This is a genomic window from Corynebacterium variabile (genome assembly GCF_006539825.1).
In the GTDB taxonomy this organism is placed as follows: Bacteria; Actinomycetota; Actinomycetes; order Mycobacteriales; family Mycobacteriaceae; genus Corynebacterium; species Corynebacterium variabile.
In genome coordinates, this window is the sequence record NZ_BJNT01000007.1 from 1 (window position 1) to 57,049 (window position 57,049).

Here is a 57,049-nt window from a genome sequence, read left to right on the forward strand (position 1 = left end):
GGCGCCGTCATCGCCCGCATCGGCGACGGCTCCGCCGCCGCTGCCCCGGCCGAGAAGAAGGCCGACCCGAAGCCGGAGCCCGAGGAAGAGACCAAGGCTGAGCCTGCTCCCGCCGCCGAGGAGAAGACCGAGCAGGCCGAGACCGCCGCACCAGCAGCCTCCGGCGACGCCACCGACGTGAAGATGCCGGAACTCGGTGAGTCCGTCACCGAGGGCACCGTCACCAACTGGCTCAAGAAGGTCGGCGACACCGTCGACGTCGACGAGCCCCTCCTCGAGGTCTCCACCGACAAGGTCGACACCGAGGTCCCCTCCCCCGTCGCCGGCACCCTCGTCGAGATCCTCGCTGACGAAGACGACACCGTCGACGTCGGCGCCGTCATCGCCCGCATCGGCGACGGCTCCGCCGCCGCTGCCCCGGCCGAGAAGAAGGCCGAGCCGAAGCCGGAGCCCGAGGAAGAGACCAAGCAAGAGCCCAAGGCAGAGGAGAAGCCCGCCCCCAAGGCGGAGCCGGAGCCGAAGAAGGAGGCCCCGAAGGCCGAGGCCAAGGCTGAGCCGAAGTCCGAGCCCGCCGCCGGCAACCTCCCCTACGTCACCCCGCTGGTGCGCAAGCTCGCCGAGAAGCACGGCGTGGACCTGTCCACCGTCACCGGTTCCGGTGTCGGCGGCCGTATCCGCAAGCAGGATGTCCTCGCCGCCGCCGAGGGTGGCTCCACGGGGACCGAGGCTGCTCCGGCCGCCGTCGTGCTCAAGGGTTCCGATCCGGCCAAGGCGTCCCTGCGAGGCACCACCGCTAAGGTCAACCGGATCCGTGCGATCACCGCGAAGACCACCCTGGAGTCCCTCCACGGTGCCGCGCAGCTCACCCAGGTCCACGAGGTCGACATGACCCGCGTCGCCGAACTGCGCAAGTCCTCCAAGGCCGTCTTCCAGGACAAGTACGGTGTCAACCTCACCTACCTGCCCTTCTTCGCCAAGGCCGTCGTCGAGGCCCTCCTGGCCCACCCGAACGTCAACGCGTCCTACAACGCCGAGACCCAGGAGATGACCTACCACGACTCGGTCAACCTGAGCTTCGCCGTGGACACCCCGGAGGGCCTCATCTCCCCGGTCGTCCACAACGCCCAGGACCTGTCCCTGCCGGAGCTGGCCCAGGCCATCGTCGACATCGCCGACCGCGCCCGGAACAAGAAGCTCAAGCCGAACGACATCATGGGCGGCACCTTCACCATCACCAACATCGGTTCCGAAGGCGCCCTGACCGACACCCCGATCCTCGTGCCGCCGCAGGCCGCGATGCTCGGCACCGGCGCCATCGTCAAGCGCCCGGTGGTCATCTCCGAGGACGGCCAGGACGCCATCAGCATCCGCCAGATGGTCTTCCTCCCGATGACCTACGACCACCAGGTCATCGACGGTGCCGATGCCGGTCGCTTCCTGACCAGCATCAAGGACCGTCTGGAGAACTACGACTTCACCGGTGACCTCGCCCTCTAGGCTTCCTCCCCGGTAAGTCATCGCCCCGGCTCCTCCCCGTCAACGGGGAGGGGCCGGGACGGTTCGTTTTGCCCGGAGTAGGATCGGTGTCCATGGGCTTCCAGCACGGATCTATCCGCAACACCACTGACCCGGTCGATGTCGTCGACCTGCACACCGTCGACTACCTCGAGACCTGGCGGCACCAGGCCGATCTGGCCCGCAGACGGGCGGCCGACAAGATCCCGGACACACTCCTGCTGCTACAGCACCCGCCGACATACACCGCCGGGAAGCGCACCCAGCCGGAGGACCTGCCGACCAACGGCCTGCCCGTCGTCGACGTCGACCGTGGCGGCCGCATCACCTGGCACGGCCCCGGCCAGCTCGTCGCCTACCCGATCATCAAGCTGGACGACCCGATCGACGTCGTCGACTACGTCCGGCGTATTGAAGAAGCGGTCATCGCGACCTGTCACGATCTCGGGCTCGACACGGTGGGTCGTGTGGAAGGACGCTCCGGCGTGTGGCTGCCCGCAGGCATCCTCAACGGTCAGCTGGTGCCCGCCCGAAAGGTCGCGGCGATCGGAATCCGCGTCACCAGGGGCGTCACCATGCACGGCGTCGCACTGAACTGCGACAACACCCTGGACTACTACAACCACATCGTGCCCTGTGGTCTGCCGGACACCGGGGTGACCACGCTCAGTGCCGAACTGGGCCGCGACATCACCGTGGCGGACGCCACCCCACTGCTCACCCGCCATCTCCTGGACGCCCTGGACGGAACCCTGCCGACCACGGACACTGACGTTCCCGAAGAGCTTGCACACGGTCCGGTGAAGGATGTCTCCGATGCGCTGTGATGACCGTAACCCGCTTCGACGTGTGGACATGTGCAGCGTAGGGTGGGGCCTGTGACTATCGCTGCAGACGGCCGACGACTTCTGCGCATCGAAGCAAAGAATGCGCAGACCCCCATCGAGCAGAAGCCCCGCTGGATCCGGACCACCGCGAAAATGGGCCCGGAGTACCGGGACATGAAGAACCGCGTCTCCGACGCGGGTCTCCACACCGTGTGTCAGGAGGCGGGCTGCCCCAACATCCACGAGTGCTGGGAGGACCGCGAGGCGTCGTTCCTCATCGGCGGCGACACCTGCTCCCGCCGGTGCGACTTCTGCCAGATCAAGTCCGGCAGGCCCTCCCCTCTCGACCGCGACGAGCCGCGCCGTGTCGCTGAGAACATCCGTGAGATGGATCTGCGTTACGCCACCATCACCGGTGTGACCCGTGACGATCTCGATGACGAGGGTGCCTGGCTCTACGCGGAGATCGTGCGCAAGGTCCACGAGCTCAACCCGAACACCGGTGTCGAGAACCTCACCCCCGATTTCTCTGCGAAGCCTGACCTTCTCGCCGAGGTCTTCGAGGCGCGTCCGGAGGTCTTCGCCCACAACCTGGAGACCGTGCCGCGCATCTTCAAGCGCATCCGCCCGGCGTTCCGCTACGACCGCTCGCTGGAGGTCATCCGTGCCGCCCGCGACTTCGGCCTGGTGACCAAGTCCAACCTCATCCTCGGCATGGGTGAGACCGCCGAGGAGGTACAGTCCTCCCTCACCGACCTGAAGGACGCCGGCTGCGACATCATCACCATCACCCAGTACCTGCGCCCGACGAACATGCACCACCCGATCGAGCGGTGGGTGAAGCCGGAGGAGTTCATGGAGCACTCCGAGTTCGCCAAGGAACTCGGTTTCGGCGCCGTCATGTCCGGCCCGCTGGTGCGTTCCTCCTACCGTTCCGGTCGTCTCTACGCCGAGGCCAAGGCCGCGCGCGGCGAGGCTCTGCCGGAGAACCTCTCGCATCTCGGTGACAACCTGGGGTCCTCCACAAGCCAGGAGGCGAGCACCCTGCTGGAGAAGTACGGGGCCTCCAAGGAGACTCCGGTCACCTCCGCACGGCAGTGATGCTCTAGACTGGAAACCATGGCGAAAGACCCCCGGGAGAAGGAAAACAAGCGGCTTGAGAAGGCCGCCAAGAAGGCACGGCGGAAGCAGACCCGCGGCCAGATGTGGCAGGCGTTCCAGCTGCAGCGCAAGCGGGACAAGAAGCTTGTCCCCCTGATGCTGCTGGGCCTGCTGGTTCCGGTCGCCCTGCTGCTGCTGCTCAGCATTGTTTTCGGTGCGTGGTGGTTCAACCTCGTCATCGGTCTGCTGATCGGTGCCGTCGTCGCGATGATCATCTTCTCGCGCCGTCTCCAGTCCGGCGTGTACGACCAGATCGAGGGCCAGCCGGGTGCGGCGGCCTGGGCCCTGGACAACCTGCGTTCCGGCGTGGGCATGAAGTGGATCACCGAGAGCGGCGTCGCGTCCAACACACACATGGACGCCGTCCACCGCGTCGTCGGCACCCCCGGCGTCGTCCTCGTCGGTGAAGGCAACCGCTCCCGCCTCAAGCCGCTGATGGCGCAGGAGCGTCGTCGTCTGGCCCGCATCCTCGGCAACACCCCGATCTACGACATGTACATCGGCGACGGTGAGGGCGAGGTCGAGGTCCGCAAGATCCAGTCCGCCCTGATGAAGCTGCCCCGCAACGTCAAGAAGAACGAGGTGGACGCGCTCAACAGCCGCATCGAGTCCATCTCCCGGCTCAACTCCCGTGAGGCGTCCCTGCCCAAGGGGCCGCTGCCCCGTCAGGCGAACATGTCCGGCATGAACCGTCGTGCCCGTCGTGCCTCGGATCGCAACAAGCGGGGCTGATCCCCTCAGCCTGCACCACAGCACAGAAATCCGCCGCTCCCCCGGTCGAGGGGAACGGCGGTTTTTCTGTGTCCGGGCGCCGCGCCTGCCTACCGAGTCCGGATCACCGCGGTCCCGGTGGCACGGTCATGCATGCCGCGGCTGTCGGTGTCCTGGATGATCGGCGGGAAGAGGAACACGGTGAGGATCGTCCGGATGATCGACCGGAGCAGACCGACCCGCTTCTCGGTGTCATCGACCCGGGCCACGCCGATACCCATGATCGCGTGGCCCGGGGACTGGGCGAAAAGCCAGACCGTGATGACACGCCAGAGGATCCACACCATCATCGTCACCGTCGACACGCCGCCGAGAGCGTCAGTCATGCTGCAGATCAGTGCGGCGATCCCCCAGCAGATGGCCCAGTCGATCAACAGGGCGAAAAGGCGGGGAGACAGCGGAGCGACGGACCCGGGGCCGTCCTTCGGCAGCCCCAGGAGCTTGCCGGGGTACGGACTGAGATCCGTCGGGTCCTCGAACTGGCCCGGAACCTGAGGACCCTCGAGCCACACCGGCTGGGAAGCGCGTTCGGCCCGTCGTTCCCGCCGTTGCTGCTGTTGGTACTCCTTCGACGTCCTCCCCTGTGTCGTCTTCTTCCCCCCGTTCTTCCTGCCCGGATTACTGCCCTTGCTCTGCCGCTTTGCCATGGGGCCAGCCTACCGGGGTGGCGTAGCGGCGGCCCAACCCGTCCCGTAGGCTGAACACAGACCCTCCCAAGGGGTCGCGGCGAGTGTTACATGTCGGTAACACTGGATTGACGACCGGGCAACATCCCGAAGATAAGCTTGTTCCCAGACTCAGCCACCGCAGCGGACCGCTGCGCGAAACCGAGGCTGTGCCGACCATGACTGCAAGGAGTCCCACAGTGGCATTCAAGACGGCCGAAGAGGTCACGAAGTTCATCAAGGACAACGACATCGAGTTCGTTGACGTTCGGTTCACCGACGTCCCGGGTGTGGAACAGCACTTCACCATCCCCGCCGCCGCGTTCGACGAGGACGCCGTCACAGACGGTCTGGCTTTCGACGGTTCCTCCGTCCGAGGCTTCACCACCATCGATGAGTCCGACATGAACCTTCTCCCGGACCTGGCGACCGCGAAGGTCGACCCGTTCCGGAAGACGAAGACACTGAACATCAAGTTCTTCGTCCATGACCCCTTCACCCGCGAGCCTTTCTCCCGCGACCCGCGCAATGTCGCCCGTAAGGCCGAGGAGTACCTCGCGTCCACCGGCATCGCCGACACCTGTAACTTCGGCCTGGAGGCGGAGTTCTACCTCTTCGACAAGGTCAAGTACTCCACGGACATCAACAACTCCTTCTACGAGGTTGATTCCGATGAGGGCTGGTGGAACCGCGGTAAGGACACCAACCTCGACGGCACCCCGAACCTCGGTCACAAGACCCCGATCAAGGGCGGCTACTTCCCGGTTCCGCCGATCGACCAGACCGGCGAGGTCCGCGACGCGATGGTGAAGAACCTCATCGCCGCAGAGTACGAGCTCGAGCGCTTCCACCACGAGGTCGGCACCGGTGGACAGCAGGAGATCAACTACAAGTTCAACACCCTGCTGCACGCTGCAGATGACCTGCAGTCCTTCAAGTACATCATCAAGGGCACCGCCGGTCAGTTCGGCAAGTCCGCCACCTTCATGCCGAAGCCGCTCGCCGGCGACAACGGTTCGGGCATGCACGCCCACCAGTCCCTGTGGAAGGACGGCAAGCCGCTGTTCTTCGACGAGAACGGCTACGCCGGTCTGTCCGACCTGGCCCGCTACTACATCGGCGGCATCCTGCACCACGCCGGTTCGGTCCTGGCCTTCACCAACCCGACGCTGAACTCCTACCACCGTCTGGTCCCGGGCTTCGAGGCCCCGATCAACCTGGTCTACTCGCAGCGTAACCGCTCCGCCGCCGTGCGTATCCCGATCACCGGCTCCAACCCGAAGGCCAAGCGCCTCGAGTTCCGCGCTCCGGACCCGTCGGGTAACCCGTACTTCGGTATGGCAGCCATGATGCTCGCCGGCCTCGACGGCATCAAGAACCGCATCGAGCCGCACGCCCCGGTCGACAAGGACCTCTACGAGCTCCCGCCGGAGGAGGCTGCGTCCATCCCGACCGCGCCGACCTCCCTCGAGGCCGCTCTGAAGGCCCTGGAGGAGGACAACGAGTTCCTCACCGATGGTGGCGTCTTCACCGACGACCTGCTCGACACCTACATCTCCTACAAGTACGACAACGAGATCGCTCCCGTCCGCCTGCGCCCGACCCCGCAGGAGTTCGAGATGTACTTCAACTGCTAGGAACCACTCCTGCAGTCACCGTCCACCCCCGCTCCCTGCTCCGGCCGGGATGCGGGGGTGTTCGCATTCCCCGAAAGGACTCTGCACGATGACCACCTCCTTCGACAGCACTGACAATTCCACCCGCACCGTGGACGCCTGGGGCGTCACCGCACTCGGCGAACCGCTGGAACGGATGCAGATCACCCGACGACCGCTGCGCGGAAACGATGTCCGGATCCGCGTCGACTACTCCGGCATCTGCCACTCCGACATCCACAATGTCCGGGGTGACTTCGGCCCCAGACCCCTGCCCCTTGTGCCCGGCCACGAAATTGTCGGCACCGTCGTCGGTACCGGCTCAGAGGTCTCCCGCTTCTCGGTGGGTGACCGGGTCGGGGTCGGGTGTTTCTCCGACTCCTGCGGCCACTGCGACGCCTGCCAGGCCGACGAGGAAGGCTACTGCGAGAACGGCACGGTGATGACGTATGCCAGCGAGAACGGGTACACCGACGGAGAGGTCACCCAGGGCGGCTATGCCACCGAGATCGTCACCAGGGACAGCTTCGTCCTCCGCGTGCCGGACTCCCTTGATCCGGCAGCGACCGCTCCCCTTCTCTGTGCCGGAATCACCACCTACTCCCCGCTCAAGCACTGGGGTGCCGGCCCCGGACGCCGCGTCGCCGTCGTCGGCATGGGCGGAGTCGGTCACGTTGCCGTGAAGATCGCGGTGGCGATGGGTGCAGAGGTCACCGTGCTCTCCCACTCGGAGTCCAAGCGGGAGGAGGCGCTGCGTTTCGGTGCCGTGGACCTGGTCTCCACCGCTGACGGCAGTTTCGCGAAGACCTGTTCCCGACGCTTCGATCTCATTCTCAACACGGTGAGTGTGGACCTGGACACGGCGTCCTACATGGCCACGCTGGCGTTCGACGGCGTGATGGTGCAGATCGGGCTGCCGGAACAGCCGCTGAGCGTTCCGGTGCGCATGCTCACGGGACAGCGGCGGTCCCTGGCGGGGTCTCTGGTCGGCGGAATCGCCGAGACCCAGGAGATGCTCGACTTCTGCGCCGGGCACGGGGTGACCGCCGAGATCGAACTCATCGACGCGGCAGATGTCAACGATGCCTACGACCGGGCGGTCCGCTCCGACGTGCGCTACCGCTTCGTCATCGACGCGGCGACGATCTGAGGACGATCTGAGACGGCTGACTAGCCGCGCAGCCGGTCCGCCTGGGTCTGTGCCAGTCCGGTGAGAACGTCCTGGCTCACACCCTCGGTACCCATGACGCTGAAGTCGTTGCCGTTGACGGTCCCGGTTATCGTGGTCTGGACGATCGTGACCTTCTGGCCGCCGACGTCCATGGTTGCGCTGGAGCGGATGCCCCGTACGTTCTCCACGCCGTTGAGGTTGACGGGCACATCCTCGGCCTTGGAGGTGATTCTGGCGGGCATGCCGCCCATATCCATCTCCGCGGTGAGATTCATGCACTGGTCGTTGGGTTGGTTCGTGCCTGTCGCTCCGACGCCCACGGCGATGGCCTGTTCTCCCCCGTCGCTGTAGGTGACTGAGGACACGCCGTCACTACCGGCGGTGCCGGCCGTCATCTGCTCCTGCAGGACTGCCTTGCATTCCGGCGGCGTGACAGTCATGGCGTCGAGCGCCTCCTGCATCCCGGCCGTGTCAGGGTCCTGCTGCGGGTCGGCGACAGTGAACCCGGCAGGCGCGTCATCCGGACCGAGGATCGCGGTGGCGGGATCCACAGGGGTGGAGGCCTGATCGGCGTCCCCGTCACCCTGGGGTGCCGGAGCGTCGCCCTCCGGGGCGTCTCCGGCTTCAGACGCCGGGGAGTCCGGAGTCCCGGAGCTCGACGGTGCCGCGCTCGAGGAGCCGGTGGTCGACGAGCTCGCGGTCGTCGTCTCCTGGTCATCCGGGGAGTCATCGGAGCAGGCGGTGAGGCCCGTTCCTGCGCCCAGCAGGAGCATCAGCGCCACCCCTGCAACGATCCTGTCTGGGTACCTGCCTCTTGTCATTCCTGCTCCGGAGGTCGACGACGTATGCCTGTCCATCATGACACATGCCCCGTCACCGGTCGTCAGGGATCCGGATCAGGGGCACGCGGTCACTCAGGGGATGAGGGCGTTGTCCAGCAGCGCGCTCGGTGCGGTGGACACGGCCTCGGCCGCTTCCCCGGCGCTGCGCGCCTCCAGCTCGCCACCGTAGATCTGCCGGAAGCCGGTGAGTGCCGCGGCGTAGTGGCTGATGCCTGCTTCGTAGGTCACGCCGATGCCGCCGTGGAGCTGGATGGCCTCCTGGGCGATGGTGCGTGCCTGGCCGGACAGGAAGTTGTGCGCGTCCAGGGCCGTGCCGGTGAGGGTGTCGAGGTCCTCCGCCGAGAGAGTGTCCACGGTGCCGGGGAAGGCCTCGGCCACGGCGGTCGCCCACAGGGAGGTCGAGCGGGCGAGCTCGACGTCGGAGTACATCTGGGCTGCGCGGTGGGTCAGCGCCTGGAACTTGTTGATCGTGACACCGAACTGCTTGCGCACCTTGAGGTATTCCACGGTGGTCTTCAGCGCGGTCTCCATGAGGCCGACGGCGCGGGCGCCGTGGGCGATCCGGCCGAGGGCGGTGGCGCGACGCAGTGACGCGGTGACGGTCGCCGCGTCCGCATTGCCGAGACGCTCGGCGGACGCCCCTTCGAAAGTGACGGTGCCGGTGCGCACCCACTCGGCGTTGCGGTGGACATCCACCGTCACCCCGGCGGCGTCGGCGGCGACGAGGAAGACCCCCGGCTCACCGTCGGCGACGGCCGTGACGAGGAAGGCGTCGGCGGCGTCCGGGACAACCACGGCGGTCTTGGTGCCGGTGAGGGCACCGTCGGTCACTGTGGCGGTGCGGTCGGACGTCCAGCCGGTACCTGCCTCGGCGTGGGCGAGCGGGACGATGGCCTCGCCGACGGAGATGCGGGCGAGCAGGTCGGCCTTCTGCTCGGCGGTACCCAGGTCGGCGATGATCCAGCTCGGGACGTGGGCGGCGTCGGTGAGCGGTTCCGGGGCACAGAGGGTGCCCAGGGCGTGGGTGGCGGCCCAGATGTCCGTGATGCCGGCACCGGCACCGTCGTAGTCCTCGGCGACCGGTAGGGCGGTGAGGCCGAGCTCGGCACCCTGCGTCCACATGTCGCGCCGGAACTCGAGCGCGACTTCCGGGGAGTCGCCGCCGGCGGTCGGGTCACCCTCGGAGTCCGAGAAGAGGTCCCGGACGGCGTCAGCGAGCATGAGCTGTTCGTCGTTGAGTGAGAGATCCATGTGTGGTTCCTGCCTTCCTAGAGTCCGAGGATGCCCTTGGCGATGACGCCGGCCTGCACTTCGTTGCTGCCGCCGTAGATCGAGAACTTGCGGTGGTTGAGGTACTCGGCGACTGCGTCACCGTCGAAGGCGCGGGTCCCCGGGGCCGCTCCGGTGACCTCGACCCCGTCAGTGCCGAGGGAGGAGACCGCGAGGTCATCGAGTTCCTGGAGGATCCGGGAGCCCTCGATCTTCAGCAGCGAGGACAGCGGCGACGGTTTGCCGTTCTCGCTGGCGGAGGTGACGCGCATCGTCGTGGCCTCGAGGGCGGTGAGCCGCAGCTTGACGGTGTAGAGACGACGGCGGAACTCCGGATCGTCGATGAGCCGGTGGCCGTTGACCTCACGGTCGGTGGCGAGGGACACCAGGGCGGTGTACATCCGCTGGCTGGAACCGATCTGCGCCATGCCGTTGCGCTCGTTACCGAGGAGGAACTTGGCGTAGGTCCAGCCCTTGTTCTCCTCGCCGACGAGGTTCTCCACGGGGACGCGGACGTCCGTGAAGAAAAACTCGTTGACCTCGACGGATCCGTCGATGAGGCGGATCGGTCGGCGGTCGATGCCGGGGGTCTCCATGTCGACGAGCAGGAAAGAGATGCCCTTCTGCGGCTTGTCGGCGTTCGGGTCGGTCCGCGCGAGGAGGAACATCCACTGGCCGAACTGGCCGAGGGTGGTCCAGGTCTTCTGACCGTTGACGACGTAGTGGTCGCCGTCGCGCACGGCAGTGGTCTTCAGGCCGGCGAGGTCGGAACCGGCACCCGGCTCGGAGAAGCCCTGCGACCACCAGATGTCGAGGTTCGCGGTCTTGGCCAGGAACTTCTCCTTGATCTCGTCCGTGGCGAAGTTCGCGATGACGGGACCGACCATGCCGACGTTGAACGGCAGGGGCTCGGGGATGCCCGAGCGCTGGAGCTCATTGGTGAAGATGTGCGACTGGGTGGGGGTCCAGTCCTGTCCGCCGTACTCCACGGGCCAGTGCGGCACGGCGACGCCGTGCCGGTTGAGGACCTGCTGGGAGTCGATGATGTCCTGTCGGGTCGTCTGCCCGGCCCGGTACCGGTCACGGATCTCCTGCGGGACTTCCCGGAAGATGGCCCGGAGGTTGTCGCGGAACGCGACCTCCTCCGGAGTGAGCTCCAGATTCATCCGTATTTCTCCTCACGTTGCTGTGCGACGATGTTCTCCGTCACAATGTCGGGACGTACCGGCGATCCTATCCTCCGTCGGCATTCCAGGAGTGATAACAACTGAATTTCTTTTCAGCTACCCCCGGGCGGGGTCAGATCCGGTCGGCGAACAGGTCAAATACGTCTCCGGAGTGCGCACAGCGCACCTGATACCCTGGGACAACACAGCCGGGTGACCCGATCTGTCGCCTTCCAGGAAAGGACCTGACATGCTCTACGACGTGCCGAAGCCCACCGAAGCAATCCTGATCAGCGGAGGCTTCGGCCACCGTAGTCCGGAGAGCCCGTACCGCATCGTCGTCGGCGGCGGCGCCTGGTCGGTTCCTATCCTCCACCGCGTCCAGCGGTTCTACATCGGCGCGAACACCGTCCAGGTCCGCGTCGCCGCGCCGTCCGCCCAGAATGTTGAAGTCGCCGTCGAGGCCACCGTCGTCTTCCGCGTCCGCCCGGACAAGAACCACATCACCCGCGCCGCGAGCCGCTTCGAGGGCAGCGACCGCAAGGAGGTGCTCCGCGCCGCCTACGACATCTTCGGTGGCGAGACCCGCGCGATGATCGGCCAGATGACGGTGGAGGAGATGATCTCCGACCGCATGCGCCTGGCGTCCGACGTCCTGACCAACGCCGAGCCGAAGATGGCGGAGCTGGGGTGGGGCATCGACTCCTTCCAGATCAGCTCCATCACCGACGACAACAACTACATCCGCTCCCTCTCCGCCCCGGAGCTCGCCCGCGTCGAGCGTGAAGCCGCCGTCGCCGAGGCCCGGCGGGACGCCGAGATCGAGAACGAGCGGCAGAAGGCCAACCGACTGAAGTCCGAGTACCAGCGCGACACCGATCTGCTGACCAGCGAGAACATCAAGCAGACCGCCCAGGCGAAGGCGGAGGCCGAGGCGTCCGGTCCGCTGGCCAAGGCCGAAGCCGACCGTAAAGTCGTCGCCAAGCAGTCCGAGCTCGCCGCTGAGCAGGCCATCCTGCGTGAACAGGAGCTGATCGCCGAAGTCGTCAAGCCCGCCGAGGCCGAGGCACAGCGTCGGCGCATCGAAGCCGAGGCCGAAGCACAGGCCCTGCGCACGACCTCCGATGCAGTGGCTTCCAACCGTGGCGTCATCATCGACAAGCAGATGGTCGACCAGATGCCGGAGATGATCGACTCGCTCTCCGAGGCCCTCGGGTCGGCGAACCTCACCCTCGTCGGCGACGGCCAGGACCTCAACCTGCTGCTCAGCCAGATCGCCTCGGTCGCCCCGGGCCTGCGGGAACTGGCGAAGCGCGACAACGGCGCGTAGACATGGGATATGTCTGACGCACTCATCATCGGCGGCCACGGTAAGGTGGCCCTGCTCGCAGCCCCCAAGCTCATCGACCACGGTTTCGCGGTCACCTCGCTGATCCGGAAGCCGGAACAGGCGGAGGATATCGAGGCCCTCGGCGCCACTCCCCTGGTCCTCGATCTCACCCAGTTAACTCCGGACGAGTGGGACGCCCTGCTCGTCCGGTTCGACGTGGTCATCTGGTCTGCCGGTGCCGGCGGTGGCGCCCCCGAGCGCACCTACGCCGTCGACCGGGACGCCGCACTCGCGGTCATCGACTCCCTCGAACGGCTGCGCGACGCCGGCAAGGCCCCGCGGTACCTCAATGTCTCCTACGTCGGGGCCACGAAACACTCCGTGCCGGAGGATGACCCCTTCTTCGCCTATGCGGACTCGAAGAAGACCGTCGATGACCGGCTTAACGGCACCGAGGGCCTCGACTACGCGATCCTCGGCCCGGCTGCGCTCACCCTGGAACCGTCCAACGGCTGGGCCCCGGTGGACGCCGCCGCCGAGAACCCCGAGTGGTCGACGGAGACCTCCCGTGAGCTCGTCGCGGATGTCATCGCCGAACTCGCCGCCCGCGACACCCTGCCGGAGAACCGGACCGTCGAGTTCATCGACGGTCCGAACCCGGTCAGTGAGATCGGCTGAGGCATGCCCTCCACCCTGATCATCGGCGGGCACGGCAAGGTCGCCCTGCTCGCTGCACCGATGCTCGGTGACCTCGGGTTCTCCGTGACCTCGGTGATCCGCGACTGTGCACAGTCCGCCGACATCGAGGCCACGGGGGCCACTCCCCTGGTCCTCGACATCACCGAGGTCACTCCGGAAGAATGGGACACTCTGCTTGCCGGGTTCGACGTCATCGTCTGGTCTGCCGGTGCCGGCGGTGGTGCCCCCGAGCGCACCTACGCCGTCGACCGGGACGCCGCACTCGCGGTCATCGACTCCCTCGAACGGCTGCGCGACGCCGGGAAGACTCCCCGGTTCATCAATGTCTCCTACCTCGGCGCCACCCACCACCGGGTCCCCGAAAGCGACTCCTTCTTCCCCTACGCGGACGCGAAGAAGACCGTCGACGACCGACTCAACAGCACCGAAGGTCTTGAATACCTGATCCTCGGGCCGTCCGCGCTCACCCTGGAGCCGGCCGTCGGATACGCGATACCGACCCCGGGCCTGCCGCGGGAGGACTCCCACACCTCCCGCGAACTCGTCGCCGAGATCATCACGGTCTTCGCAGACCGCAGGTCTCTCCCCCGTGAGCGGACGGTCGAGTTCGTCGACGGCTACCTTCCCGCCGGCGAGATCTAGTCGAACGCAGGGCTGTAGGAGACGGTGGCCTCGGGGTAGCCAACCGTGCCATCGAGACGCAGAGCCTGGAAGTAGGACGCCTGCTCCGGCGCCAACCCTGCCATGGTGAGCCCCTCATGGGGAGCGAAACCGAAGCGGGCGTAGAGCGAAGGATCGCCGAGCAGGACCGCACCGGTCGCGCCGTAGACGATGAGCAGGTCGAGCAGGGCCCGCATCAGTCCGGAGCCGGTGCCCTGCCCCTGGAAGTCCGGGTGTACCGACAGTGGTCCGATGCCGTACCACCAGCCTCCGTCAGGTGGATCGAGCGTCACACGGGACGCCGCGACATGACCGACGATGCGTCCGGCATGGACGGCGACCAGTGAGTACCGGAGCTCGCCGGCGTCGCGGAGCGCGTCGATGATCTTCGCCTCGGTGCCGGAGGCGTGTTCAACTTTGGCGAAGGCTTCGGCGGTCAGGGCACGGATGGCTCCGATGTCTGAGCCGTCGACGCGCTCGGGACGGATGACGGGGAGCCCCTGTCGGGTGGGGACAGTGGCAGATGTGGCGTCTGTGATGGTGTTCATAACCGCATGGTACCGGTGTTCCTGCTGGTCGGCAGGGTTGAGACACCCGGTCCCAGCAGGTGGACGCGCGGAGGCCCACCCCGGCGCCGGCAGGTGCAGCGTGTCAGTTCTTGTCCAGCACAGCCTTCAGCTCCGCGGCCGCGGCCCGGGGGTCACCAGCCTCCGTCAGCGGACGCACCACCACGGCGCGCACCGGGCAGCCCTCGGCCCCCGCACCGGCTGCCGCCTGCACCTCGGGCAGGGTGGACGCGTTCACCCCGCCGATCGTGAACCACACCTTCTCCCGCTGCCACTGTTCAGGGGCCGAAGCCAGCATTGCGGCAGTCTCCGTCACCAGTGACAGGCCCGTCGCCGAACGCCCCGGCTTCGTCGGGGTCTCCCAGAGCGGCCCGGTGCAGAAGTAGTCGAGGTCGGCGTCCTCCATCGCGGCGCGCGCCTGCGACAGCGAGTGGGTGGACAACCCCACCACCACGTCCGGGCCCAGCAGTGACCGCACCTGCGCGATAGTCAGATCGTCCTGGCCGACATGGAAGACATCCGCCCCCACCAGTGCGGCGATGTCCGCCCGGTCGTTGACCGCGAACATTTTCCCGTGCTCCTTCGCCACCGAGGCCAGGACCTCCAGCGCGGCGATCTCGTCGCAGGTGTCGATGGACTTGTCGCGCAGCTGCACGATGTCTACCCCGCCCTCGTAGGCGGCGTGGAGGAAGTCCCGTAGATCGCCCTGCTCCGTGCGTGCAGGGGTGCACAGGTAAAGGGGGGAATCGGCCAGCTGGCGGAGCCGGCTGTCTCGCAGGTCACGGTCGGGGGTGGCGCGGAAACGGGAAAGGCTCATGTGGTGGAATGGTAGCCGTAAGCGGACTACGGGAGCCCCTGCAGGGGCTGAGAGGACCGGAGCACCGGTCGACCGTCCACACCTGACGCGGATCATGCCGCCGGAGGAAAGGAACGCATGAACACACACACGCCAGACACCATCGTCGTCGGCGCCGGCGTCGCCGGACTCACCGCCGCCTGGAACCTGCACAAGGCCGGGCAGAGCGTCACCGTCGTCGACCCCACCCCGGGGATGGGTGCCAGCCGCGCCGCCGCGGGCATGATCGCCGCGGTCAGCGAGGTGATGTACCAGCACCACACGATGCGCACGCTGATGACCACCTCGGCCGCCCTCTATCCCCCGCTCGTCGCCGAACTCACCGAGCTCCTCGGCCACGACGTCGGCTACCGCGGTAGCGAGACCCTCGACATCGGCGCGCACCCCGCCGACCGCGACTGGTTCGCCAATCTCGCTGAGGTCCAGCGCGCTGCGGGTATGACGGTCGAGCAGATCACCACCCGCCAGGCCCGGAAACTGGAGCCGGCCCTCTCCCCCGCGATCTCGGGGGCCTTCCTCGTCGCCGGTGACCACCAGATCAACCCCCGGAAACTGGTCCCCGCACTCATCGAGGCACTCGACCGAGACCCCGGTTTCAGGCTCATCCGGCAGCGCGTCACCGCGGTCCTCCGCGACGGCGGCGACACCGGCGCCGTCACAGGCGTCACCCTCGATGACGGCACCGATCTCCACGCCGCCACCACGCTGCTGTGCCCGGGGGTCTCCCTCGCCGGCATCGGCAATCTCCCTGAGGCTGACTGCGTCAGACTGCACCCGGTCCACGGCGACATCCTGCGCGCCCGACTGCGCCCCGGCCAGCCGCCGCTGCTGGAGCGCACCGTGCGCGGCATGGTCGACGGCCGTCCCGTCTACCTCGTCCCCCGCACCGACGGCGAGATCGTCATCGGCGCGACCGAGCGGGAGGACGGGTTCGACGGTGTCGTCCTGGAAGGGGCCTACCAGCTGCTGCGGGACGCCCAGACGCTCGTCCCCGGTGCCGCGGACCTGGAGCTCACCGAGATCCTCGCCCGCGCCCGGCCCGGCACCCCGGACGACCTGCCCTACATCGGATGCCTCGACGGTGTCGACGGGCTGGTCGTCTCCACCGGCTACTCCCGCCACGGCATCCTGCTCGCCCCGCTGGGCGGGCATCTCGCCGCCGGCCTCGTCCTCGGCACCGACATCACCACAGAGGACGCCGCGATCCTCGCCGCCACCGATCCCCGGCGGACATCCCCACACACCTCAGGAGCGACAGTATGACCGTCACCGTCAACGGTAAGCCCCACGACTACGCCGACGGCGCCACCGTCGCCGACGTCATCCTCGACATCACCGGCCACGCCCATGACGACGACCAGCTCGGTGTCGCCGTGGCCCTCGACGCGGCCGTCGTCCCGCGCAGCCGCTGGGCGTCCACCCCGGTGCCCGAGGACGCCGAGATCGAGATCATCACCGCCATGCAGGGAGGCTAGCTATGTCACTCACCATCGGATCCACCACCGTGGATTCCCGCCTGATCATGGGCACCGGCGGCGCGACGTCGATGACTGTCCTGGAGGACGCCCTCGTCGCCTCCGGTACCCGGCTCACCACCGTCGCCCTGCGCCGCTTCAACCCCTCGACCGGAACCTCCCTGTTCGGCCTGCTCAACAAGCTGGGCATCGAGGTCCTGCCGAACACCGCCGGCTGCTACACCGCCCGCGACGCCCTGCTCACCGCCCGGCTCGGCCGGGAGGCACTGGGCACCGACCGGGTGAAGCTGGAGATCCTCGCCGACGACGAGACCCTGTTGCCCGATGTCGTCGAACTGGTCGACGCCACCGAGCAGCTCACCAACGACGGTTTCGAGGTCTACGCCTACACTTCCGACGACCCGGCCGTGGCCCGGTCACTGGAGTCCGCCGGTGCGGCCGCGGTCATGCCGCTGGGCGCGCCGATCGGTACCGGCCTGGGCATCCTGAACCCGCACAACATCGAGCTGATCTGCTCCCGTGCCACCGTCCCGGTGATCCTCGATGCCGGGGTCGGCACCGCCTCGGACGCCGCCCTGGCCATGGAGCTGGGCTGCGACGGCGTGCTGCTGGCCAGTGCCGTCACCCGTGCCCAGAATCCCGCACTGATGGCCACGGCCATGCGGTCCGCCGTCGAGGCCGGCTATCTCGCCCGCCAGGCCGGACGCATCCCGAAGCGCACCCTGGCCGAAGGTGCGCTGGCGTCCTCCCCGATGGAGGGACGCATCGGTTCTCGTGAGAACGAGTCACTGTGACCACGGCGAAGGCTCTCCCGTTCGCCCCACTGGTCGACCCGGTCGACGAACTGACCCGTGATGACCTGGTGCGCTACGCCCGTCACCTGACCCTGGACCAGATCGGTCCGGAAGGGCAGCGTCGACTGCGGGGTGCCCGGGTGCTCATCACCGGTGCCGGTGGCCTGGGATCGCCCGCCCTGCTCTACCTCGCTGCGGCGGGGGTGGGCACCATCGGCATCATCGATGATGACGTGGTGGACGTCTCCAACCTGCAGCGTCAGGTCGTCCACGGCATGGAGGACGTCGGCCGGGCGAAGGTGGAGTCCGCCGCGGACGCCGTCGCCCGCATCAACCCGACGGTCACCGTGGAGCAGCTACGTACCCGGCTGACCGCGGACAATGCCGTGGACATCATCGACGGTTACGACCTGGTCCTGGACGGCGCGGACAACTTCGCGACCCGCTACGTCGTCTCGGATGCCTGCACCCTGACAGACACCCCGTGCGTCTGGGGCTCGATCCTTCGCTTCGACGGCCGGGTCTCGGTGTTCTGGAACGGCCCGGAGCATGACGGCATCAGCTACCGCGACCTGCACCCGGACGCCCCCGCGCCCGGTGAGGTGCCCAGCTGCGCCGCCGGTGGCGTCATCGGTGCGCTGCCCGGAACCGTCGGATCACTCATGGTCACCGAAGCCGTGAAGCTCATCACCGGCACCGGCACGCCGCTGTTCGGCCGGCTGCTCATCCACGACGGCATGGCGATGACCTTCCGCGAGCTGAAGATCATCCCGGATCCGGACGCACCCCTGGTCACCGCCGTGGACGACGGTGTCTCCGACGCCTGTGCCGTGCCCTCCTACCCCACCGTGTCCCCGGCGGAGCTGCAGTCACGGTTGGACGTCGGTGCGGTCCTCGTCGACGTCCGTGAGCCCTGGGAACGGGAGATCGTGTCCATCCCCGGCGCGCTGCCCGTCCCCCTGGCCGAACTGCAGGCCCACGGCGCCGACGCCCTGCCAAAGGACGCCCGTGGCCGGGACGTGGTCTTCCACTGCAAGGCCGGCAGTCGCTCCGAGCAGGCACTGGACGCGGTCGGCCCCTGGTTCGCCGCCCGTGAGGAGAACGCCGCCCACCTCGACGGCGGTGTCCTGGCCTGGGTACAGGACCTGCACCCCGAGCTACCGACCTACTGAGTCGGCTTCCGGGACCGCCACCGCGCCATCGCGGCCCTGCTGACAACCAGCCCGACCACGCCGGTGATCCATACTCCTCCGACGGCGACGAACCAGGCGAACCGGAAATCGTCCCAGGCGTAGTCCGCGCCGTCGGCCGAGGCGTCGAGGATCAGGCCGACCACCTGGGAGGCCACCATCGCGGCGGTGAAGCCACCCATGTTCGACAGGCCGGTGGCCGTCGCGGTGAAACGGCGGTCGACCTCCTCGCGCACCGTGTCGAAACCGAAGTTCGCCACCGGTGCCAGGCCGGGCAGCACGATGTTCATGATGATGATCGCGGCGTAGCCTCGCGGTGCGTCCGGCAGGAAGAAGACGACCCAGCCCACCGCGACGAGGACGGTCGCGCCCAGCGCCACGAGCGGGCGGCCCCTCCCGGCGCGCGCGGAGATGATGCCCGCCAACGGTCCGACGAGGACACTGACCACCATGTTCACCACGAGCACGGTGGAGGCCTGCCCGTCGGACAGGCCCATGCCGAGCGTCATCAGCGGCTTACCCCACAGCAGGGTGAAGACGACCTGGCTCATGAGCGTGAAATGGATGAAGAAGCCCATCCAGCACGCCGGGTGGCGCACCACGACGGCGAGGATCCGGCCGATACCGAGCTTCTCCCGGGCAGCGGTTTCCGCGACACCCGGGGTCGGGTCCGGGGTGTCCCGCACGGCCAGCCACACAAGAACCGCCACGAGGACGCTGGACGCGCCGAGACTGACGAAGGACGTCTCCCATCCCTGCCCGTGCAGCAGCGCGGTGAACGGCACCGCGGAAATGAACTGGCCGACATACCCGAGACCACCGGTGAGCTGGGTGAACAGCGGCGTCTTCCGCATCGGGATCCAGGCCGGCAGGATACGCATCACGGACAGGAATGCCGTGGCGTCCGCCGAACCGATGATGACGCGCGCGAGGATCGCCACCGGATAGGAACCGGTCGCCCCCAGCAGCACCTGCCCGAGGCCCATCATCACTGCACCGACGACCAGCATGCGCCGTGGGCCGAAGCGGTCGATGAGCATGCCCATCGGGATCTGCGCACACGCGTACACACCGACCTGAACCGAGGAGAACACCGCCAGGCGGGACGCCGAGATGTCGAAGTGGTCCATCGCCTCCACACCGGCGACACCGAGGGAGGTGCGCCCGGTGATCGCCAGGATGTAGGCGAGGATCGCCGCGCCCCAGACGGTGAGCGCCCGGGCGCTCAGCCGGTCTGCGGGGCGGGCGGCTGGGGTCGAGGAGGTGGGCGTAACAGGCACGTTTCCCCACCTTAGACCTGTGGTCCGATCACACGGTACGCAGTCACTCTCACACAGACACCACGCCGCGCACCAGCACGGTCAACGCACCGGCAGCAGCGAGGATCAGAGCCAGCCGGTGCGCGGTCGCTCGGTCGGTGCGCTGCGCGATCCACATGCCCCCGGTGATGCCGAGGATGATGGCCAGCAGTGCGGCCGGCCAGATCCCCCAGGGCTCGGAACCGATGTCCCCGGCACCGGAGAGCCACTTGATGAAGAAACTCAGCGTTCCCGAGACGATGAACAGCGGCTGGAGCGTGGCGGCGAAGGTGCGCTGGTCCCAGCGGGACGCCTGGGCGTAGACGGTGATCACCGGGCCGGCGACGCCGGCCAGGGTGTTGGTGAACCCACCGACGACGCCGGCGACCAGGGCCGGCGCCTTCCCCGTCGCGGCAGGTATGTACCGCCTGCCGATGGTGGTCACTCCCAGCGCCAGAAGAATGAGGGCACCGACGATGATCTGCAGGACCGCCGGGCTGATGACGGTGATCAGCCACGCCCCCGGCGCGGCGCCGACCACCATGACCGAGCCGATGAGTGCGAACTTCCGCCAGTCGACGTCGCGTCGCTGCGTCCACGTGGACAGGGCCGCGTTGACCGCGGCGATGACGTTGACGACCATGACACCCTCGACAGGCCCCATCGCCAGGGACAGCACCGGTGCCCCGAGCAGCCCGACACCCATGCCGGACACCCGCTGCATGCACGAGCCGATGAGGATCGTGCCGAATACGAGGAGGACGAGAGTCATTCCCCACACTGTAGCCCTCGACCTATACCATCTTGACGTGTGACTCCTCCTCCCCTCGTCGCCGCGCAGACCCCGGTCCACCACTCCCGTGTCGTGGTCTGGCTCGGCTGGTTGGTCGCCCATCTGATCCCGGTCATCTGGATCGACCGCTTCGGCACCGCCACCGGCGACGTGCACTACTACTTCGTCGGCGTCAACAACTACGTCCCCGGTGCCATGACCGAGTACCCGGTGTTCGGGACGCTCCCCGCCCGGCTCGTCAACCTCCTTCCCGGCGGGGAGGACGCCTACATCCGCTGGTTCGTCGTCCTCTGCGTCCTCACCTCGGCGGTCTTCACCGCCTGGCTGATCCATGTCGACCGCGCCCCCGGCCACCGGGCCGCCTGGTTCTGGTCGCTGTTCATCGCCCTGTCCGGGCCGATCGTCCTGACCAGGCTCGACCTCTTCCCCGCGCTGACGGTCGCCGCCTTCGCCGCGCTCCTCTTCGCCCGCTCCCGGACAGGACGCCGCCTCGCGACCGTCGCCCTGGCGCTGGCCACCATGATGAAGCTCTGGCCCGGAGTGCTGGGGGCTGCGTTGGTCGGTGGGTGGCGGCGACGCTCCACCTGGGCCCGGGTGCTCTGGTTCTTCGCCGCCCTCGTCGTCCTCTGCGCCGCGGTGCTCGTGGTCTCGGGGACCGACGGGCTGACCTCACCGCTGGACTACCAGTCCGACCGTGGTCTCCAGATCGAGTCGGTGTTCGCCACCCCGGTGATGGCGGCCGCGGCCTTCGCCGCCGCCGGGGACGACCGCTGGCACATCGGCTATGCGGCGTCGAAGAGTTTCGAGATCACCGGGCCCGGCGCCGGGATCATGACCACGGTCGCCACGGTGGCGACCGTGGCGATGGTGCTCATCGCCGTCGGTTGGGCGGTCACCCGGCTGGTGCGGGATGACTGGTCGCCGATGCAGGCGCTGGCCTTCAGCACGGCTCTGGTCGCCCTGATCATCGCGACAAACAAGGTCTTCTCCCCGCAGTACATCACCTGGCTCGCCCCGCTGGTGGCCGTCGCACTGCTGGTGAGCCGACGCCGGATCGTGGTGATCCTGGCACTGGAGGTACTGGTCACCGCCGTGCTGACGGCCGCCGTCTACCCGGTCTACTACGACTGGCTGATGTCGGCCCCGCCGTCGAAGGAGGGGGTGCTGTTCCTCGCGCTGCGCAACACCGGGATCCTGGTCATCCTGTGCACCACCGCGTGGTGGGCGCTCACCGCAGGTCGGGAATCCCGGCCGCGATAGCCGGGAAGACCCGGAACATCAGCGGGGCCAGCGGGTGTGCGGCATCATCCGGCGTGACCTCCGGTGTGCCCAGGGGCGCCCACCGGTTCTCGGCGATCTCTGAGGCAGGCGGCGGTGTGCCACCGGTCCACACTGTGGTGAAGACGTCCGCGACCACGGTGTGGCCGTCCTCGTTCGCGGCCGGCGCGTGGTAGCGGCCCAGCGGGCGGAGGGACGCGACGGTCAGCAGGACCCCGGTCTCCTCGTGGACCTCGCGGACAGCGGCGTCCACCGGACTCTCCCCCTGCTCCGGCTTGCCGCCGGGGAACTGGAAGAGCTCCGTGCCGCGCTTACGCACGGTCAGGACCTCGGTGCGGTGCTCCCCGTCATGACGGAGGAAGGCGACGGCACTGACGCGGATCTCCGTACTCACCGCAGGGCGTGACGGATCGTCGAGACGGTGACCGCACAGGACTCGTCGGTCACCGCACCCTGGTAGGCCCGGCAGACGTCGGACCCGTGCTGCATGACCATAAGCAGGCCGGCGCTGAGCTCCTCGGACAGCCGCTCGAGGTCCTCCTCCCCGGAGACCATCGAGCACAGCTGGTTGTACAAGCCTCCGCCAGGACCGGTACCGTCCCCGGCCACCAGGAGACGAAGGTAGGCCTGGGCGGTCAGTCCGAGCAGATCGCCGTTGTCCCGGAGGTCGGCGACGTGGCGGCGGAAGGTGAACATCGACGGCATCGTCACGTGCCGGTCACGCCACCGGGCGGTCGCGTGGGCCCGGTCAAGGGCCTGGTTGAGAGATCCGGTCATGGCGACGAGTTCCGTCCGCACCCCGGCGGGGACGAGTGCGCAGTCCCCCAGGATGCGCAGCCCCTCCCAGTGCTGCTCGAGCCAGGCGACACGCCCGGCGAAGGGTAGTGAGCCCTCGGACAGCCGACGGACCACCGCCGATCGGCTGAGGCAGTCGGTGACGGCCCCGGTGACGGCGTCCACTAGCTCGGCAGCGGCCGCGACCACATCTGACCTGTCTCCGGAGTCTCCCGGGAATGCCTGTTGTGTGTTCACGTCCACCACCTTTCGTTCGTAAGCCTAGCCTATCTTCGGTGGGGAGTCACCCCCGGGCCCGCTCCAGCCCTTCGAAGACGCCCGAGTTGAACGCGAAAGCGTCCGAGGAGGCGTCCAGGAGGTGCTGCTGCTCCTCCTCCGTGAGCTGCAGGGCGTCCAGGGCGGCACGGTAGCCGTCCCGGTAGACCTTCGGCTTCGGGATGTGCGGGAAATCATAGAAGGTGAGGCCCTCGGAGGCGACGCCGTAGTGGCGCCCCATCAGACGGCCGATCACCTGGCCACCCGCCAGGTCACCCAGGTACCGGGTGTAGTGGTGGGCGATCAGTGCCGGGACGTCGCCGTCCCGGCCGATGCGCTGCAGTTCGGCGACATACGCGGCCGTCTCAGGGAGCGGCTCTGCGTTCACGGTGCCACCGAGGACGGTGAGATCGGCGACCAGCGCGGACCGGCGGTCGAGCTGCCGGTCGGCGATATCGGCCAGGCGGGAGTCACCCGCACAGGCCTCGACCGCGTCTTCCAGTGCCGTGTAGAACAGGAGAGCCTGTTCCTGCAGGGCGATGAAAGCGGCGGCATCCAGCTCCCCACCGAGCAGCTCCTCCATGAAGGACGAGTGCTCGGCCTTGTCGTGCGCCTGGCGGGTCTCGCCACGCAGACGCTCCGACAGGCTCAGAGCCGGGAGAGCAGTGGTCATGATCGGTTCCTCCGGGTGTACGGTCCTCGTGCATCGTGCTCCACGAGGGTAACCAAGGCTGGCCTGACAAGACATCAATCGAAAGGTTGATTGTCCGGTTGACCCACCGGAAGCCCCGCTCCCGGCGTCGGACGGATCCACAGCTGTCCGTCGACCTCACTGACACTGACCGGCCACCGGTAGACCTCCGACAGACGCTCGGAGGTGCACACCTCCCGCGGCGTCCCCACGACGACGATCCGTCCGTCGCACAGCAGGGCGAGCCGGTCGCAGTAGCGGGCGGCGAGGTTGAGGTCGTGGAGCACCACGATCACTCCCCTGCCCTCACCGCCCTCACCGGGACGCGCCGCCACCCGGCGTGCACTGTGCATGGTGCGTTCCTGGTGGCCGATGTCCATCGCCGCGGTCGGTTCGTCGAGCATCACGCACCGGGCCTGCTGCGCCATGACACGTGCGAGGGCGACACGGGCACGCTCACCACCGGACAGGGTGGTGATTTCCCGGTGCTGCATGTGGTCCATACCGACCTCGGCGAGGCAGGCGTCCACGATCCCGGCGTCCCGTCCCGGATCCTTCGGCCAGGCGGCCCTGCCCATTTCCACGACATCGCGGACGAGGTGGGCGAAGGAGACCGTCGAATCCTGCAGCATCACCGCGCGGGCACGCGCGGCGTCCCGCGGGGTGTAGTCGTGGTACTCACGGCCGAGCAGCGTGACCGAGCCGGTGGTGGGGTGGGTGTCCCCCGCGAGCACGGCGAGCAGGGTCGACTTGCCGGCGCCGTTCGGGCCGATGAGTCCGAGGACCTCCCCGCAGTTCAGGGTGAGGTCGAGTCCGTGCAGGATCTCCCGTCCGCCGAGTTCCGCGGTCACCGAGTCGGCGACGAGGAGTGGCGTGTCCTGTGTGCCGGTCATGCGACACCACCTTTCTTCAGCATGCGCCGCAGGAGAATGAAGAACGTCGGTCCACCGACCAGCGCGGTGAAGATGCCGATGGGCAGGTCCGCGAAGGCGATGAGCGTGCGGGCCGCCACATCGGCGACGAGCAGCAGGACCGCGCCGCCCACCGCGCTGAGTGGGACCAACCACCGGTTGGACGCACCGATGACCTGACGCAGGATGTGCGGCACGATGAGGCCGACGAAGCCGATGATGCCTGCGTAGCTCACTGCCAGGGCGGCGAGGGCCGTGGACAGCCCGATGATCGAGATGCGCATGGCGGTGACGTTCACACCGGCATGGCCGGCAGCCCGTTCGCCCAGGCTCAGCAGATCCATCTTCCCGGCGATGACGCAGGACGCGATGATGCAGAGCACCACCGGCACGACCACGACACCGACCTGGTTCCACATCGCGCCGTTGAGCGACCCCATCTGCCAGAAGATGATCTGTTCACGCGACGAGGTCGGGGCGAGGAAGACCATGAAGGAGATGACCGCACCGGCCACCGCGTTGACCGCGATACCGGTGAGCACGAGGGTGAGGACCTTGACCTCACCGTTCATCGAGGACAGCCTGTAGATCACCACGGTGGTCAGCACACCGGCGATGAAGGCCAGCAGCGGTGTCGTCGCCGAGCCGAGGAAGGCCAGGTTGAACACGATACCGAGCGCGGCGCCGACACCGGCTCCGGACGTCACACCGATGACGCTGGGCTCGGTCAGCGGATTGCCGAACAGCCCCTGCAGCAGGGTGCCTGCCACAGCCAGGGCCGCACCGACGAGCAGACACAGGACGATGCGCGGCAGCCGGATGTGCCAGAGCACGTTCGCCCCCGCCACCGAGTTGTCGTCCGGCCCGGCGGCGAGGGCCTTGACCACGTCCCCGGGTGACAGTGTGTACTGGCCGAGAACCAGATTCACCACCACGGCGACCACCAGAAGAACGACGAGGATCCCCAGGGTGGTCCACCGCACCGTCTTCCGGTGCTCCAGTATCGACCGGTGGTCCGCAAGCAGTTTCACGGAAGGTGAGCCTACCCCAGTACCGGGCCTCCGCCGGAAATCATTCGTCGTACTGGGCGTCCACGACTTCCTCACCCCAGAACACTCGGTCCACGACGCGGCGGGCGCGGCGGGTCTTCTTGAGGTAGTTGTCGAGGAAGCCCTGCGAGTCCGCCGGATCCCAGCCCGCCGCGGCCGCGACGTGCACCAGCTGGGCGCCGGGCGGCGGCAGCTGGTCGGGGATCTTCGCCTTGGACAGCACCAGGGCGTTGCGGGCCTCGCTGGCGGTGATCCAGGCGTCCTGCAGCGTCACGACGTCGAACTCGGAGAGCAGCCCGGCGGTGCGGATCTCCTCGAGCACCTCCAGCGTGGAGGTGTTGTGGAGCGTCGGGATCCTGTGGCAGTGCTGCAGGGTGAGCAGCTGTACGGTCCATTCGACGTCGGCGAGGCCGCCACGACCCAGCTTGGTGTGGGTGGCGCGGTTCGCGCCACGCGGCAGACGTTCGCCGTCGACGCGCGCCTTCATCCGACGGACCTCCTGGACGGTCTTCTGGTCCGCGCCGCCCTCCGGGTAACGGAAGGGGTCGATGGCACGCAGGAACCGGATACCCAGATCCTTGTCACCGGCGACCCACGTCGCGCGCAGCAGCGCCTGAAACTCCCAGGTCTCACCCCAGCGCTCATAGTAGGCGCGGTACGACTCGAGGGTGCGGACCGAGGCACCGCTGCGACCTTCCGGACGCAGGTCCAGGTCGACCTCCAGCGGCGGGTCGAGGGAGGGCTTGGCAAGGCGGGCACGAAGCCGGTCGACGATACCGATCGACCAGGTCACGGCGTCATTGGTGGTGCCGGTCTCGCCGTCACCGTCCTCGTCGAGGCCGGCAGCCTCCCCGGGGTTCCCCACCGGTTCACAGACGAAGAGCACGTCGGCGTCGGAGCGGTAGCTCAGCTCCGCACCGCCGAGCCGGCCCATGCCGATCACCGAGATGACGGCCGGCGCGTTGCGCCGGTTGGCGTCCTCCCAGGCCCGGATCTCCGCTGACAGGGCGGCCTCGAGCACCGCGTCCCACACCCACGACAGGGAGCGGGCGACCTCGGGAAGCTCCATCATGCCGAGCAGGTCGGCGGCGGCAACGCGGGCCAGTTCGGTGCGGCGCAGCGACCGGGCGGCAGCGATGGCCTTGTCCGGGTCGGTGTAGCGCCCGGCCGCGGCGACCAGCGAGTGGCTGATGACCGAGGCGTCCTTCTCCATGAGCTTCGGCTGCGTCGCACCGTCCGACAGCAGTTTCACCGCGTCCGGGGCGGCGAGGAAGAGGTCGGAGACGTACGGCGAGGTGCCGAGGATCTTCATGAGCCGTTGGCCGACGATGTTCTCGTCCCGCAGCAGCCGCAGGAACCACGACCGGTCGGACGCCACCTCCGACAGCTTCCGGTAGGCCAGCAGCCCGGCGTCGGGGTCCACGGTCTCCGAGAGCCACTCCATGAGAGACGGCAGGATGACCGCCTGGACCCGGGCGCGGCGGGTACCGCCGGACGCCAGCGCGGAGAGGTGGTCCATCGCCCGGTCCGGGTAGCGGTAGCCCAGGGCGGCGAGCTGACGCTGCGCCGCCTCCGGGGTGAGCCGCAGCTCGTCGACACTCATCTCCACCACGGAGGTCAGCAGCGGGCGGTAGAAGAGCTTGTTGTGCAGCTGGCGGATCTGCCGGCCGGTGGCCCGGACCCTGGCCTCCAGTTCCTCGGCGAGGGTGCGGGTGCCCTCGGCGACCAGTCCCGAGGTGCGCGCCAACCAGGTCCGCGCCGCCCGGTCGGACACCTCCGGCAGCAGATGGGTGCGCTTGAGGTGGCTGAGCTGCATCCGGTGCTCCAGCAGACGCATGAAGCTGTAACAGTCGATCAGGGTGCGCCCGTCCTCGCGTCCGACGTAGCCGCCGTCGACGAGCGCATTGAGCGCGTCGACGGTGGACAGGACACGCAGCGACTCGTCGGCGCGGCCGTGGACCAGCTGCAGCAGCTGGACCGCGAACTCCACGTCCCGCAACCCGCCGGATCCCAGCTTCAGTTCGCGGGACTTCAGCTCCTCGGGCACGTTCTCGATGACGCGGCGACGCATCGCCTGGACGTCGGGGACGAAGTCCTCACGCTGCGAGGCGGTCCACACCATCGGTGCGAGGTTGTCGACGTACGCCCGGCCCAGGTCGAGGTCACCGGTCATGGGACGCGCCTTGAGAAGTGCCTGGAACTCCCAGGTGGATGCCCATTTGCGGTAGTAGGTCAGGTGGGAGTCCAGGGTGCGGACCAGGGCGCCGTGCCTGCCCTCGGGACGAAGTGCGGCGTCCACCTCGAAGAAGCACCGGCAACCGATGTTGATGAACTCACCGGCCAGTCGGGTGGTGTCGGCGTCGGCAGGTTCCGCGACGAAGATGACGTCCACGTCGGAGATGTAGTTAAGTTCCAGGGCCCCGCACTTGCCCATCGCCAGTACCGCGATCTTCACCGGGACCGGCCCGGTCGGGAAGACCTTGGCGACAGCGACGGAGAGCGCGGCGGTGAGGGCGACGTCCGCGGCATCGGCCAGCCTGTCGGCGATGACCTCGAAGGGCACGAAATCGGGGTACCCGGTCCGCCCCTTCGGGGTGGGCGACTCACCACGCCGGGGGACGAAAGTGCCGGCCAGGTCGATGGCGGCGACGCGGGCGAGAATGGTTCGGTAGGCGGTGCGCATCGCGCGGTCGGCGTCCGCGCCGGTGACCGTGGCGCGCCGCAGCAGGGAGTCCGCGGCATGCAGCGCGTCACCGTCCTCGTCGGTGCCCTCGACCTCCTCAGCGCCGACCGAATCCAGCATGGTGGTGAGCATGGCCCGGCCGCCGGGCAGCTCCTCGCCGAGCAGCGGCCAGATCTCCGGATTGGCGACGACATGGTCGCCGAGCAGGGTGGACGCCCCGAACAGGCCCAGCAGTCGGACCCGGAACACGTGGTCGGTGTCCAGCCGGTCCTGCAGACCCTCAGGGTCGTCGGTGGCCTGCATGAGGCGGACGATGTTGTTCAGTGCCTGGTCCGGGTCACCGGTCGCCGCGAGCGTCCAGAGGAGGTCGAGCCGTTCCTCTGTGTCCCACCCCAGGGCCGCCAGGTCGGCGGCGGCGTGGGGGCGGCTCAGCCCCAGGGACGCCGCGGAGGGGATGCGGGATCGAGAGGTGCGTGGCTGGTTCACCGGAGTTCCGTCCTAGTCCCGCCGGAACCTGGGTGACAGGTCGGCGACGTCGATGATCTCCCCACCATCGTAGTGAACGCCGCCCACCGGCGGGACGCCGTGGTCCCGAACCGGTCCTAGAACTCCAGGTTGTGCGCGAGCTCCCAGGGGGTCACCTGGGACTGGTAGGACTTCCACTCACGCCACTTGTTGCGCAGGAAGAACTCGAAGACGTGCTCGCCGAGTGCGTCGGCGACCAGTTCGGACTTCTCCATCTCGTGCAGTGCGAGATCCAGGTCGGTCGGCATGTCTTTGTAGCCCATCGCCATCCGCTCACGGCGGGTCATGTTGGCGATGTCCTCCTCGGCCGGGGGCATCAGCTCGTAGCCCTCACGGATGCCTTTGAGGCCTGCGGCCAGCAGGACCGCGTAGGTGAGGTACGGGTTCGCCGCGGAGTCGGGGCTACGCACCTCGACGCGACGGGAGGCCGGCTTGTTCACCGTGTACATCGGGACGCGGATCATGGCCGAACGGTTCGCCGCACCCCAGGTGGCCGCGGTCGGTGCCTCGGCGCCGCTGGTGACACGCTTGTAGGAGTTGACCCACTGGTTGGTGACCGCGGAGATCTCCGGGGCGTGCTCCAGGATGCCGGCGATGAAGGACTTCGCCGTCCCGGAGAGGAAGTACTCGTCGTCCGGGTCGTGGAAGGCGTTGCTCTCGCCTTCGAACAGGGACATGTGGGTGTGCATCGCCGAACCGGTCAGGTCGCGGAAGGGCTTCGGCATGAAGGTCGCGCGCACTCCGTTGCGCTTCGCGATCTGCTTGATGATGTAGCGGAAGCTCATGATGTTGTCCGCCATGGACAGCGCGTCCGCGAAACGCAGGTCGATCTCCTGCTGGCCCGGGGACGCCTCATGGTGCGAGAACTCCACGGAGATACCCATGGACTCCAGGGCGGTGATGGCGTCCTGCCGGAACTGCGGGGCGGCGTCGGTGACGGCCTGGTCGAAATATCCGCCGGTGTCGGCGGGCACGGGACGTCCGTCGGGGCCGTTCTCCTCCTTGAGGAGGAAGAACTCGATCTCCGGGTGGATGTAGCAGTTGAAGCCCTGGTCCGCGGCAATGTTCATCTGGCGACGCAGCACCTGGCGCGGGTCAGCCCAGCTGGGCTCCCCGTCGGGCATCGCGATGTCACAGAACATGCGGGCGGTGAGGTTGGTGGACCCGTCGGAGTTGTCCAGCGGAAGGATCTGGAAAGTGGACGGGTCGGGACGCGCGATGGTGTCGGACTCCACCACGCGGGAGAAGCCCTCGATCGAGGAGCCGTCGAAGCCGATCCCCTCCTCGAAAGCGCCCTCGAGTTCAGCCGGAGCGACAGCCACGGACTTGAGATATCCCTGGATGTCCGTGAACCAGAGGCGGACGAAGCGGATGTCCCGTTCCTCGAGGGTCCGGAGAACGAATTCCTGTTGACGACTCATGGCGACCATCGTATCCACGGATTGACCCCCGGTGTCGGGGTCCCCCTCTCCCCGCGCGTGATGTTACAAGTCGTTAACACTGCACCGCCGATAGTGGCACAATGCTGTGACATGTCTGACTCCACAACTGCAGCCTCCGTCGGTTACCTCGCCCCCACCCGCCAGGTCCGGATCGGGGATCTCCGCAAGAAGAAGGCCACCGGCGAAAAATGGGCCATGCTCACCGCCTACGACTACTCCACCGCCCGCGCCCTGGCCGACGGCGGCGTGGAGTGCCTGCTCGTCGGCGACTCCGCCGCGAACGTGGTCTTCGGGTACAACCAGACACAGCAGATCAGCCTCGACGAGATGGTCTACATCGCCGCCGCCGTCGTCCGCGGTGCGGGCAATGCCCTCGTCATCGCCGACCTCCCCTTCGGCACCTACGAGGCCTCCGACGAACAGGCCGTCCTCTCCGCCTCGGAGATGATGCGGCGCTCCGGTGCCGCCATGGTGAAGATCGAGGGTGGCGTGCGCATCGCCCCGCGCATCCGCGCCCTGGTCAACGCGGGTATCCCGGTGTGCGCCCACGTCGGTTTCACCCCGCAGTCGGTCAACGCGCTGTCGGGGTTCAAGGTGCAGGGACGCGGGGACGCCGCCGAGCAGCTCCTCGCCGATGTCCGCGCCGTCGCCGAGGCCGGTGCCGACATGGTCGTGCTCGAGATGGTCCCGGCAGAGGTCGCGGCGAAGGCCACCGCCGAGGTGGGGATCTCCACCATCGGTATCGGTGCCGGCCCGGACACGGACGCCCAGGTGCTGGTGTGGCACGACATGGCAGCGTTCCCGGCGGACGGTCACCGGCCGAAGTTCGCCAGGCAGTGGGCGCAGGTCGGCGCGGATCTCACCGCCGCCGCGGCGTCCTACAAGCGGGAGGTCGCCGAGGGCACCTTCCCCGCCACCGAGCACTGCTTCTGAGCGGTAGGAATCAGTCCTCGTCCCACTCGTCGGCGGCCTCGGAGCGGGCTCTGGCGGTCGCCAGGGCGCGGCGGGCGGCCTCCTCGGTGTCGTAGGGGCCCATGCGGGTGTCCCACCCGTGCTTCTTTCCCTGGGTGACGTCACCGGTGGAGGTGTCGAAGTACCACTTCTGGTCGCTGTCGGTCATGCCACCGAGTGTAACCGTCGGACGTCGTCACAGCAGGCCGGCGACGATGACACCGAACGCGACGACCCCCAGAACCACCGAGCACACCGCGATCCCCATGACCGCCCCCGTCTCCGGACGCAGGCCGCCGTTCTCCACCCCGTCGACGTCCCTGTCGTACCGGGTGCGCTGGCCGGCGTAGATCCACAGTCCGGCGACGCCGAGCAGACCCGTCACCAGGATCACCGGGCGACCGTACGACGAGACCCAGGACAGCAGGGCGGTCGCCGTGAGGATCAGCCGCATGGCGGTCCGGCTCCAGGACAGACTGGTCCGCTCCGGCTGCAGCCCGGGGTCCCGAGTCGGCCTCATGTCAGGACCATCAGCCCGAGCAGCATCGCCGCGAGGATCGACCCGGCGGACAGCACGGGGACGATCGATGGGGCAGGCAACGGCTCATCGCGACGCATGGCGCGTTCGATCCGCAGCCACCGCACCGCGGACCCCGCCGCGAGCAGGATCCCCACCGCGATGGCGCACAGTGCCGCGAATGCCCGGATCCCCGGTTCCAGGACCGAGTCCGGCAGGGCCTCCATACCCACACCGCCGGCGATGAAGGCCAGCGCGGTTCGCATCCAGGCGAGGTAGGTGCGCTCATTGGCGAGCGTGAAGCGAGGGTCGGGTTCCTCACCGTCCGGGAAGAACCACTTCGACACCGCCGACCTGTCGTCGGCGGCCGGTCCGGGGTCGCTGTCCGTGTCACGCTGTGCAGTCACGCTGTCCAGTCTATGGGTCAGCGGGAAAAGAAGGGTCGAGAGGGTCTGTGAGCCGGATTCTGTTCCACCAGGCAGCGCCGGGAGGCGCCACCGGAGGTGGTGATCATCCATCTACGACGACCGTTGCCGGCCGCCTCTAGCGGTCTACCTGCCCCTTGTCCGACGAGCAGCCGTCGGGGCACATCGCACCACCGGCCCCGGAGGGTTGCGGTGCGAGCACGTGACCTTGCTCCCGGTGGGGTTTACCCAGCTGCCCCGGTCACCCGGGGCACTGGTGCGCTCTTACCGCACCTTTTCACCCTTACCCGGCATACACCGGGCGGTCGTTTTCTGTGGCACTGGCCCGCGGGTCACCCCGGGTTGCCGTTAACAACCACCGTGCTCTGAGGAGTCCGGACTTTCCTCGACCCCGGCCTGCTCCCGCGACGGGAACGGTTCCGGGAGCCGCGATCACCCGACCCTCTCGACGCCGTTCACGATAGCAGTGCGCAGCACGGAAACCCTCACAGCCCCCGCAGATAGTGGGTGTCGTTGAACTCCCTGACCACGGAGCGCTCCGGGTAGAACTCGGCGACGGACAGGCCCGCGAGATCCAGGTGCAGTGTCGAGTACACCGTCGCCGGTGCCTTCAGCGCCGAACGCAGGATCGCCTTGATCGGTGACACGTGGCTGACGAGCAGCACGGTGCGTCCTCCCCCGCCGGCCAGCAGCTCGTCGACCAGACGGTCGCAGCGGGCCGCCACGGCGTCCATCGACTCCCCGCCGACAGTCGGTACGGAGGGATCAGCGACCCAGTCGGCGTGCTCGGCCGGCCAGCGGCGGTGGACCTCGTCAAAGCCGAGGCCCTCCCAGACGCCGAAGTCGGTCTCGATGAGGTCGTCGGCCCCGGTGACATCCAGGTCGAGGGCCTCGGCGGCGGATTCGGCGGTCTGCCGGGCCCGCAGCAGCGGGGAGCTGTAGATCGCGTCGATCCCCTCACCCTGGTCCTGCCGGGTCCGCAGCCAGGACGCCGCCCGTGCCACCTGGGCATTGCCCAGGTCGGTCAGGGCGGGGTCGCTGCGACCGGAGAAGACGCCGGCCACGGACATGGGTGTCTGACCATGGCGCAGCAGGAGCAGGCGCAGGGGGGCCTGCCCGGAACCGAACCAGTCCGGACGCGAGCTCCCGGTATCCTTCTCAGCATCCTTCCCGGCCACGTGTCACTCCCCCGTCCGCAGCAGCAGGACGCCGCACTCCGGGCAGGTGACCTGCCGGGACAGCGGGGTGTTGGCGATGCGTCGTGCCGCGGAGTGGTCGAGTTCGATGCAGCAGCACCGGCAGGTCGATCCGGCGAGTTCGGCGGCGCCCATTCCGTGCTCGGCCTCGTTCTCCTCGTAGACCGTCCGCAGCTCCGGGGACAGTGCGTCCCGCAGTGCCGACGAGCGCTCCTGCAGTCCGGCGAGTTGGACGCGGATCTCCCCGGACACCGTCGCGGCCTCCTCCCGGGCGCGGTGGAGTGCCTCGTCGACCTCGCCGTGGGGTGTGTCCTCCTCGCCGATCCGTCCGAAGGTGGCCAGGGTGCGTTCCTCGCGGTCGATGTCGGCCTCGATCTCGGCCAGGCGGCGCTCGGCGACCTGGAGGTCGTGCTGGAGGTCGCGGCGCCGTTCCCGGTCGGTGTCGGCGCGTAGTCCGGCGAGGTCGTCCCGTCGGCGGGCCCGCAGTCGGGCGGCGTCGGCCTGCAGCCGGTGCACCGTGCCGGTCATGTCGTGGGTGATGCGGCGGGTACTCAGTGCATGGCGTCGGGCCTCGTCGGCCTGCTGCTCGAGCCGTTCGACGGTCGCGGTCTCGGGCAGTGCGTCCAGTCGGGCGGTGAGCAGCCGGATCCGGCCGTCGACACCGACGAGTTCGGTGAGAGTCGTCCGGTCGGTGTCGGTGAGTGTGGGGGTCATGGGCGGTCCTTTCCCGCAGAGGTGGAGCTGTGGTGCAGCGTCCAGGGGTCGGTGCGCAGGTCGATCACCGAGGCATTCAGCCGGGGATCGGCACCCAGCAGGTCGGCGGCCTGGGCGCACCAGGGGAATTCACTGGCCCAGTGGGCGGTGTCCACCACCGCGCATCCGCCGGCACGAAGGTGCTCGTCGACGGGGTGGTGGCGCAGGTCCGAGGTGACGAAGCAGTCCACGTCGAGGCCGAGGACGGTGCCGAGGAAGCTGTCGCCGGATCCGGAGGCCACTGCGACGCGCCGGACCATCCGGTCGGGGTCGCCGGCGGCGCGGACGCCCCACTCGGTGGCGGGCAGCCGGTCGGCGACGCGGGCGGTGAACCCGCGCAAAGTCATCGGGGTGTCAAGTTCCCCGACCCGGCCGATACCGGTGGCGGTGAGCGGGTCGACGCCCTCGGGCACCGGGGTCAACGGTGCTCCCGGGGTGACGCCGAGGATTTCCGCGAGCCGGTCGTTGACACCGGGTCGGGCGGAATCTGCGCTGGTGTGGGCGGCGTAGAGAGCGACCCCTGCCCGGATCAGCCGGTGGATGATGCGCCCTTTGGGGTGGGTCACGGGCACGCCGGTCACCCTGCGCAGCAGTGGCGGGTGGTGGACCAGCAGGAAGTCGGCACCGTCGGCGATCGCGGCGTCCGCCACGGCGTCAGTGCAGTCGAGGGCGACGCGGACGGTACGGACGGTGTCCGCGGGGTCGCCGCAGACGAGTCCGCAGGCGTCCCAGGATTCCGCGAGCTCCGGGGGATAGGCCTGTTCAATGAGCGCGACGACGTCTCCGACGGTCGCCGCCGAGGTGGGATGGGCGGAGTTGTTCACGTGGTCAACGATAGCGTCCTACGGCAGACTGCCCCGGTTTCTGGCACTGTAGGGCCTGTGGCAGATTCATCGGACAGCATGCCGGCCCCGGGGCCGGAGACCCGGTTCCTTCTCGTCGATGTCGACGGGACACTGGTGGATTCGTTCCCCGGGATCCGGGACAGTTTCCTGCACGCCCTGGCGGCCAACGGGGTCCCCGCGCCCCCGGACGACCAGGTGGCGCGGATCTCCGGCCCACCGATGGAGGACACTCTCCGTGGTCTCGGCCTGGAAGGGGAGCTCCTTGACCGCACCTACCGGACCTACCGCGAGGACTACTCCGGTGGAGGCTGGCAGACCGCCGAGGTCATCCCGGGGATGCGTGAGCTCGTCCGGTCCTGGAAGGACGCCGGGTACGTGCTCGCCACCGCGACCTCGAAGGTGGAGACCACCGCGCGGCTGATGCTGGAGCGCTTCGACCTGCTCGACCTCTTCGATGTCGTGGCGACCGCCTCCGGTGAACGGGGCGGTCGGCGGGCCAAGGCCGACGTCATCGCCTACGCGCTGGAACAGCTCGGCCTCGACGCCACGCCGGTGGACGACGGCGGCCCGGATCACCGCGGCAACGTGCTCATGATCGGCGACCGGATCCACGACGTCGAGGGTGCCCACGCCTACGGTGTGCGCAGCGTCCTGGTGGACTGGGGTTACGGCGACCGCGCCGAGCACAAGGCCTCGGACTGGTCGGTGGCCGATGTCGACGAACTCAGCCGGGTCGTGGCGGACTGGGCGGATTCACGCCCGCAGATCTGTGTGGTGTGCACCGGCAACATCTGCCGGTCCCCGATCGGCGAGATCATGCTGCGGGACGCGCTGACGGAGGAGGGCCTCATCGACGAGGTGAAGCTGAACTCCTGCGGTACCACCGGCTGGCATGTCGGTGAGGCCGCCGATCCGCGGGCGGCGGCGAGCCTGGAGAGGGCGGGGTACAGCGCCTCGGGCCATGCGGCGGCCGAGTTCGGCCCCGAGCACCGGGACGCCGACCTCTTCCTGGTGATGGATGACGCGAACCGCAGGGCCCTGGTGAAGGTGGGGGTCGATCCGGAGAAGATCCGGTTGTTCCGCTCCTTCGGCCCGGCCGGCGACAAGGAGGTCGCCGACCCCTACTACGGGGAGGACGCCGACTTCGAGCGTGCCGAACACCAGCTCGCCGAGGCGCTGCCGGGGGTCGTCGAGTGGGCCCGGGCAAGGGTCCTCGACTTCTGAGCCACCTCTAGCGCAGGTCGGCGACCGCGGAGTCCGTCTCCCCGTGACGGGAGCAGACAGCGGTCCAGCCGTGCGGGGTCACCTGGACGACGCGGCGGCGTCCGCACTCCGGGCAGAAACGGGGGGCGTCGAGGCCTGCCTTCTGGGCCGGCGAGTACTCGATCCATTCCCCCTCCCCCAGATCCGCCCCGGTGTAGGGATCCCAGGGTCCGGTCCCTTTCCTTCCCGCCACCGTCACACGCTCCGGGAGAGGACCTTGATGGGCAGTCGCATGCGGTCCATCATGTCCATGTCCTGTTCGGCCGGGCGGCCCAGTGTGGTGAGGTAGTTGCCGACGATGATGCCGTTGATGCCGCCGGTCAGCCCCTGTTCCACGCCCATGTCGCCGAGGGTGAGCTCGCGGCCACCGGCGAAGCGCAGCGTGGTGGCGGGCATGGCGAGCCGGAACATGCCGATGGCGCGCAGGGCGTCCTTGCCGTCCATGACCTCCATGTGGCCGAAGGGCGTGCCCGGGCGGGGGTCGAGGAAGTTCAGCGGGACCTCATGGGGGTCGAGCTCGGCGAGCTGCACGGCGAACTCGGCGCGCTGTTCGGGGGTCTCCCCCATGCCGATGATGCCTCCGCAGCAGACCTCGATACCGGCGTCCTTGATCATGAGCATCGTCTCACGGCGCTCTTCCCAGGTATGGGTGGTCACGACCTCGGGGAAGTAACTGCGGGCGGTCTCGAGGTTGTGGTTGTAGCGGTGGACGCCCACTGCCTTGAGCCGGGCGACCTGTTCCGGGGTGAGGATGCCGACCGAGACAGCGACGTCGATGCCGTCGACATTGGCATAGATCTGCTGGACCGCGTCCTCCAGCTGGGACATGAGTGCCTCGTCGGGGCCCTTGACGGCGGCGACGATGCAGAACTCGCTGGCGCCGGTCTTGGCGGTCTGGCGGGCCTGTTCGATGAGCTGGGCGATGTCCAGCTTCGTGGAGCGCACCGGGGACTCGAAGAGCCCGGACTGGGAGCAGAAGTGGCAGTCCTCGGGGCAGCCGCCGGTCTTGAGGCTGACGATGCCCTCCATCTCGACCTCCTCTCCGCACCACTTCACCCGCACCTCGTGGGCGAGGGCGAGCAGGTCTGGAATACGGTCGTCGGGCAGGTCCAGGACCTTGAGGAGGTCGTCGTAGTCGAGGCCCTGTCCTTCATCGAGGACGCGGGTACGTGCAGTCGTGAGTATGTCCGTCATGGAACATACTCTAACTTGAACAGTGTTCAGGTGCCAGTCAGAACCGTTCGTCGTCGCGGGAATTGCGGTCCGACCAGGCCCTGCTGTTCCTGCTGTGGCCGTAGCGGTCGGCGAGTTTGCGTTCCCGGCTGACCGTCGCGGCGTCCTTCTCCGGAACCACCTCCTCCGGGACGGGCGCAGGCTCCGGGGTGGCGACGGGTTCCGGGGCGTCCTGCGTCCCTGCCTCGGAGGCCGCGATCTCCTCGCGCTGCCGACGACGCTCGCGGATCTCGGCCCACAGGAAGTAGCCCAGTCCCAACGGCACCATGATCCCGAAGGCGATCCACTGGATGCCGTAGGACAGGTACGGGCCCGAGTCGAGCTTCGGCAGCGGAATCTCGTTCAACCCCTCCCCCGCACGACCCGCGGTGGACTCCTCGTCGAGCTGGACGTAGTTACCCGCCAGCTCGAGGTCCGTGAGCCGGGAGATCTGCCCGGTGTTCATCCCGTAGACCTGCAGCCGACCCTGGTCGGTGATCGGGGCCGAATCCGGCACCGCCTCCGACTTGCGCACGTAGCCGGTGACCGACGTCTCCGTCTCCGGGGCGTCCGTCATCTCAGGTACTCCGGCGCCACCACCGGTCGGCTCGATCCAGCCACGGTTGACCAGCACCGTCAGTCCGTCATCGGTCCGGAACGGGGTGAGCACCTGGAACGCGGGGCTGCCGGACACCGGACGGTTGCGCAGCAGCACCTCGGAACTCGGCAGGAACCGGCCCTGCAGCTCCACCCTGGTCCACTCATTGTCGTCGACCGGCGTGCCGTCGGCGGGCAGCACCGAGGAGACCGGCACCGGATCGTGCTCCATCGCGTCCTCGAGCCGACCGTTGAACTCCTTGGTATCCGTGTTCTTCCCCAGCTGCCAGGGGGCCAGCACCGTGAACGCGATGTACGCGAAGAGGACGGCGATCACGGTGGTGATGACCCACCCGGGGGTCAGGAAAGCACGCCACCCCCGACGCCGGGGACGGCGGGCGGGGGTGGATGAGGTTGTACTGTCAGCGCGGTCGGACACGCTACCAGTCTAGTCGTCGGAGCCGGGGTTTCCACCTTCGATGCCGGCAGCGGCAGCGACCTCGTCGATGCGCTTGTTGGTCCGGCGCAGACGCACGGCCATGATGCCGGCGACGGCGGCGGCGATGACCGCGATGACACTCGGGACCATGGAGGACGGGTCCTTGACGAAGGCCATCAGACCGGTGTCCTCATCGTCGTCCGAACCGGACTCGGCGGCCGCGTCGGTGACGTTCACCTTGCCGTTGCCGCGGGCGTCGTCCTTGCCGTCGTCCTTGTCGGACTCGTCCTCGGGCTTGTCCCCGAGGGTGGCGGCGGAATCGCCGTCACAGTCGTCGGACAGGGCGGCACGGAAGCTCACCGGGTCCAGGGACTCACCGGCGGCGTAGTAGCCGGCGAGAGCATCGGAACCCTCGGCGCTCAGGGTGGCGGAGGCGGAGCCGTCGAGGATGCCGTCGGCGACGGTGGCCTCGGTGACCGCCAGGTCGGCGATGACGACGCGACCGAAGTCATTCGGGTTCCCGGCGGTGTCATTGGATTCGACGTTGGCGACCAGGGTGCCGGTGGAGCCGTTGATCCGGATCTCCGGGTCGGAGATGACGGTGCGCAGCACGCCCTCGTGGCCGGTGAACAGAACCGAGCCGCCGAACTTCAGGGTGCCCGCGGTGACGCCACCGTCAGCCGTGGTCACGGTGCCCGCAGCGTCCCCGGCACCGCTGAAGACGAAGTTGCCCTCGCTGTAGACCGCGCCACCGGTCGTGGTCCAGTCGCCCTTGGCGATGGAGCCCCGGATGTACGCGCGGAAGGAGTCCTTGATGCCCCAGCCCATGCGGGTCTCGGCGACCTTACGGTCACCGTTCTCTGCGGTGCAGGTGGTGTCGGACTCACCGGCGGAGTTCGCACCGGAGGTGGACGCAGTGCCGGAGACCCGCGGGGACATGCCGAGGTCGGGGGTGCCGGTGCCCTCGGCGGCGGAGCCGGAGCCACCGGAGGTGGCCTGACCGGCGGAGGTGATGCCGTCGAGTCCGCCGCCGGTGCCGATGCCGCAGCCCTCACCGGAGGTGTTCAAGGTGACGTTGATCGGGTCGGCCTCGTTGTTGCCCTCACCGTAGTTACCGCCGAGGGACCTGTTGCCGTCCTCGGTGATGTACCCGGGGCCCGAGAGGTTGACCGTGCCGGAGTTCGCGGCGTTCTCGGTGATCGGCGAGGAGAGCTCGAACTGTGCGATCGGCACCTGGGTGCCGGTGTCCGCGCCGGTGACCGTGGCCCCCGGGGTGAAGCTGGAGACCGTGGTCGAGGTGTAGTCGGCGATGAACTGCGCGGTGGCGCCGCGAACCTTCACCTTCATGTTCGAGTAGGTGATGTCCAGGGCGCCGAAGTGGCCGGTGAGGTTCATCGACCCCTGCAGCGGGATGTCTGCGTCGGTACCGGAGACCTTGACGGCGGAGGGGTCGGCCGCGAACTGGAACTGACTGTCTGCCCCGCCCTCGGAACCGGAGAAGTCGACCCCGTTGAGGTTCCACGAGCCCATGGCGATCGGGCCGGTGAGGTAGCTACGGAAGGACTGCTTGAGACCCCAACCGACCGAGGCGCCGGTGACGGCGTCACAGGTGGTGCCGTCGGTGGTGCCACCGGCTGCAGGGGTGGTCTGCTGGGCGGCGGGACGGGTGACTTCCTGCGCCGGAGCGGCAGGGGTGGACGCCGGGGTGGACTCGGCCGACGTCGCATCGGTCTGGCCGGCGGAGGTGGCCATCACGGCGGAGGAGTCGACGGCACAGTCACCGGCACCGGAGGTCTTGACCGTGATCTTCACCGGGTCACCGTCGTTCTTGCCTTCGCCGTAGGAGCCGAGGAGTGCCTTGTTGAGGTTCTCGTGGATCCAACTCTGGCCGGTGAGGGTGGTGGTGCCGTCGCCTGAACCGGACCGGCCCAGGGTGTTCTGCAGGGAGAAGGTGGCGACCGGCTTCTGGGTGAAGGCCGGCTGACCGCTGATGGAGCCCACGATGGCCTCCGGGTCGGTGCCGATGTACCTGGCGTCGGCCAGCAACTGGGCCCGGTCGGCCCGGACCTGGAGGGTGAAGTGGGAGAGGGTGACGTTGATGATGCCGCCGTGGCCGGTCAGCGTCATGGTGCCCTTGAGCGGCAGGTCAGCGTCATCGCCCTGGACGGCGGCCTTCGCGGCGTCCGCGGTGAAGTGGAAGGCGCCGTCCTCCGCGTTCTTCGCCGAACCGTTGTAGGTCACTCCGTTGAGGTCCCAGCCACCGGCCGCGATCGGCCCGGTGAGGTAGTTACGGAAGGACTGCTTGATGCCCCAGTCCATCGTGGCGGAGGACACCGCCTGACACTGCGAGTTGTCGTCGGCGACGGCCGCAGGGAGCACCGTCACGGGGACGGTGGCGATGCCGACGAGGGGCAGGGCAGCAGTCAGAGCCGCTGCCGAAGCCAGGCGGAGTGAACGGGTGGACGGCATAGGTGGGACTCTCCTGGGCGCGCAGAACGTCTACTGAAACATCATTCTTCAGTTAGGCAAGGCTAGTCGAGTTTCCGGTGTTCCCCAAAGCACCGTGACACTTCCCACACCGGAGTGGCCATGATCGGTTTTCCCGTCACCCCCGGAAGGGTTATAGGGCGTCCAGGAAAGACCCGGAACGAGAAAGACCAGCCGCCACAAACCCCCGGAGGGCTTGTTTCTGCTGGTCAATGATGGTGCGCACTGACGGGTTCGAACCGCCGACCTGCTGGGTGTAAACCAGCTGCTCTTCCAGCTGAGCTAAGTGCGCGCACCGGTGATCCCCGGAAACCGGACCCCCGAGACTCTAGCGCTTAGCGCCGCGGGCCACCAGACAGGCCCCCTGCCAGGAGCCCAGACGGGTGGAGGTCGTCTGCACCAGTCCGGCGACCTGTGCAGACTCGGCGATCTCACCGGGCTCGACAGTGCCGTCGGTGCCGGCGGCGGGGGTCAGCAGCCAGATCCGGCCGGTGTCCCCCAGACTGCGGGTGGCGTCCACCAGACCGTCGACCAGGTCACCGTCCTCGCTGCGCCACCACAGCAGGACCACGTCGACCATTTCGTCGGTCTCATCGTCGAGCAGCTGACCACCGATGACGTCCTCGAGCGCTTCACTGATTCCGCTGTCGGCGTCCTCGTCCCAACCGAGTTCCTGGATGACCTGACCTGCGGTGATATCCATGAGCTCAGCCCAGTCGTTGTCACTGCCCACCGTCGCCCCTGCGGCGTCTCCCACTGCTATGTCCCTGACCTTTCCTCGTTTCCCGGCGTCACCGGGGTGAAGTACAACATGTTCTGGCACTGAATAGTAGGGGATCAGACGGTGCCGCACCAGAGCAGCGCAGATACAGAGTGCACCACCCCCGTCATTTCTCCCCCGAACCGAAGGTCCTCGGCAGGGTTAGGATCGGGAGGAGTGTGTTCCCACGGCCACCACCGCTGTGCCCCGGGGACGCCCACAGATTCCGCAAACCAGGAGGAACGCCATGAGCCCCGCCCACGACAGCCACTTCGGCAAAATCCGCGACGGTGTCGCGTCCTACCTCAAGGACGCCGATCCCGATGAGACCCAGGAGTGGATGGACTCCCTAGACGGTCTGCTCTCCGACGCCGGCCCCGACCGGGCCCGCTACCTCATGCTGCGGATGCTGGAACGCGCGTCCGCCCAGCGGGTGTCGCTGCCGCCGCTGCTGTCGACCGACTACGTCAACACCATCCCCACCTCGATGGAGCCGGAGTTCCCCGGTGACGAGGCGATGGAGAAGCGCTACCGCCGCTGGATGCGGTGGAATTCCGCGATCATGGTGCACCGCGCCCAGCGTCCCGGTATCGGTGTCGGTGGCCACATCTCCACCTACGCCTCCGCCGCCGCGCTCTACGAGGTCGGCTTCAACCACTTCTTCCGCGGCAAGGACCACCCGGGCGGCGGCGACCACATCTTCTTCCAGGGCCATGCCTCCCCCGGCATGTACGCCCGCGCCTTCCTCGAGGGACGCCTCTCCGAGGAGGACATGGACGGCTTCCGTCAGGAGAAGTCCAAGCCGGAGCACGGGATGCCCTCCTACCCGCACCCGCACGACATGCCGGAGTTCTGGGAGTTCCCGACCGTGTCGATGGGTCTGGGCCCGATGGACGCGATCTACCAGGCGCGGTTCAACAAGTACCTCGGCGACCGGGGTATCAAGGACACCTCCCAGCAGCACGTCTGGGCGTTCCTCGGTGACGGTGAGATGGATGAGCCGGAGGCCCGTGGCCTCATCCAGCAGGCCGCGGTGAACAACCTCGACAACCTGACTTTCGTGGTGAACTGCAACCTGCAGCGCCTCGACGGCCCGGTCCGCGGTAACACGAAGATCATCCAGGAGCTGGAGAGCTTCTTCCGTGGCGCCGGCTGGAATGTCATCAAGGTCATCTGGGCCCGCGAGTGGGACCGGCTGCTGGAGAAGGACCAGGACGGGCACCTCGTCAACGTCATGAACACCACCACCGACGGTGACTACCAGACCTTCAAGGGCAAGGACGGCGCCTACGTCCGCGAGTTCTTCTTCAACCGGGACCCGGAGACCGCGAAGCTCGTCGAGGACATGACCGACGAGGAGATCTTCGCCCTGCGCCGCGGCGGCCACGACTACCGCAAGATCTACGCCGCCTACCAGCGCGCCATGGAGACGAAGGACCAGCCGACCGTCATCCTGGCCCACACCATCAAGGGCTACGGTCTGGGCCACAACTTCGAGGGACGCAATGCGACCCACCAGATGAAGAAGCTGACCCTCGACGACCTCAAGCGCTTCCGCGACAAGCAGGAGATCCCGATCTCCGACGAGGTGCTCGAGGCGAATCCGAAGACCCCGCCGTACTACAACCCGGGTCCGGACTCCCCCGAGATCCAGTACATGCTGGAGCGCCGGAAGGCACTGGGCGGTCCGCTGCCGGAGCGTCGGGTGGAGTACACCCCGCTGAGCATCCCGGACGCGGACATCATGACACCGGTCCTCAAGGGCTCGGGCAAGCAGAAGGTCGCCACCACCATGGCCCTGGTGCGCACGCTCAAGGAGCTCATGGAGGACCCGGAGATCCAGAAGCGGCTCGTGCCGATCATCCCGGATGAGGCCCGCACCTTCGGTATGGACTCCTGGTTCCCGACGCTGAAGATCTACAACCCGCACGGTCAGAACTACACGCCGGTGGACGCCGACCTCATGCTCTCCTACAAGGAGGCCACGGACGGCCACATCATGCACGAGGGGATCAACGAGGCAGGCTCGGTCGCCGAGTTCATCGCCGCCGGCACCTCCTACGCCACCCACGGCGAGGTCATGATCCCGCTGTACATCTTCTACGCGATGTTCGGATTCCAGCGCACCGGTGACTCGATCTGGGCCGCCGCCGACCAGATGGCCCGCGGTTTCCTCATCGGTGCGACCTCGGGTGCCACCACCCTGTCGGGGGAGGGTCTGCAGCACATGGACGGCCACTCCCCCGTGCTGTCCTCCACCAACCCCTCGGTCGTCTCCTGGGATCCGGCGTTCGGCTACGAGGTCGCCCACATCGTCCGCGACGGTATCCGCCGCATGTACGGCGAAGGGTCCGGCCCGGACGGCAAGGGCGAGAATGTCATCTACTACCTCACCGTCTACAACGAGCCGGTCGAGCAGCCCGCCGCCCCGGCGGACCTCGATGTCGAGGGGCTGCTCAAGGGCATCTACCTGTACTCCCCGGCCGACAAGCTGGTCCGCGCCGGTGCGAACTCCACCGGGGACGCCGGCGACGCCCCGGCCTCCGACCTGCAGGCCACGATCCTCGCCTCGGGCGTGGGCATGACCGAGGCGATCCGGGCGAAGTCGATCCTGCGTGAGCAATTCGACGTCAACGCCGCCCTGTACTCCGTGCCGGCGTGGGCCGAGCTGGCCCGCGAGGGCCGCGACCTGGACCTCGACGAGCTGCGGCACCCGGACGGTGTGATCCCGAAGCCCTATGTCACCCAGGTCCTGGAGGACGCGAAGGGTCCGTTCATCGGTGTCACCGACTTCACCCGGTCGGTGCCGGAGATGATCCGCCCCTACGTCCCGGGCGAGTACACCACCCTGGGCTGCGACGGTTTCGGGTTCTCCGACACCCGCGCCGCCGCACGACGCTTCTTCAACTCGGACGCCGAGTCCGTGGTTGTCGCGGTGCTGTCCGCGCTGGCCCGTGACCACCAGCTCTCCTGGGACACGGTGAAGAAGGCCGCGGAGGATTTCCACCTCGACGATCCGACGAAGGCCTGACCCCCGCCGTCACCGCACGTCGGTGTTGCTAGTATCGGCGGGTATGTTCCCCGCCGGTGGCGGGGCAGTTCCCCACCCTCGACAGGAAGGTCCGTGACCCGTGGAGATCTCGCGTGAGGCCCAGGAGAAACTCGCCAGGGCGCTCGGCGGTGGCAGTTCCGACGATCAGTCGGAGAGTGCCGCGGACGCCGTCGAGGACGTGACCACGCTGGGCCGGATCGCCCGGATCATCGAGGATGTCTCGGGGGTCGATAAGGAGGTCGTGACCGCGGAGTCCGATCTCACCGCGGATCTGGACCTGAGTTCGGTCTCGCTCATCGAGATCTCGGTGAAGATGGAGGATGCGCTGCGGGTGCGCATCGAGGACGAGGACATCTGGTCCGCGAAGACCGTCAGTGACCTGGTTGATCTCGCCGAGAATCCGAAGGGTTCCTCCCCGGCATGACACAGCCGGGCGATGTTCTCGCGGAGACCGGTGACTGGCCGGTCGGGACTGTCGCCGCGGCGGTGCTGCGTTCCGGGGACAGCGCAGGAACACCTGTCGCCGCCACCGGTGACCTGCACCATGTGTTCGACCTGGCCAGTGTGAGCAAGCTGGTCAGTGCATATGCGGTCCTCATCGCCGTGTCGGAGGGCTGCTTCAGTCTCGAGGACACGGTCGCCGATGTCGCGGTCACCACCGGTCACGATGTCGACGGCCCGCAGGACGCCACAGTCCGTGAGCTGCTGTCCCACGCCTCCGGGATGGGGTTCCGCGGGCGGGACCGGGAGAAGGACGCCCGGACACGCCGGATCTACTCCTCGGCAGGCTTCGAGATCCTCGCCGACCTGGTGACGGCCTCCGTCGCGGAAGTCGGAATGGACTTCGCCTCCTACGTCCGCGACACGGTGTGCGAACCGCTGGGGATCGCTGAGGCGGAACTGGTCATCGGGGGCTCGGCCGGTCACGGTTTCCGTGGTTCGGTGGACGCGCTGTCACGACTGGCGGCGGAGTTCCTCTCCCCTACCCTGGTCCCGGAATCTCTGTGGGATGAGGGGCTGACCTGTCAGTTCCCGGACCTGGACGGGGTGGTGCCGGGCTACGGCCGGCAGCGCCCGTGCCCCTGGGGACTCGGGGTCGAACTGCACGGGCACAAGTCCCCGCACTGGCTGCCGTCGCAGATGCCCGAGGACGTCGCCGGTCACTTCGGCCAGTCCGGGACATTCCTGTGGTTCCACCGCGCGTCCGGCACGGCGGCGGTGGTCCTCACCGACCGTGCCTTCGGCGACTGGGCGAAGCAGCGGTGGGACGGGTTCAATGCCCGGTTGTGGGAGTCGCTGGCCTAGATCCAGTACCCGGAGGCCGCCTGGCTGGTGGTGGCGGTGACGTGATCGGGGGTGAGCTCGTCGATGCTGTTCACACCGCACAGCCGCATGGTGCGGGTGGCCTGCTCCTCGAGGATGTCGAGCATCCGGGCCACGCCCCGCTGTCCACCGGCCATGAGGCCGTACATGTAGGCCCGGCCGACCAGGGTGAAGTCTGCACCCAGGGCGACGGCGGCGATGATGTCGGCGCCGTCCATGATGCCGGTGTCCACACCGATGGTGACGTCCTCGCCGAGCGCTTCGCGGACCCTCGGCAGCAGGTGGAGTGGCACGGGAGCGCGGTCGAGCTGGCGTCCGCCGTGGTTGGACAGGATGATGCCGTCGGCACCGTGGTCGAGGACGCGACGGGAATCGTCGACGGTCTGAAGTCCCTTGGCGATGAGGTTGCCGGGCCACATGTCGCGGATCCAGTCGATGTCCTCGAAGGTGAGGGCGGGGTCGAACATGCGGTTGACGAGTTCGGCGACGGTGCCTGAGCTGCGGGAGAGTGAGGCGAAGGAGAGCTGTTCGGTGGTGAGGAAGTTGAACCACCAGGCCGGTCGGTAGGACGCGTCGAGGACGGTCTTCCAGGTGAGCTGCGGCGGGATGGAGAAGCCGTTACGGGTGTCGCGGAGCCGGGCGCCGGCGATGGCGGTGTCCACGGTGACGATGAGGTTGCGGTAACCGGCGGCCCAGGCGCGCTGCACCAGGTCCTTGGAAGCCTCACGGTCCTTCCAGAGGTAGAGCTGGAACCAGTTGTCGCCGTCCGGGGCATGCGTGGCGACGTCTTCGAGGGACGCGGTGCCCATGGTCGACAGGCAGAACGGGATGCCCTTGTCCGCGGCGGCGGCCGAGCCGGCGTATTCCCCTTCGGTCTGCATCATGCGGGTGAAGCCGGTAGGTGCCAGGCCGACAGGCATGCTGATCTCCGTGCCGAAGATCTCGGTGGAGAGGTCGGCGTCGGTGACGTCTCGGAGAACTCCGGGGTTGAACTCGAGGTCCCGGTAGGCCATGCGGGCGCGGTGGAGGGAGATCTCGTTCTCTGCGGCACCGTCGACATAGTCGAAGGGCGCCTTCGGGGTGCGACGCTTGGCGATCTGGCGGAGTTCCCAGACGGAGGTGGCCTTGGCGAGTTTCCGGCCGGTGATGTCGAGGGTCGGCTTCTCGAACTTCATCAGTTCCTTGAGGTCTTTGACCGGTGGGAACCTGCGCTTGAGTGCGGACGGGGTGGGGCGTGATGTCGCCATGGGGTGGGTGCCTCCTGCTGGACGGATCTGCTGACGGATCTACGCTACGCCGCAGGTGGCTGCGCACGGGAAAAGGCCCCGCCCACCCGGATGATGTCCGGGAGGGGCGGGGCGGTCGCTTCCCTGGGGCCTAGCCCAGGGAGGTGACGACGGCGTCGACCAGACCCTTGATACCGGTCGCAAAGATGTCGACAACGGTGGAAAGGAACTCAAGCATGGTAATTCTCCTTTGTGAGGATGGAATTCTCGTGTGCAGGACGATTCCTTCGCCCTGAAAACAAGCATAGTTGAGTGGCAGTCAGCTGTCCAGCGTCTGAGCGCAGAAAATTACATCTAATTTAACAGTATTCCATATATGTCAAAGTTCCCGGCCTGCCATGCAGGCCGGGAACTCAGACTGTCTTCGTGGTCGTGAAGACCACCTAGAGAATCAGAGCGACAACGGCCGCGACGAGAGCGGTGATGCCGGCACCGAGAAGGGTGACTACGGTTCCGATGAATGTAAGCATGGCGTCCTCCTGGGGACTTCTGGATTGACTCGTGTGCAGGACCTCTTGTGTCCTGAAAATCAGGTTACTCTCCACAAAACCGCAGGTCAACAGTTATTTTTGCAGACCATGACATGTATTAACTATGCCATGTGGCAATTCTGGTCAGTCCCGTGTGCTGCGGTTTTTCCCGCAACAGTTCTCAGGTCACGATATCGTCACGCTTCTCCCCCGTAATATACATTCCCCACTTCTCTCCCCGGACATGAAAAATCCCGCCCCACACAGTGGGCCGGGATCACTCATCACTACCGGGGACCAGCCCCGGTGATCAATTACTTGATCAGGGAGACGACAGCGTCGACGAAACCGGTGATGCCGGTGGCGACGAGGTTGACGACGGTCTCGATGAAAGCAAGCATGGTAGCTCCTAAAAAATTGTGGGATGTGCATCGTGCATAGGACCGATTCGTTCGGGCCTGCCAACGAACATACAGAATCCGGCCAGCCTCCACCAGTTTCCGGCAGTGAAGTTCCCCCCACGCAGGGGGATGCACAGGCGCTGCACGTGGTTGCGCGAACCTCCGTCACCCCTCTGCGGCGCCACGATTCCCACTCCCGTCGAGCACCCTGAACTTCCGTAGCGACATGCTGCAGGCCACCGGTTCCCGGTATTTTGCCGACAGAGACGCCGGCAGAGCCCCGTTCGGACAGACCGTTTTCCAGCACCCCGTACCCCACCCACGACGAAGCCCCGCCGCCTGCGATGCAGGCGACGGGGCTGGTGCGGCTCCCCCTACTGGACTCGAACCAGTAACCCTTCGATTAACAGTCGAATGCTCTGCCATTGAGCTAAGGGGGAAGGTGTTTTCCGGAGCCTTGCTCGGCCCGTTCAACGAGAATGTACTCTACACAGACCCCTCACAACCTCACAAGTCAGCACGTCACAGCACATTTCCGTTCGCCATCACGTCCCCGGTGTCCGCGTGCCGTCATCCCTCCACCTCCCTTGTCCCACCACAGTGATCCTCCGGCCACAGCGACCGCTACACTGTGCCGCGGGGCTATAGCTCAGTCGGTTAGAGCCGCGGACTCATAATCCGTTGGTCGCGGGTTCGAGCCCCGCTGGCCCCACCTGCAGAGGGGACGTTCTCCGCGACAGAGCGGAGTGCGTCCCCTCTTCCCGTCCCGCGACACCACCAGCTGTGAGCGGTCCCCGGCCCCGAGCTCGCGCAGCAGCCGGCTGACACAGGTCCGCGCCGTCGCCGGACTCTGATGAACAGGCTCGCTCCGACCTCGTCATTGGATTCACCGCGTCCTACACAGGCCAGGCCCTCACGCTCCCCGTCGGCCGCCTCGACGGCGAATTGCAGGCCCCGCGGGCCCACCCGGTGGCGATCGTCCCGGTCATGCTGGTCAACGCTCTGTGGGGTCCGATCGCGGGACTTCTCGCAGTTTCTGCTGCGAAACTTCGAACCCGGGTTTAGTCTCTTTTCATGCCTGCTAAAGTCTCGCGTCGAAGCGTCCTTGCCGGAATGGCCCTGCTCGGAGGCACTGTCCTGTGGAGTTCCCGTCTTCCGGGGTTCTCCCCCACCGCCGCCGCCGAATCTCCCCGAAGTGCAGGCGGCGCGGGGGTCGACGTCGGCCTCGGTATCGCGGACACCACCGGCGAGCCCCTGGGTGCCGGCATGGACGGCTACGCAGTCGCCGAGCAGACCACCGCCGGCATCCGCCAGCGACTGTTCTCCCGGGCCGTCATCTATGTCGACGGATCCACCGGCGACCGGGTCTGCATGGTCACCGTCGATACACCGCTGATGTTCCAGTCCGTCTTCCTCGAGGTCATCCGCCGTCTGCAGCAGACCCACGGAGACACCTACCGGGCGGACAATGTCGTCCTGCAGGCCACCCACACCCACGTCGGTCCCGGTGGACGCTCCGGGCACGCCATGGTCGACCTGGTCTCCGTGGGATTCCGTCCGGTGACCTTCGAGGCCCAGGTCACCGGCATCGTCCGCTCCATCATCCGCGCCCACGACACCATCGGCCCGGCCGAACTCACCCTCACCAGCACCGAGCTGGACGAGGTCGGCGCGAACCGCTCCCACCTCGCCTTCGAGCGCAATCCGCAGGAGGACAAGGACGCCAACCCCGGCGGTATCGACCGCACCTCGGTGACCCTGCACATCTCCCGCAACGGCTCCCCGGTCGGGCTGGTGAACTGGTACTCGATCCACGGCACCGCCTTCGGCCCCGAGATCCACCACATCTCCGGGGACAACAAGGGCTACGCCGCCTGGTCCGTGGAGACCGATGCCGGAGTGGACCACCGCAACCTCGACAACGCCCCGTTCATCGCGGTCTTCGCCCAGGGAACGCCCGGAGACATCACCCCGAACATGGGCCTGGTGCCCCATTCCGGCCCCGGTGGCGCCGATGAGAAGGCCAGTGCCCGGATCCTCGGCGAGCGCCAGGCGTCCGCTACGACGACCACCGACGGCACCCGCGTGGACGGCTCCGGAGTGACCGGGCGGGCGCAGTGGGTCGACATGGACCGCGTCCAGGTCGACGGGAAGTGGACGCCGGACGGCAGACCCGGCGCGACGGGGCCGGCGGTCCTGGGGTCCGCCTTCGCCGCGTCCAGCCAGGAGGACGGGGGCGGCCTGGACTTCGACATCGGACTCAATGAGGGCGAGCGGGGAGGATCGCCGTGGGTCCACCAGCTCAACCAGGTCGCGCCGATCCCCGAGGATGTCCGGAAGGTCCATGAGCCCAAGGACATGCTTCTGCCGATGGGCTACGTCGACGGGATGATCCAGCAGCGGCATATCTTCAGTGTGTGGCGTATCGGCGGCCTGGTCGTGGTCTCCCTGGGGTTCGAGCCGACCACCACCTCGGGACGCCGACTCCGTCAGACGGTGAGCACTGCAATGGGCGTGTCCGAGGACGCCGTGGTGGTGCAGGGCTACAGCTGCGGCTACGGCCACTACATGACCACGCCCGAGGAGTATCTGCAGCAGGACTACGAGGGCGGGGCGACGGCCTTCGGCCGTTACACATTGCCCGCGGCACTGCAGACCGTCGACCGGCTGGCCCGGGCGCTGGCGTCCGGGGAGAAGATAGGGACGGGGCAGCCGGCCGGAGATCTCACGGGCATCATCCCGGACTCCCCCGCCGCCCTGGCACCACCGGACATCGAGTTGCCGGGACGACGCTTCGGCGACGTGCTCTCCGGTGGAGGTGATGTAACCGTCGGGCAGACGGCATCGGTGGTCTTCGCCGGGGCGAACCCGAACAACAATGTCCGCCTGGAGGACGGCTACCTGCTGGTCACCCGGCCCGACGGGACGGTCGTCGCCGACGACTCCTCCTGGTCGACTCTGCTCACCTTCGCCCGTGATCTCAGCGGGGTGCGCACCACGGTCGACTGGGACACCACCGACGCCGAACCCGGCGACTACCTGGTAAAACTCCGCGGGGACGCCAGGGGCGTCACCGGCCAGGTGACCCCCTTCGAGGGCACCGCCAAGGTTCGGGTGGTGTGACGGTCGAACGACCGTTCACCCCTGGAACTACCCCTGTCGTGTCCGCGCACTAGATTCTTCTCCGGTTGACCTCCATGGCGAGGTCAACACCCACACGACTGAGGAGAATCCATGAAGTCCCGCCTGTCCGCGCTCATCGGCGCGGCCATCCTTACCGGAGCACTCGCCGCCGGCTGCACGTCCGACGACTCCGGTGACGCCGGTGAGTCCACCACCACGACCCCCACCACGACCACGACGAGTGCTGCCTCCACTAGCAGCTCTGCGGTCGACGAACCCGACCCCACAGATGCCCTCGACAATCCCGTGGAGTCTGAGGTCGAGGAAGAGCTCTACACCCCCGCGCCTGTCCCGGAGGTCCAGGATGTTCCCGCGTCCGCACCTGCGTACGGCGTGCCCTGCTCCGCGGCCCAGGTCGGCATGCCTGCGACCGGTGCCGACGGCACGTCGCTGGTGTGTGTCGGTATGGGCGCAAACGCTCCGGCGACGTGGGTCTACGGCCCCGAACCCGCAGGTGTCGGCACTGCCTCTGACGGTGGTGCATGTACCGAAGGCGAGGCAGGCGGCCAGGACGACAGCGGCCACATGATGATGTGTGTCGGCGGACAGTGGGTCTACGGCCCCTAAACTCCCCTACTTCACCAGCCGCGCGACGGCCGCGGAGACCTCGTCGAGCTTCTCCACGGCCTCGTCCCCACCCTGCTGCGCGGCGTGGAGCACGCAGTGCTGCATGTGGTCATCCAGCAGTGCCAGGGCCACACCCTTGAGTGCGGACTGCACCGCAGTGATCTGGGTGAGGACGTCGATGCAGTACTCGTCCTCGTCGACCATGCGGTGCACCCCACGCACCTGGCCCTCGATCCGCTTGAGGCGGGCGAGGTAGCGCTTCTTCTCCGGCGTGTACCCGTGCGCGGCGGGCTCGTTGGAGCAACCGCATCCGCAGCCGTCCACGGGATGCTCCGTGGTCGATGCTGCGAGCAGGTCGATGTCCTGGAGGTTCATGTCGCCGGTACCCATGTACCGATATATACCCCCACGGGGTATCGGTGGCAACCCTGACCCCTTAGTGCCCCCGGGCGATCCATTCCTCGAGGTGCGGCGCCTCAGCGCCGATCGACGTGGCGTCCCCGTGGCCGGTGTAGACCTCGGTGTCGCCCGGCAGGGTCAGCAGCGACCCCTTGATCGAGTCGATGATGGTGCCGAAATCGCTGAACGACCGGCCCGTCGCACCGGGGCCGCCGGCGAAGAGGGTGTCGCCGCTGAGCAGCACCTTCGCCTCCGGCAGGTACAGGCAGCAGGAGCCCGGCGAATGACCCGGCGTGTTGATGACCTGCAGGGTGGTGCCCGCGACCGAGAACTTCTCACCGTCGGCCAGATCAGCGTGACCGACACCCGGGTGGGTCTCGTCCCACAGCATCTGGTCGCCGGGGTGGACGTAGATCTGCGTGTCCAGCCGCTCCGCCAGCTCCGGCGCCACAGTGATGTGGTCGTTGTGGGCGTGGGTGCAGATCACCCCACGGACCTTCCTGCCGTCGACGGCATCGACGATGGCGTCGGCGTCATGGGCGGCGTCCACGACGAACACCTCGTCATCGTCACCGACGATCCAGATGTTGTTGTCGACCTCCCACTCCCCGCCGTCGAGGGCGAAGATGCCGTGGGTGACGACCCGGTCGATGCGGAGGCCGGATTCAGATGAGGACACGCTACTCACAGCTCCACCACCGAGCGCAGGACCGTGCCGGCCTTCATCGTCTCGAAGGCCTCCTCGACGGCGTCGATACTGATGCGCTCATCGACGAAGTCTCCCAGCGGGAAACGCCCCTGCAGGTAGAGGTCGGTGTAGAGCGGGAAGTCACGCTCGGGCAGGCAGTCGCCGTACCAGGCGGACTTCAGTGAACCGCCGCGACCGAAGACGTCCGGCAGCGGGAGGTTGAGTTCCATGCCGGGGGTCGGCACACCGACGAGAACCAGGCGTCCCGCCAGATCGCGCATGTAGAAGGCCTGCCTGTAGGTCGCGGGCACACCCACCGCGTCCACCACGACATCGGTGCCGATGCCACCGCAGATCTCGTAGACGGCCTGCACGACCGGCTGGTCCTCGCCCTCGGCGGAGGGATCACCCGGCAGGGACGCGGAGTTGATGACGTGCGTGGCACCGAACTCCCTCGCCCGCTCGAGCTTCTCGTCGGAGACGTCGATGGCGATGATCGTCGTCGCTCCGGCGAGCTTCGCACCGGCGACGGCGGCCATACCCACACCACCGCAACCGATGACGGCGACAGACTCGCCGCGCTTGATCTCACCGGTGTTCACTGCGGCACCGAGGCCGGCCATGACGCCGCAGCCGAGCAGTCCGACGACCGAGGGATCGGCCTCCGGGTTGACCTTGGTGCACTGTCCCTCGTGGACGATGGTCTTCTCGATGAAGGCGCCGATGCCGAGTGCGGCCTCCAGCTCGGTGCCGTCGGCCAGGGTCATCGGCTGCGAGGCGTTGAAGGTCGCGAAGCAGTACTTCGGCTCACCCTTCTTGCAGGCGCGGCACTCGCCGCACACCGCACGCCAGTTGAGGACGACGAAGTCACCGACGGCGACGTGGGAGACCTCGGAGCCGACGGTCTCGACGATGCCGGCGGCCTCATGCCCCAGCAGGTAGGGGTAGTTGTCGCCGATGCCGCCGTTGCGGTAGGCGAGGTCGGTGTGGCAGACGCCGCAGCTCTGGATCTTGACGATGACGTCGTGTGCGCCGGGGTCGGGGACGACGACATCCACGAGTTCGACGGCGGCGTTCTTCTCACGGGCGATGACGCCCTTGACGGTGGTGCTCACGGGTGCACGGTTCCTTCCACTGGGGTTCACTGACAGTAAACCGTGGTTCACGGCCTGCCGCCACTCAGGGAACCAGCTTACCGGCGAAACCCGTGACACGTCCGCCACTGCGATAGGGTGGACGTCATGATCCAACTCGTCATCGGAGCAGCAGCCGGCTACGTCTTCGGAACCAAGGCAGGGCGCCGCCGCTTCGAACAGATCCGCGGCGGCTACGAGGCCGTGATCAACTCCCCGGTCACCCGCAAGGCCGTCACCGCCGGCAGGAAGGCCCTGGCCGACCGCCTCGATCCGGAGCCGCGGATGCGCGAGGTCCGCGACCTCAAGGGCACCTCCCGCTCCTCCCTCACCGCGAACGACGCGCTGCTCGAGGACGACCTCGTGGACCACGAAGAAGACCGCGTCATCTCCTCGGAGAGCCGTCGCATGAAGGACGCCAAGGGCCGCCGTGTCCAGGACCAGGACGGCCGCGGCAACCGCCGTTAGTCCCCCAGTTCGCCGTAGCTCTGCGCCTGCTCCTGCAGCGTGCGACGGTACTTCTCCAGCGCCATGAGGTCGGCGAAGGTGGCGTTGTACTCCTTCTTCTCCGCCGCACCCAGGTCCGGACGCATCCGCTGCATCCGTGACTTCAGCTCGGCGATCTCGGCACCGACCCACCGTTCCTCCATCCGCGCCACCACGGCCCGGGCGTAGAACGGCAGCCGTTCGGCGCGGCAGCGCGGTTCCTCCACCGCCAGCTCACTGATCACGGCCCGGCACATCGGGTCCTTCGTCGCCGCACTCACGGCATCCAGCCATCCGGCGCCGCCGGCAGTCACCGACCCCACGCCCCCGGCCTCCTGGATCGCCGTGGCCACGGCCATGTAGGTAGGGTGCTCGAAACTGTCGGTGAGCAGGCCGTCGGCGTCCTTGCCGACCAGTCCCGGCTCCTGGAGCATCAGCTTCAGGACCTCCCGGACCGGACGCAGATACACGTCCTCCGGATCCGGGCGCTGCAGCAGCGAGACTGGGGCGTCCGCCGCCTGCGTCTGCTCGGCCGCGGCCCGCCGGTTCGCCCGGGCCAGCCCCTCCCGCAGCTCCGGCACCGCGTCACGGTGGCCGGAGTGACGGGCGGCCTTGCGCACCTGGTTGACGACCTCGGAGGGGTCCGACCAGGACAGCCAGCCGGATGCCTGACGCGCGTACTCGTCACGCAGGGCGTCATCCCGGATGCCGGCGAGGACCGGGACCACCCGGCGCAGGGCGTCCACCCGGCCGTCGACATGGTGGGTGTCGTAGCCGCGGATGATGGTGCGGATGACGAACTCGAACATGGGGATCCGGGAGGCGACCATCTCACGCACCGCGGCGTCCCCACGCTCCATGCGCAGGTCACAGGGGTCCATACCGTCGGGTGCGACGGCGACGTAACTACGTCCGGTGAACTTCTGGTCACCCTCGAAGGCGCGCATCGCCGCTTTCTGACCGGCCTCGTCGCCGTCGAAGGTGTAGATGATCTCACCACGGAAGAACTGGTCGTCGAGCATGAAGCGCCGAAGCATCTGCAGGTGCTCCTCACCGAAGGCGGTACCGCAGGCGGCCACCGCCGTGGTCACCCCGGCGGCGTGCAGCGCCATGACGTCGGTGTAACCCTCGACCACCACAGCCTGGTGGTCGGCACTGATCGACTTCTTCGCCCGGTCGAGCCCGAAGAGCACCTTGGATTTCTTGTAGAGCAGCGTCTCAGGCGTATTCATGTACTTGCCGAGTTTGTCGTCCTCGAAGAGCTTGCGGGCACCGAACCCGATGACGTCCCCGGCGGAGTTCCGGATCGGCCACAGCAGCCGACGGTGGAAGCGGTCGATGGGACCACGGTTACCCATCCGGGACAGGCCGGCGTCCTCCAGCTCCTTGAAGCTGAAGCCGCGGCGCAGCAGGACCTTCGTCAACGTGTCCCAGCCGTCGGGGGCGTAGCCGCAGCCGAACTGCTCGACAAGTTCGTCGCTGAAGCCACGGTCGCGCAACATCGCGCGGGCCTTCTCCGCGCCCGGGTCCCTGCTGTCCATGTCGAGGAACCGGGCGCGGTAGAACTCCTGGGCCGCCCGGTTCGCCGCGATGAGCCGCTGCCGGGTACCCGGTTCGACCCGGTTCACCGGGCCGCCACCCTCGTAGTTGATGTGGTAGCCGATCCGCTCGGCGCACTGCTCGACAGCCTCGGGGAAGGTGACGTGCTCCATCTTCATGAGGAAGCTGAAGACGTCCCCGCCCTCGCCGGTCGCGAAGCAGTGGAAGTAGCCCTTGTTCGGACGCACATGGAAGGACGGTGTCTTCTCGTCCTTGAACGGGCTGAGGCCCTTCATCGAGTCCACGCCACCCGGGGTGAGCTGGACGTACTCGCCGACGACCTCCTCGATCGGGGTCTGCTCCCGGATCGCGGCGATGTCGGTGTCCGGAATGCGTCCTCGTGCCATGCCGACCATCGTATGCCACCAGATCTTTCCGTATCTTCCCGTATCGCCACGGCACTGCCCCCGAATCCCTATGCTTTTGTGAACATCCATGATCTGACCACCACTGCACAACCCGACCGACCGTTTCCGGAGTGACTCCCCGGGGGCATCGGCACCGAAAGGGATGACCACCCATGGCTTCATCGGCCACGCACTATGACGTTCTCATCGTCGGCTCCGGATTCGGCGGATCCGTCTCCGCCCTGCGCCTGACTGAGAAGGGCTACTCCGTCGGTGTCATCGAGGCAGGACGCCGTTTCGAGGACAAGGACTTCGCGAAGACCTCCTGGCACCTCAAG

Annotated in this window: 53 protein-coding genes, 3 tRNA genes, 1 other RNA gene, 1 pseudogene and 1 riboswitch (1 of these 59 cut by a window edge); of the genes and pseudogenes, 24 read left to right on the top strand and 34 right to left on the bottom strand. The window is 67.7% G+C overall.

What is annotated here, in order from left to right:
- The 4 genes from sucB to CVA01_RS05085 all read left to right on the top strand — a co-directional run.
- Positions 1–1,497 (top strand): 2-oxoglutarate dehydrogenase, E2 component, dihydrolipoamide succinyltransferase (sucB, locus tag CVA01_RS05070; RefSeq protein ID WP_170209704.1); only part of this gene is annotated, 1,497 nt, incomplete at its 5' end.
- Positions 1,498–1,589: 92 nt separating this feature from the next.
- The gene (gene lipB, locus CVA01_RS05075) at positions 1,590–2,342 is read left to right on the top strand and encodes a lipoyl(octanoyl) transferase LipB (protein ID WP_141329143.1); all 753 of its coding nucleotides are present in this window, start codon (positions 1,590–1,592) and stop codon (positions 2,340–2,342) included.
- A gap of 51 nt (positions 2,343–2,393) precedes the next feature.
- On the top strand, positions 2,394–3,443 hold the full coding sequence (gene lipA / locus CVA01_RS05080) for a lipoyl synthase (protein ID WP_141329145.1): 1,050 nt from the start codon (positions 2,394–2,396) through the stop codon (positions 3,441–3,443).
- A gap of 18 nt (positions 3,444–3,461) precedes the next feature.
- Complete coding sequence (locus CVA01_RS05085; protein ID WP_141329147.1) at positions 3,462–4,235, top strand: DUF4191 domain-containing protein; 774 nt, start codon at positions 3,462–3,464, stop codon at positions 4,233–4,235.
- Positions 4,236–4,324: 89 nt separating this feature from the next.
- Here the strand turns inward: CVA01_RS05085 and CVA01_RS05090 are convergent, their stop codons facing one another.
- Positions 4,325–4,921 carry an RDD family protein gene (locus CVA01_RS05090; protein ID WP_014009661.1) on the bottom strand — a complete coding sequence of 199 codons (597 nt, stop codon included), beginning with the start codon at positions 4,919–4,921 and terminating at the stop codon, positions 4,325–4,327.
- 218 nt (positions 4,922–5,139) lie between these two features.
- Between CVA01_RS05090 and glnA the strand changes: the two genes are divergently transcribed.
- Complete coding sequence (gene glnA, locus CVA01_RS05095) at positions 5,140–6,576, top strand: type I glutamate--ammonia ligase (RefSeq protein WP_141329149.1); 1,437 nt, start codon at positions 5,140–5,142, stop codon at positions 6,574–6,576.
- Between the two features lie 88 nt (positions 6,577–6,664).
- A complete protein-coding gene (locus CVA01_RS05100) occupies positions 6,665–7,744 on the top strand; it encodes an NAD(P)-dependent alcohol dehydrogenase (RefSeq protein WP_073883533.1) in 1,080 nt (359 codons plus the stop codon).
- A 20-nt stretch (positions 7,745–7,764) separates the two neighbouring features.
- Here the strand turns inward: CVA01_RS05100 and CVA01_RS05105 are convergent, their stop codons facing one another.
- The 3 genes from CVA01_RS05105 to CVA01_RS05115 all read right to left on the bottom strand — a co-directional run bounded on the left by CVA01_RS05105 (position 7,765) and on the right by CVA01_RS05115 (position 11,042).
- Positions 7,765–8,547, bottom strand: a complete 783-nt coding sequence (locus CVA01_RS05105; RefSeq protein ID WP_141329152.1) for a hypothetical protein — start codon at positions 8,545–8,547, stop codon at positions 7,765–7,767.
- Between the two features lie 132 nt (positions 8,548–8,679).
- Complete coding sequence (locus CVA01_RS05110) at positions 8,680–9,858, bottom strand: acyl-CoA dehydrogenase family protein (protein ID WP_073883531.1); 1,179 nt, start codon at positions 9,856–9,858, stop codon at positions 8,680–8,682.
- A 17-nt stretch (positions 9,859–9,875) separates the two neighbouring features.
- Positions 9,876–11,042, bottom strand: a complete 1,167-nt coding sequence (locus CVA01_RS05115) for an acyl-CoA dehydrogenase family protein (RefSeq protein WP_014009656.1) — start codon at positions 11,040–11,042, stop codon at positions 9,876–9,878.
- Between the two features lie 250 nt (positions 11,043–11,292).
- On the opposite strand from CVA01_RS05115, the gene CVA01_RS05120 reads away from it, so the two are divergent.
- From CVA01_RS05120 to CVA01_RS05130, 3 genes are read left to right on the top strand one after another with little or no spacing between them, the layout of a single operon-like run.
- Entirely contained in the window at positions 11,293–12,372 is a 1,080-nt protein-coding gene (locus tag CVA01_RS05120) for an SPFH domain-containing protein (protein WP_141329154.1), read from the top strand.
- 9 nt (positions 12,373–12,381) lie between these two features.
- The gene (locus CVA01_RS05125) at positions 12,382–13,050 is read left to right on the top strand and encodes an NAD(P)H-binding protein (protein WP_141329156.1); all 669 of its coding nucleotides are present in this window, start codon (positions 12,382–12,384) and stop codon (positions 13,048–13,050) included.
- 3 nt (positions 13,051–13,053) lie between these two features.
- On the top strand, positions 13,054–13,713 hold the full coding sequence (locus tag CVA01_RS05130; RefSeq protein WP_141329158.1) for an NAD(P)H-binding protein: 660 nt from the start codon (positions 13,054–13,056) through the stop codon (positions 13,711–13,713).
- Here the strand turns inward: CVA01_RS05130 and CVA01_RS05135 are convergent.
- Both CVA01_RS05135 and thiE read right to left on the bottom strand, forming a co-directional pair.
- Entirely contained in the window at positions 13,710–14,279 is a 570-nt protein-coding gene (locus tag CVA01_RS05135) for a GNAT family N-acetyltransferase (protein WP_141329160.1), read from the bottom strand. The genes CVA01_RS05130 and CVA01_RS05135 overlap by 4 nt on opposite strands.
- A 103-nt stretch (positions 14,280–14,382) precedes the next feature.
- Positions 14,383–15,114, bottom strand: coding sequence for a thiamine phosphate synthase (gene thiE / locus CVA01_RS05140; RefSeq protein WP_141329162.1), 732 nt, complete (start codon positions 15,112–15,114; stop codon positions 14,383–14,385).
- 18 nt (positions 15,115–15,132) lie between these two features.
- A riboswitch (TPP riboswitch) is annotated at positions 15,133–15,240 on the top strand.
- On the opposite strand from thiE, the gene thiO reads away from it, so the two are divergent.
- The 4 genes from thiO to moeB all read left to right on the top strand — a co-directional run bounded on the left by thiO (position 15,232) and on the right by moeB (position 18,594).
- Entirely contained in the window at positions 15,232–16,416 is a 1,185-nt protein-coding gene (gene thiO / locus CVA01_RS05145; protein WP_141329164.1) for a glycine oxidase ThiO, read from the top strand. It overlaps the preceding riboswitch by 9 nt.
- Entirely contained in the window at positions 16,413–16,628 is a 216-nt protein-coding gene (thiS, locus tag CVA01_RS05150; protein WP_014009649.1) for a sulfur carrier protein ThiS, read from the top strand. Before thiO ends, thiS begins: the two co-directional genes overlap by 4 nt.
- A 2-nt stretch (positions 16,629–16,630) precedes the next feature.
- Positions 16,631–17,422: a thiazole synthase gene (locus CVA01_RS05155; RefSeq protein ID WP_014009648.1), complete on the top strand. Its 792-nt coding sequence runs from the start codon at positions 16,631–16,633 to the stop codon at positions 17,420–17,422.
- Positions 17,419–18,594, top strand: a complete 1,176-nt coding sequence (moeB, locus tag CVA01_RS05160) for a molybdopterin-synthase adenylyltransferase MoeB (RefSeq protein WP_141329166.1) — start codon at positions 17,419–17,421, stop codon at positions 18,592–18,594. Before CVA01_RS05155 ends, moeB begins: the two co-directional genes overlap by 4 nt.
- Here moeB and CVA01_RS05165 read toward each other — a convergent pair.
- Both CVA01_RS05165 and CVA01_RS05170 read right to left on the bottom strand, forming a co-directional pair.
- Positions 18,588–19,892: an MFS transporter gene (locus tag CVA01_RS05165; protein WP_141329168.1), complete on the bottom strand. Its 1,305-nt coding sequence runs from the start codon at positions 19,890–19,892 to the stop codon at positions 18,588–18,590. The genes moeB and CVA01_RS05165 overlap by 7 nt on opposite strands.
- Before the next feature lie 49 nt (positions 19,893–19,941).
- Positions 19,942–20,682, bottom strand: coding sequence for a sulfite exporter TauE/SafE family protein (locus tag CVA01_RS05170; protein ID WP_170209705.1), 741 nt, complete (start codon positions 20,680–20,682; stop codon positions 19,942–19,944).
- Between the two features lie 39 nt (positions 20,683–20,721).
- Between CVA01_RS05170 and CVA01_RS05175 the strand changes: the two genes are divergently transcribed.
- Positions 20,722–21,963: a glycosyltransferase 87 family protein gene (locus tag CVA01_RS05175; RefSeq protein WP_244938163.1), complete on the top strand. Its 1,242-nt coding sequence runs from the start codon at positions 20,722–20,724 to the stop codon at positions 21,961–21,963.
- On the opposite strand, the gene CVA01_RS05180 is transcribed toward CVA01_RS05175, so the two are convergent.
- The 7 genes from CVA01_RS05180 to CVA01_RS05210 form a co-directional block, all read right to left on the bottom strand.
- Positions 21,932–22,375 (bottom strand): NUDIX hydrolase, encoded by a 444-nt coding sequence (locus CVA01_RS05180; protein ID WP_041629921.1) that lies wholly within the window; start codon positions 22,373–22,375, stop codon positions 21,932–21,934. The genes CVA01_RS05175 and CVA01_RS05180 overlap by 32 nt on opposite strands.
- Positions 22,372–23,013 carry a hypothetical protein gene (locus tag CVA01_RS05185; RefSeq protein ID WP_014009642.1) on the bottom strand — a complete coding sequence of 214 codons (642 nt, stop codon included), beginning with the start codon at positions 23,011–23,013 and terminating at the stop codon, positions 22,372–22,374. The genes CVA01_RS05180 and CVA01_RS05185 overlap by 4 nt, the downstream gene beginning before the upstream one ends.
- A 46-nt stretch (positions 23,014–23,059) precedes the next feature.
- Positions 23,060–23,704 carry a biliverdin-producing heme oxygenase gene (locus CVA01_RS05190; protein WP_141329172.1) on the bottom strand — a complete coding sequence of 215 codons (645 nt, stop codon included), beginning with the start codon at positions 23,702–23,704 and terminating at the stop codon, positions 23,060–23,062.
- A gap of 74 nt (positions 23,705–23,778) precedes the next feature.
- Entirely contained in the window at positions 23,779–24,615 is an 837-nt protein-coding gene (locus tag CVA01_RS05195) for a heme ABC transporter ATP-binding protein (protein ID WP_141329174.1), read from the bottom strand.
- A complete protein-coding gene (locus CVA01_RS05200) occupies positions 24,612–25,616 on the bottom strand; it encodes a FecCD family ABC transporter permease (RefSeq protein ID WP_141329216.1) in 1,005 nt (334 codons plus the stop codon). Before CVA01_RS05200 ends, CVA01_RS05195 begins: the two co-directional genes overlap by 4 nt.
- An 88-nt stretch (positions 25,617–25,704) precedes the next feature.
- A complete protein-coding gene (locus CVA01_RS05205; protein ID WP_141329176.1) occupies positions 25,705–28,851 on the bottom strand; it encodes a bifunctional [glutamine synthetase] adenylyltransferase/[glutamine synthetase]-adenylyl-L-tyrosine phosphorylase in 3,147 nt (1,048 codons plus the stop codon).
- 116 nt (positions 28,852–28,967) lie between these two features.
- On the bottom strand, positions 28,968–30,311 hold the full coding sequence (locus CVA01_RS05210; RefSeq protein WP_141329178.1) for a glutamine synthetase family protein: 1,344 nt from the start codon (positions 30,309–30,311) through the stop codon (positions 28,968–28,970).
- 111 nt (positions 30,312–30,422) lie between these two features.
- On the opposite strand from CVA01_RS05210, the gene panB reads away from it, so the two are divergent.
- On the top strand, positions 30,423–31,265 hold the full coding sequence (gene panB, locus CVA01_RS05215; RefSeq protein WP_041629919.1) for a 3-methyl-2-oxobutanoate hydroxymethyltransferase: 843 nt from the start codon (positions 30,423–30,425) through the stop codon (positions 31,263–31,265).
- 10 nt (positions 31,266–31,275) lie between these two features.
- Here the strand turns inward: panB and CVA01_RS05220 are convergent, their stop codons facing one another.
- The 7 genes from CVA01_RS05220 to CVA01_RS05250 all read right to left on the bottom strand — a co-directional run bounded on the left by CVA01_RS05220 (position 31,276) and on the right by CVA01_RS05250 (position 34,998).
- Positions 31,276–31,452 (bottom strand): SPOR domain-containing protein, encoded by a 177-nt coding sequence (locus CVA01_RS05220; protein WP_141329180.1) that lies wholly within the window; start codon positions 31,450–31,452, stop codon positions 31,276–31,278.
- Between the two features lie 27 nt (positions 31,453–31,479).
- Positions 31,480–31,803, bottom strand: a complete 324-nt coding sequence (locus tag CVA01_RS05225) for a DUF202 domain-containing protein (RefSeq protein WP_141329182.1) — start codon at positions 31,801–31,803, stop codon at positions 31,480–31,482.
- Positions 31,800–32,207 (bottom strand): YidH family protein, encoded by a 408-nt coding sequence (locus CVA01_RS05230; protein WP_170209706.1) that lies wholly within the window; start codon positions 32,205–32,207, stop codon positions 31,800–31,802. Before CVA01_RS05230 ends, CVA01_RS05225 begins: the two co-directional genes overlap by 4 nt.
- Positions 32,208–32,239: 32 nt before the next feature.
- Positions 32,240–32,673: RNase P RNA component class A (rnpB, locus tag CVA01_RS05235), an RNA gene on the bottom strand.
- 37 nt (positions 32,674–32,710) lie between these two features.
- A complete protein-coding gene (locus CVA01_RS05240) occupies positions 32,711–33,403 on the bottom strand; it encodes a histidine phosphatase family protein (RefSeq protein ID WP_014009632.1) in 693 nt (230 codons plus the stop codon).
- A 3-nt stretch (positions 33,404–33,406) separates the two neighbouring features.
- A complete protein-coding gene (locus CVA01_RS05245; protein WP_141329184.1) occupies positions 33,407–34,135 on the bottom strand; it encodes a CT398-like coiled coil hairpin domain-containing protein in 729 nt (242 codons plus the stop codon).
- Entirely contained in the window at positions 34,132–34,998 is an 867-nt protein-coding gene (locus CVA01_RS05250; RefSeq protein WP_141329186.1) for a Nif3-like dinuclear metal center hexameric protein, read from the bottom strand. The genes CVA01_RS05245 and CVA01_RS05250 overlap by 4 nt, the downstream gene beginning before the upstream one ends.
- A gap of 57 nt (positions 34,999–35,055) precedes the next feature.
- On the opposite strand from CVA01_RS05250, the gene CVA01_RS05255 reads away from it, so the two are divergent.
- A complete protein-coding gene (locus CVA01_RS05255; RefSeq protein ID WP_244938164.1) occupies positions 35,056–36,243 on the top strand; it encodes an arsenate reductase/protein-tyrosine-phosphatase family protein in 1,188 nt (395 codons plus the stop codon).
- A gap of 7 nt (positions 36,244–36,250) precedes the next feature.
- Here CVA01_RS05255 and bsaP read toward each other — a convergent pair whose 3' ends face one another.
- The 6 genes from bsaP to CVA01_RS05285 all read right to left on the bottom strand — a co-directional run bounded on the left by bsaP (position 36,251) and on the right by CVA01_RS05285 (position 41,774).
- Positions 36,251–36,475, bottom strand: a complete 225-nt coding sequence (bsaP, locus tag CVA01_RS05260; RefSeq protein WP_014009629.1) for a biotin synthase auxiliary protein BsaP — start codon at positions 36,473–36,475, stop codon at positions 36,251–36,253.
- Positions 36,476–36,477: 2 nt separating this feature from the next.
- Positions 36,478–37,476: a biotin synthase BioB gene (bioB, locus tag CVA01_RS05265; protein ID WP_141329188.1), complete on the bottom strand. Its 999-nt coding sequence runs from the start codon at positions 37,474–37,476 to the stop codon at positions 36,478–36,480.
- A gap of 37 nt (positions 37,477–37,513) precedes the next feature.
- Positions 37,514–38,530, bottom strand: coding sequence for an SURF1 family cytochrome oxidase biogenesis protein (locus tag CVA01_RS05270; RefSeq protein WP_141329190.1), 1,017 nt, complete (start codon positions 38,528–38,530; stop codon positions 37,514–37,516).
- A gap of 9 nt (positions 38,531–38,539) precedes the next feature.
- Complete coding sequence (locus CVA01_RS05275) at positions 38,540–40,999, bottom strand: HtaA domain-containing protein (RefSeq protein ID WP_141329192.1); 2,460 nt, start codon at positions 40,997–40,999, stop codon at positions 38,540–38,542.
- A 234-nt stretch (positions 41,000–41,233) separates the two neighbouring features.
- Positions 41,234–41,309: transfer RNA gene (locus tag CVA01_RS05280), tRNA-Val, on the bottom strand.
- 36 nt (positions 41,310–41,345) lie between these two features.
- The gene (locus CVA01_RS05285) at positions 41,346–41,774 is read right to left on the bottom strand and encodes a DUF3052 domain-containing protein (RefSeq protein ID WP_073883517.1); all 429 of its coding nucleotides are present in this window, start codon (positions 41,772–41,774) and stop codon (positions 41,346–41,348) included.
- Between the two features lie 250 nt (positions 41,775–42,024).
- Here CVA01_RS05285 and aceE point away from each other — a divergent pair, with 250 nt between their 5' ends.
- From aceE to CVA01_RS05300, 3 genes are all read left to right on the top strand, one after another.
- A complete protein-coding gene (gene aceE / locus CVA01_RS05290; protein WP_141329194.1) occupies positions 42,025–44,808 on the top strand; it encodes a pyruvate dehydrogenase (acetyl-transferring), homodimeric type in 2,784 nt (927 codons plus the stop codon).
- 100 nt (positions 44,809–44,908) lie between these two features.
- Positions 44,909–45,253 (top strand): acyl carrier protein, encoded by a 345-nt coding sequence (locus tag CVA01_RS05295; protein WP_014009623.1) that lies wholly within the window; start codon positions 44,909–44,911, stop codon positions 45,251–45,253.
- On the top strand, positions 45,250–46,134 hold the full coding sequence (locus tag CVA01_RS05300) for a serine hydrolase domain-containing protein (protein WP_141329196.1): 885 nt from the start codon (positions 45,250–45,252) through the stop codon (positions 46,132–46,134). Before CVA01_RS05295 ends, CVA01_RS05300 begins: the two co-directional genes overlap by 4 nt.
- Here the strand turns inward: CVA01_RS05300 and CVA01_RS05305 are convergent.
- On the bottom strand, positions 46,131–47,399 hold the full coding sequence (locus tag CVA01_RS05305) for an alpha-hydroxy acid oxidase (protein ID WP_141329198.1): 1,269 nt from the start codon (positions 47,397–47,399) through the stop codon (positions 46,131–46,133). The genes CVA01_RS05300 and CVA01_RS05305 overlap by 4 nt on opposite strands.
- 1,278 nt (positions 47,400–48,677) lie before the next feature.
- Positions 48,678–48,749 (bottom strand) — tRNA-Asn (locus CVA01_RS05310).
- A gap of 198 nt (positions 48,750–48,947) precedes the next feature.
- Here CVA01_RS05310 and CVA01_RS05315 point away from each other — a divergent pair.
- The 3 genes from CVA01_RS05315 to CVA01_RS05325 all read left to right on the top strand — a co-directional run bounded on the left by CVA01_RS05315 (position 48,948) and on the right by CVA01_RS05325 (position 52,059).
- Positions 48,948–49,021 (top strand) — tRNA-Ile (locus CVA01_RS05315).
- A gap of 362 nt (positions 49,022–49,383) precedes the next feature.
- Positions 49,384–51,432: a neutral/alkaline non-lysosomal ceramidase N-terminal domain-containing protein gene (locus tag CVA01_RS05320; protein WP_141329200.1), complete on the top strand. Its 2,049-nt coding sequence runs from the start codon at positions 49,384–49,386 to the stop codon at positions 51,430–51,432.
- A gap of 111 nt (positions 51,433–51,543) precedes the next feature.
- Complete coding sequence (locus tag CVA01_RS05325) at positions 51,544–52,059, top strand: hypothetical protein (RefSeq protein ID WP_014009618.1); 516 nt, start codon at positions 51,544–51,546, stop codon at positions 52,057–52,059.
- Between the two features lie 6 nt (positions 52,060–52,065).
- On the opposite strand, the gene CVA01_RS05330 is transcribed toward CVA01_RS05325, so the two are convergent.
- Genes CVA01_RS05330 through CVA01_RS05340 form a run of 3 tightly spaced genes read right to left on the bottom strand, consistent with a single transcriptional unit; the run spans position 52,066 to position 54,261 of the window.
- On the bottom strand, positions 52,066–52,449 hold the full coding sequence (locus CVA01_RS05330) for a metal-sensitive transcriptional regulator (RefSeq protein WP_280528064.1): 384 nt from the start codon (positions 52,447–52,449) through the stop codon (positions 52,066–52,068).
- A 46-nt stretch (positions 52,450–52,495) separates the two neighbouring features.
- Positions 52,496–53,137 (bottom strand): MBL fold metallo-hydrolase, encoded by a 642-nt coding sequence (locus tag CVA01_RS05335; protein ID WP_014009616.1) that lies wholly within the window; start codon positions 53,135–53,137, stop codon positions 52,496–52,498.
- Between the two features lie 5 nt (positions 53,138–53,142).
- Positions 53,143–54,261 (bottom strand): S-(hydroxymethyl)mycothiol dehydrogenase, encoded by a 1,119-nt coding sequence (locus tag CVA01_RS05340; protein ID WP_073884698.1) that lies wholly within the window; start codon positions 54,259–54,261, stop codon positions 53,143–53,145.
- A gap of 126 nt (positions 54,262–54,387) precedes the next feature.
- Between CVA01_RS05340 and CVA01_RS15225 the strand changes: the two are divergent.
- Positions 54,388–54,621 (top strand): annotated as a pseudogene (locus CVA01_RS15225) (hypothetical protein); the annotation flags it as partial.
- Positions 54,622–54,743: 122 nt separating this feature from the next.
- On the opposite strand, the gene dnaG reads toward CVA01_RS15225, so the two are convergent.
- Entirely contained in the window at positions 54,744–56,711 is a 1,968-nt protein-coding gene (gene dnaG / locus CVA01_RS05350) for a DNA primase (protein ID WP_174775606.1), read from the bottom strand.
- Between the two features lie 173 nt (positions 56,712–56,884).
- Here dnaG and CVA01_RS05355 point away from each other — a divergent pair, with 173 nt between their 5' ends.
- Positions 56,885–57,049: the start of a GMC oxidoreductase gene (locus CVA01_RS05355; protein ID WP_141329206.1), read on the top strand. 1,593 nt of this gene lie beyond the right edge of the window; 165 of the gene's 1,758 nt are visible here — the first part of the coding sequence; it begins with the start codon at positions 56,885–56,887; its stop codon lies off the right edge, out of view.

Excerpts from the sequence above, each read along its gene's own strand:
- bioB (WP_141329188.1), bottom strand. The coding sequence starts at position 37,476 with ATGACGGACATACTCACGACTGCACGTACCCGCGTCCTCGATGAAGGA.
- thiS (WP_014009649.1), top strand. The coding sequence starts at position 16,413 with ATGACCGTCACCGTCAACGGTAAGCCCCACGACTACGCCGACGGCGCC.
- CVA01_RS05330 (WP_280528064.1), bottom strand. The coding sequence starts at position 52,449 with ATGGGTACCGGCGACATGAACCTCCAGGACATCGACCTGCTCGCAGCA.
- dnaG (WP_174775606.1), bottom strand. The coding sequence starts at position 56,711 with ATGGCACGAGGACGCATTCCGGACACCGACATCGCCGCGATCCGGGAG.
- CVA01_RS05225 (WP_141329182.1), bottom strand. The coding sequence starts at position 31,803 with ATGAGGCCGACTCGGGACCCCGGGCTGCAGCCGGAGCGGACCAGTCTG.
- CVA01_RS05155 (WP_014009648.1), top strand. The coding sequence starts at position 16,631 with ATGTCACTCACCATCGGATCCACCACCGTGGATTCCCGCCTGATCATG.
- CVA01_RS05110 (WP_073883531.1), bottom strand. The coding sequence starts at position 9,858 with ATGGATCTCTCACTCAACGACGAACAGCTCATGCTCGCTGACGCCGTC.
- CVA01_RS05275 (WP_141329192.1), bottom strand. The coding sequence starts at position 40,999 with ATGCCGTCCACCCGTTCACTCCGCCTGGCTTCGGCAGCGGCTCTGACT.
- thiE (WP_141329162.1), bottom strand. The coding sequence starts at position 15,114 with ATGAGCCTTTCCCGTTTCCGCGCCACCCCCGACCGTGACCTGCGAGAC.
- thiO (WP_141329164.1), top strand. The coding sequence starts at position 15,232 with ATGAACACACACACGCCAGACACCATCGTCGTCGGCGCCGGCGTCGCC.
- lipB (WP_141329143.1), top strand. The coding sequence starts at position 1,590 with ATGGGCTTCCAGCACGGATCTATCCGCAACACCACTGACCCGGTCGAT.
- CVA01_RS05190 (WP_141329172.1), bottom strand. The coding sequence starts at position 23,704 with ATGACCACTGCTCTCCCGGCTCTGAGCCTGTCGGAGCGTCTGCGTGGC.
- CVA01_RS05130 (WP_141329158.1), top strand. The coding sequence starts at position 13,054 with ATGCCCTCCACCCTGATCATCGGCGGGCACGGCAAGGTCGCCCTGCTC.
- CVA01_RS05100 (WP_073883533.1), top strand. The coding sequence starts at position 6,665 with ATGACCACCTCCTTCGACAGCACTGACAATTCCACCCGCACCGTGGAC.
- CVA01_RS05085 (WP_141329147.1), top strand. The coding sequence starts at position 3,462 with ATGGCGAAAGACCCCCGGGAGAAGGAAAACAAGCGGCTTGAGAAGGCC.
- CVA01_RS05120 (WP_141329154.1), top strand. The coding sequence starts at position 11,293 with ATGCTCTACGACGTGCCGAAGCCCACCGAAGCAATCCTGATCAGCGGA.
- CVA01_RS05210 (WP_141329178.1), bottom strand. The coding sequence starts at position 30,311 with ATGAGTCGTCAACAGGAATTCGTTCTCCGGACCCTCGAGGAACGGGAC.
- aceE (WP_141329194.1), top strand. The coding sequence starts at position 42,025 with ATGAGCCCCGCCCACGACAGCCACTTCGGCAAAATCCGCGACGGTGTC.
- CVA01_RS05090 (WP_014009661.1), bottom strand. The coding sequence starts at position 4,921 with ATGGCAAAGCGGCAGAGCAAGGGCAGTAATCCGGGCAGGAAGAACGGG.
- CVA01_RS05300 (WP_141329196.1), top strand. The coding sequence starts at position 45,250 with ATGACACAGCCGGGCGATGTTCTCGCGGAGACCGGTGACTGGCCGGTC.
- CVA01_RS05325 (WP_014009618.1), top strand. The coding sequence starts at position 51,544 with ATGAAGTCCCGCCTGTCCGCGCTCATCGGCGCGGCCATCCTTACCGGA.
- CVA01_RS05245 (WP_141329184.1), bottom strand. The coding sequence starts at position 34,135 with ATGACCCCCACACTCACCGACACCGACCGGACGACTCTCACCGAACTC.
- CVA01_RS05125 (WP_141329156.1), top strand. The coding sequence starts at position 12,382 with ATGTCTGACGCACTCATCATCGGCGGCCACGGTAAGGTGGCCCTGCTC.
- CVA01_RS05135 (WP_141329160.1), bottom strand. The coding sequence starts at position 14,279 with ATGAACACCATCACAGACGCCACATCTGCCACTGTCCCCACCCGACAG.
- CVA01_RS05195 (WP_141329174.1), bottom strand. The coding sequence starts at position 24,615 with ATGACCGGCACACAGGACACGCCACTCCTCGTCGCCGACTCGGTGACC.
- CVA01_RS05115 (WP_014009656.1), bottom strand. The coding sequence starts at position 11,042 with ATGAATCTGGAGCTCACTCCGGAGGAGGTCGCGTTCCGCGACAACCTC.
- CVA01_RS05170 (WP_170209705.1), bottom strand. The coding sequence starts at position 20,682 with ATGACTCTCGTCCTCCTCGTATTCGGCACGATCCTCATCGGCTCGTGC.
- CVA01_RS05220 (WP_141329180.1), bottom strand. The coding sequence starts at position 31,452 with ATGACCGACAGCGACCAGAAGTGGTACTTCGACACCTCCACCGGTGAC.
- CVA01_RS05305 (WP_141329198.1), bottom strand. The coding sequence starts at position 47,399 with ATGGCGACATCACGCCCCACCCCGTCCGCACTCAAGCGCAGGTTCCCA.
- panB (WP_041629919.1), top strand. The coding sequence starts at position 30,423 with ATGTCTGACTCCACAACTGCAGCCTCCGTCGGTTACCTCGCCCCCACC.
- CVA01_RS05320 (WP_141329200.1), top strand. The coding sequence starts at position 49,384 with ATGCCTGCTAAAGTCTCGCGTCGAAGCGTCCTTGCCGGAATGGCCCTG.